Annotated in this window: 35 protein-coding genes and 2 pseudogenes; 30 read left to right on the top strand and 7 right to left on the bottom strand. The window is 61.4% G+C overall.

Annotated features, from left to right (window positions below; all coding sequences use genetic code 11):
- Positions 1–85 precede the first annotated feature (85 nt).
- The 14 genes from AC1D1L_RS31010 (at position 86) to AC1D1L_RS30945 (ending at position 23,997) form a co-directional block, all read left to right on the top strand.
- Positions 86–3,442, top strand: a complete 3,357-nt coding sequence (locus AC1D1L_RS31010) for a DUF3320 domain-containing protein (protein WP_477345187.1) — start codon at positions 86–88, stop codon at positions 3,440–3,442.
- A gap of 13 nt (positions 3,443–3,455) precedes the next feature.
- Positions 3,456–4,580 carry a metallophosphoesterase family protein gene (locus AC1D1L_RS31005; protein ID WP_477345185.1) on the top strand — a complete coding sequence of 375 codons (1,125 nt, stop codon included), beginning with the start codon at positions 3,456–3,458 and terminating at the stop codon, positions 4,578–4,580.
- On the top strand, positions 4,577–7,210 hold the full coding sequence (locus AC1D1L_RS31000) for an AAA family ATPase (protein ID WP_477345183.1): 2,634 nt from the start codon (positions 4,577–4,579) through the stop codon (positions 7,208–7,210). The genes AC1D1L_RS31005 and AC1D1L_RS31000 overlap by 4 nt, the downstream gene beginning before the upstream one ends.
- Positions 7,211–7,334: 124 nt before the next feature.
- The gene (locus AC1D1L_RS30995; RefSeq protein WP_244440123.1) at positions 7,335–8,135 is read left to right on the top strand and encodes a DUF6088 family protein; all 801 of its coding nucleotides are present in this window, start codon (positions 7,335–7,337) and stop codon (positions 8,133–8,135) included.
- Positions 8,132–9,211 (top strand): nucleotidyl transferase AbiEii/AbiGii toxin family protein, encoded by a 1,080-nt coding sequence (locus AC1D1L_RS30990; RefSeq protein WP_477345181.1) that lies wholly within the window; start codon positions 8,132–8,134, stop codon positions 9,209–9,211. Before AC1D1L_RS30995 ends, AC1D1L_RS30990 begins: the two co-directional genes overlap by 4 nt.
- Positions 9,208–10,065, top strand: coding sequence for a DNA-binding response regulator (locus tag AC1D1L_RS30985; RefSeq protein ID WP_477345179.1), 858 nt, complete (start codon positions 9,208–9,210; stop codon positions 10,063–10,065). Before AC1D1L_RS30990 ends, AC1D1L_RS30985 begins: the two co-directional genes overlap by 4 nt.
- The gene (locus AC1D1L_RS30980; protein ID WP_008878447.1) at positions 10,062–10,640 is read left to right on the top strand and encodes a hypothetical protein; all 579 of its coding nucleotides are present in this window, start codon (positions 10,062–10,064) and stop codon (positions 10,638–10,640) included. Before AC1D1L_RS30985 ends, AC1D1L_RS30980 begins: the two co-directional genes overlap by 4 nt.
- Position 10,641: 1 nt before the next feature.
- A complete protein-coding gene (locus AC1D1L_RS30975) occupies positions 10,642–14,043 on the top strand; it encodes a UvrD-helicase domain-containing protein (RefSeq protein WP_477345176.1) in 3,402 nt (1,133 codons plus the stop codon).
- Positions 14,044–14,125: 82 nt separating this feature from the next.
- Complete coding sequence (locus AC1D1L_RS30970; protein WP_477345174.1) at positions 14,126–14,881, top strand: multiubiquitin domain-containing protein; 756 nt, start codon at positions 14,126–14,128, stop codon at positions 14,879–14,881.
- Positions 14,856–16,028 carry a ThiF family adenylyltransferase gene (locus tag AC1D1L_RS30965; protein ID WP_477345172.1) on the top strand — a complete coding sequence of 391 codons (1,173 nt, stop codon included), beginning with the start codon at positions 14,856–14,858 and terminating at the stop codon, positions 16,026–16,028. Before AC1D1L_RS30970 ends, AC1D1L_RS30965 begins: the two co-directional genes overlap by 26 nt.
- On the top strand, positions 16,025–16,465 hold the full coding sequence (locus tag AC1D1L_RS30960; protein WP_477345170.1) for a ubiquitination-like system serine protease family protein: 441 nt from the start codon (positions 16,025–16,027) through the stop codon (positions 16,463–16,465). Before AC1D1L_RS30965 ends, AC1D1L_RS30960 begins: the two co-directional genes overlap by 4 nt.
- A 210-nt stretch (positions 16,466–16,675) precedes the next feature.
- Entirely contained in the window at positions 16,676–19,330 is a 2,655-nt protein-coding gene (locus AC1D1L_RS30955) for a PD-(D/E)XK nuclease family protein (RefSeq protein WP_477345168.1), read from the top strand.
- The gene (locus tag AC1D1L_RS30950) at positions 19,330–22,722 is read left to right on the top strand and encodes a UvrD-helicase domain-containing protein (protein WP_477345166.1); all 3,393 of its coding nucleotides are present in this window, start codon (positions 19,330–19,332) and stop codon (positions 22,720–22,722) included. The genes AC1D1L_RS30955 and AC1D1L_RS30950 overlap by 1 nt, the downstream gene beginning before the upstream one ends.
- A gap of 288 nt (positions 22,723–23,010) precedes the next feature.
- Positions 23,011–23,997, top strand: a complete 987-nt coding sequence (locus AC1D1L_RS30945; protein WP_477345164.1) for a hypothetical protein — start codon at positions 23,011–23,013, stop codon at positions 23,995–23,997.
- Between the two features lie 313 nt (positions 23,998–24,310).
- Here the strand turns inward: AC1D1L_RS30945 and AC1D1L_RS30940 are convergent, their stop codons facing one another.
- Positions 24,311–25,024, bottom strand: coding sequence for a DarT1-associated NADAR antitoxin family protein (locus AC1D1L_RS30940; protein ID WP_477345162.1), 714 nt, complete (start codon positions 25,022–25,024; stop codon positions 24,311–24,313).
- The gene (locus AC1D1L_RS30935; RefSeq protein WP_477345160.1) at positions 25,017–25,535 is read right to left on the bottom strand and encodes a DarT ssDNA thymidine ADP-ribosyltransferase family protein; all 519 of its coding nucleotides are present in this window, start codon (positions 25,533–25,535) and stop codon (positions 25,017–25,019) included. Before AC1D1L_RS30935 ends, AC1D1L_RS30940 begins: the two co-directional genes overlap by 8 nt.
- A gap of 208 nt (positions 25,536–25,743) precedes the next feature.
- Between AC1D1L_RS30935 and AC1D1L_RS30930 the strand changes: the two genes are divergently transcribed.
- Positions 25,744–27,198: a hypothetical protein gene (locus tag AC1D1L_RS30930; protein WP_477345158.1), complete on the top strand. Its 1,455-nt coding sequence runs from the start codon at positions 25,744–25,746 to the stop codon at positions 27,196–27,198.
- Positions 27,199–27,424: 226 nt separating this feature from the next.
- On the opposite strand, the gene scpB (AC1D1L_RS30925) is transcribed toward AC1D1L_RS30930, so the two are convergent.
- Together scpB (AC1D1L_RS30925) and AC1D1L_RS30920 are read right to left on the bottom strand one after the other, a co-directional pair.
- Entirely contained in the window at positions 27,425–28,180 is a 756-nt protein-coding gene (scpB, locus tag AC1D1L_RS30925) for an SMC-Scp complex subunit ScpB (protein ID WP_477345156.1), read from the bottom strand.
- 5 nt (positions 28,181–28,185) lie between these two features.
- Positions 28,186–29,208: a DUF1403 family protein gene (locus AC1D1L_RS30920; protein WP_477345154.1), complete on the bottom strand. Its 1,023-nt coding sequence runs from the start codon at positions 29,206–29,208 to the stop codon at positions 28,186–28,188.
- Between the two features lie 126 nt (positions 29,209–29,334).
- Between AC1D1L_RS30920 and AC1D1L_RS30915 the strand changes: the two genes are divergently transcribed.
- The 7 genes from AC1D1L_RS30915 to scpB (AC1D1L_RS30885) all read left to right on the top strand — a co-directional run bounded on the left by AC1D1L_RS30915 (position 29,335) and on the right by scpB (AC1D1L_RS30885) (position 38,719).
- Entirely contained in the window at positions 29,335–30,591 is a 1,257-nt protein-coding gene (locus AC1D1L_RS30915; protein WP_477345152.1) for a site-specific integrase, read from the top strand.
- A 174-nt stretch (positions 30,592–30,765) separates the two neighbouring features.
- The gene (fic, locus tag AC1D1L_RS30910; protein WP_436175446.1) at positions 30,766–31,869 is read left to right on the top strand and encodes a protein adenylyltransferase Fic; all 1,104 of its coding nucleotides are present in this window, start codon (positions 30,766–30,768) and stop codon (positions 31,867–31,869) included.
- A gap of 1,246 nt (positions 31,870–33,115) precedes the next feature.
- The gene (gene repA / locus AC1D1L_RS30905) at positions 33,116–34,318 is read left to right on the top strand and encodes a plasmid partitioning protein RepA (protein ID WP_214393836.1); all 1,203 of its coding nucleotides are present in this window, start codon (positions 33,116–33,118) and stop codon (positions 34,316–34,318) included.
- Positions 34,319–34,395: 77 nt separating this feature from the next.
- Positions 34,396–35,361 carry a plasmid partitioning protein RepB gene (gene repB, locus AC1D1L_RS30900; protein WP_436175331.1) on the top strand — a complete coding sequence of 322 codons (966 nt, stop codon included), beginning with the start codon at positions 34,396–34,398 and terminating at the stop codon, positions 35,359–35,361.
- A 154-nt stretch (positions 35,362–35,515) separates the two neighbouring features.
- Entirely contained in the window at positions 35,516–36,721 is a 1,206-nt protein-coding gene (repC, locus tag AC1D1L_RS30895) for a plasmid replication protein RepC (RefSeq protein WP_477345149.1), read from the top strand.
- A 340-nt stretch (positions 36,722–37,061) separates the two neighbouring features.
- Positions 37,062–38,021, top strand: coding sequence for a DUF1403 family protein (locus tag AC1D1L_RS30890; RefSeq protein WP_477345147.1), 960 nt, complete (start codon positions 37,062–37,064; stop codon positions 38,019–38,021).
- Between the two features lie 2 nt (positions 38,022–38,023).
- Complete coding sequence (scpB, locus tag AC1D1L_RS30885) at positions 38,024–38,719, top strand: SMC-Scp complex subunit ScpB (RefSeq protein ID WP_214393832.1); 696 nt, start codon at positions 38,024–38,026, stop codon at positions 38,717–38,719.
- A gap of 397 nt (positions 38,720–39,116) precedes the next feature.
- Here the strand turns inward: scpB (AC1D1L_RS30885) and AC1D1L_RS30880 are convergent, their stop codons facing one another.
- Positions 39,117–40,850 carry a hypothetical protein gene (locus tag AC1D1L_RS30880; protein WP_107652801.1) on the bottom strand — a complete coding sequence of 578 codons (1,734 nt, stop codon included), beginning with the start codon at positions 40,848–40,850 and terminating at the stop codon, positions 39,117–39,119.
- 876 nt (positions 40,851–41,726) lie between these two features.
- Between AC1D1L_RS30880 and AC1D1L_RS30875 the strand changes: the two are divergent.
- From AC1D1L_RS30875 to AC1D1L_RS30850, 6 genes and pseudogenes are all read left to right on the top strand, one after another.
- Positions 41,727–42,229 (top strand): annotated as a pseudogene (locus tag AC1D1L_RS30875) (metallophosphoesterase family protein); the annotation flags it as partial.
- Between the two features lie 321 nt (positions 42,230–42,550).
- Positions 42,551–43,678, top strand: coding sequence for a phosphoribosyltransferase-like protein (locus AC1D1L_RS30870; protein WP_477345144.1), 1,128 nt, complete (start codon positions 42,551–42,553; stop codon positions 43,676–43,678).
- Positions 43,679–43,680: 2 nt separating this feature from the next.
- Positions 43,681–45,597, top strand: a complete 1,917-nt coding sequence (locus AC1D1L_RS30865) for a hypothetical protein (RefSeq protein ID WP_107653150.1) — start codon at positions 43,681–43,683, stop codon at positions 45,595–45,597.
- Positions 45,587–46,735: a hypothetical protein gene (locus AC1D1L_RS30860; RefSeq protein WP_477345141.1), complete on the top strand. Its 1,149-nt coding sequence runs from the start codon at positions 45,587–45,589 to the stop codon at positions 46,733–46,735. The genes AC1D1L_RS30865 and AC1D1L_RS30860 overlap by 11 nt, the downstream gene beginning before the upstream one ends.
- Positions 46,732–48,711 carry an HAD hydrolase family protein gene (locus tag AC1D1L_RS30855; protein WP_107653148.1) on the top strand — a complete coding sequence of 660 codons (1,980 nt, stop codon included), beginning with the start codon at positions 46,732–46,734 and terminating at the stop codon, positions 48,709–48,711. Before AC1D1L_RS30860 ends, AC1D1L_RS30855 begins: the two co-directional genes overlap by 4 nt.
- Complete coding sequence (locus AC1D1L_RS30850; RefSeq protein ID WP_477345139.1) at positions 48,695–49,633, top strand: PfkB family carbohydrate kinase; 939 nt, start codon at positions 48,695–48,697, stop codon at positions 49,631–49,633. Before AC1D1L_RS30855 ends, AC1D1L_RS30850 begins: the two co-directional genes overlap by 17 nt.
- Here the strand turns inward: AC1D1L_RS30850 and AC1D1L_RS30845 are convergent.
- Positions 49,630–50,109: an NADAR family protein gene (locus AC1D1L_RS30845; protein ID WP_107653146.1), complete on the bottom strand. Its 480-nt coding sequence runs from the start codon at positions 50,107–50,109 to the stop codon at positions 49,630–49,632. The two genes, AC1D1L_RS30850 and AC1D1L_RS30845, sit on opposite strands and share 4 nt — an antisense overlap.
- A 46-nt stretch (positions 50,110–50,155) precedes the next feature.
- Here AC1D1L_RS30845 and AC1D1L_RS30840 point away from each other — a divergent pair, with 46 nt between their 5' ends.
- Complete coding sequence (locus AC1D1L_RS30840; protein WP_146172645.1) at positions 50,156–50,500, top strand: helix-turn-helix domain-containing protein; 345 nt, start codon at positions 50,156–50,158, stop codon at positions 50,498–50,500.
- A gap of 231 nt (positions 50,501–50,731) precedes the next feature.
- Here AC1D1L_RS30840 and AC1D1L_RS30835 read toward each other — a convergent pair whose 3' ends face one another.
- Positions 50,732–51,433 carry an IS6 family transposase gene (locus AC1D1L_RS30835; RefSeq protein WP_006329070.1) on the bottom strand — a complete coding sequence of 234 codons (702 nt, stop codon included), beginning with the start codon at positions 51,431–51,433 and terminating at the stop codon, positions 50,732–50,734.
- Between the two features lie 72 nt (positions 51,434–51,505).
- Between AC1D1L_RS30835 and AC1D1L_RS30830 the strand changes: the two are divergent.
- Positions 51,506–51,765, top strand: a pseudogene (locus AC1D1L_RS30830) (ISL3 family transposase); the annotation flags it as partial.

The following is a 51,765-nucleotide window of genomic DNA, read 5'->3' as shown; positions in this document are numbered from 1 at the left end:
CCACGACGAGGCAAGCCGGCTGGCGCTGGAGCATATTGCCGCCGAAACAGGTCTCGCGTTTCAGTCAGTGGAGATGCGACCGGTCTTGCGTTTCGTAGATGTCACCGAGTGGACGTCAGGCTGGCAGGACAATTTGCTCGAAGGGGCAAAGACCCTCAAGAGTGCGTCCGAGGTTCTRGCGACCGCATTTGACGCCTTCCTGGTGAGCATCGGCCTGCGCGCAAAAGGCGATGCGTCAAAAGCGGAGCTCGAAGCGCTGCGAAAACTAGCAGCGGCACTCCAGGACAGTGCCGGCTATGACGTCAGCATTGTCTTTGATCGAGATTTCGCCCAGTTGCGGGGAGCCCTTGCGACTCTCAATGATGCAATCGGAGACTATCGCAAGTCTCGCAAGGACCTGTCGGCACGCTATGACGAGGCAGCCGTTGCGCGGATACGAATGGAGGACATAGAGCAGCAATGGCAACAGGCCGCTTCTGCGTTCTGGCCAAACAGTCAGTTGGGCAAACGCAAAGTCCAGAAGCTGCTTCAAGGCTATGTCACAGAGGGCGTCGCCGATCCTCAGCACGACTTGCCGCTGTTGCGCGTGATGCAGGACCGCCGCGCCACTGTCGAAGCCAACATCCTATCTGGCAAGCCGATCGGATTTGCTGCACTTGATACCGACACCCATAGTATCGATCAGATACTCTCGATCGCCGAAAGGCTTCGACAGACGCTACGCCTGCCCGGTCTCGGCACGGAGGATCTCAGAGCGCTCCTGCAGGCAACCGCCCCGAGCCTGCGAAGCGGCGCAGCAGATAGCGCGATGCGCCATGGGGCAGCCCGCTTCCTTGCGGCTTCTGCGGCATTCGAGGCTGCGAGAACCCAATTTGCGATCGCCGCTGGAAAGACGCCTTCGTGGGCAGGACATGATAAGCCACTGACCGAATTGACGACCGCGATGGGAGACTTGCTCGCTGCCCGTCATCTTCTGCGGGACTGGACTTCGTGGTGCGGCATTCGTCGCAGAGCTGTCGGTCAGAATCTGGGAGCGTTGGTCGACGATATCGAGGCGGGTCTAGTGCGACCAACCGAAGCTCAATCCGCGTTCCGCCTGGCCTATGTACGCTGGTGGCTGCCGGCCACACTGGATGCCGATCCGGTGCTGCGAGATTTCCGGCGCTTCCAACACGAGCATGCCATCGAAGATTTCCGGGAAATCGATGATCTTGTCCGCGCTCAGGCAAGCCTTCGTGTCATCAGTGCCATCGCTCATGGTCTGCCGGCTGTGCAAAGCGTCCCTCGCAATTCCGAGTTGGGCCTGTTGCGTCATCAGATGGAATTGCAGCGGCCCAGCAGGTCAATCCGCGAGATGATCGGCGCCATGCCGTCGAGCTTTGCGAAGCTCGCGCCCTGCATGCTGATGTCGCCTCTTTCAATCGCTCAATACCTACCTCCCGACCAGGCGCTGTTCGACGTAGTCATTTTCGACGAGGCATCGCAGATCACCACCTGGGACGCTGTCGGTGCTATCGCGCGAGCCCATCAAACCATAATCGTAGGCGATCCCAAGCAGTTGCCGCCAACCAATTTCTTTGGCCGCAACGAGGAGGACGAGGAAGTCATCGAGCACGAAAAGGATCTTGAGAGCATTCTCGACGAAGCCAAAGCGGCCGGCATTCCGGTGCGTGACCTGCGCTGGCATTATCGTAGCCGCAATGAGTCGCTGATCGCCTTTTCCAATCATCATTACTATCAGAATCGGCTCATCACCTTCCCTTCCCCAACGGTGGAAGATCGGGCGGTGCAGCTGCGAAAAATCACGACCGGCATCTACGTTCGTGGAAAAAGTCGCACCAACCGCATCGAAGCCCAAGCGGTCACCGATGAGGCGGTCAGCAGGATGCGGCGTTGGCTGACCCTTCCAGAAAAGGACCGACCCACGCTCGGAGTCATCACCTTCAACGCGCAACAGCAGTCGCTCATCCTCGACTTTTTCGACAAGGCGCGACAGACGGAGCCGGAGCTTGAATGGTTCTTTGCCGACGATCGTATTGAACCCGCGATCGTCAAGAATCTGGAAAATGTCCAGGGCGACGAGCGCGACATAATCCTGTTTTCGATTACTTTCTCGCAAGACAACGCCGGCAAGCGAAGCATGGATTTCGGCGCGCTAAATCGGGACGGTGGCGAACGCCGGCTGAATGTCGCGGTGACGCGTGCGCGGCAGGAACTGATAGTATTTTCAGGTTTTACCGCCGACCAGATCGACCCCAACCGGACCAAGGCAATCGGCGTACAGCATCTCAAAACCTTCCTCGATTTTGCCGAGCGCGGTGCCGTGGCATTGCCAGCGCAGGAACGCGGATCGGTCGGGACCTTGGAATCCCCTTTCGAGGAGGCTGTAGCCGCCGAGCTTGAGAAGCGCGGATGGACCATCGTTCCACAAGTTGGCATTTCTGGCTTTCGAGTGGATATAGGGATTAGGCATCCCGATCTCGCCGGCGCCTATCTGGCGGGGGTCGAATGTGACGGCGCGACCTATCACAGTTCTGCCACGGCGCGAGATCGAGACAAGGTCCGCGAGCAGGTCCTACGGGGCCTCGGGTGGAACATCGTCCGGGTATGGTCAACCGATTGGTGGTTTGATCTCGAAGGTTGCACCGAGAGGCTTCATGCCAGCTTGGCCGCACTGCTCGAGGAAAGCCGTCGCAAGCAAGCTGAACAACAGGAAAGTGAAGCGACGATCCAATGGGACATGGGACATAAGGTCGACCCCATAGACCCATTGCCAGCCGAAGAGTTTGCATCGATCGGCGAAACTGAAAACTTGTCGCTAATATCAGAGCCAGAGCTTGTCGCCGCTCCCGTCGCGACGGTAGAGCACCCATCAGCACCTGGAGCAGTTTTGCCCGCTGCCGCGAATTCGACGCGTGATTCCGTACCGATGGGCGGCCGTTATCGCCTCACTGACCTATCAGCATTCGCTATCAGCCCGGATCATTTTTACGACTTCGCCTACCGAGGCACTTTGCGGACCATGGTCGACGCGGTGATCGAACAGGAAGGCCCGCTGCGAGAAGACGTCCTTGCGCAGCGCATCGCACGGGCGCATGGCTGGCTCAGAACGGGCAACAAGATTCGGGAGCGGATCGACCTGCATCTCCGTGATTTCGATAGAACTGAAGAATCCAGCGGCAGCTTCCTATGGAAGAAGGGGACGGTGGTCGATCTGCTTGATTATCGCATGCCGTTTGACGCCCTTGCCCGCCGGTCCATTGCCGACATTCCAATCGCCGAGCTAGCCGCTGTCGTCGTCGCGAACAAAGACGTTCTGGAACAGTCGGATCCCGCTCTCGACCTTGCACGTATGCTCGGCGTCGAGCGACTTGCGGCGATATCACGCTCCCGGCTGGATGAGGCCATCGATCGCGCCCGGCGCTACCTGGCATCGACATAGTCTCGGAGACTCCATGTTTCGTCTCATCCACAGCTCCGATCTTCATATAGGCAAGCGGTTCGGCAACATGCCGGAGGATCTGCGCGGGCGGCTCCGTGAAGCGCGCCATAGCGCGATCAGCCGGCTGGCAGAACAGGCACGCGTCCATGGTGCATCCACGATATTTCTGGCCGGCGATACGTTCGACACCGAAACGCCTACACCAGCGATGGTGCGGCAGGCCCTTGCCGAGATGAGCCAGAGCGCGCCCTTGCGCTGGATATTGCTCCCTGGCAACCACGATTCACTGTTAGCTGATCAATTGTGGAGCGCTGCGGGTAGCGTTGTGCCGGACAATGTCATACTGGCGACCCGGCCCGAAACCCTGACCATTGCTGCGGACGTGGCGCTGCTGCCTGCACCGTGCACCACCCGCAGACCCGGTCGCGACCTTACCGAGTGGATGAACAGCGCCGCGACGCCGCAAGGCGCCATCCGGCTCGGCCTTGCTCATGGCGCTATTCAGAATTTTTCCGAAGATTCAGCAGCGTCCGATGTCATTGCACCAGATCGCGCGACCAAGGCCGGCCTCGATTATCTGGCACTTGGCGACTGGCACGGGGCCGTCACCATCAATGAGCGCAGCCGCTACAGCGGTGCGCCCGAACCTGACCGTTTCAAGCATGATACACCCGGTCAGGCCCTTGTCGTTTCTATTGCTGGGCCTGGCGCCCTGCCCGAGATCGTAGCCGTCGAAACAGCCAGCTTTTCCTGGAAAACCGCTTCACTGCATTTGCTGTCTGGCGATGACAGCGCGGCGGCATTTGACGCGTTGCTACCACCGGCAGACTTGCGGCGTCAGACCTTGCTGCGAATTGTCGCGTCTGGCCGGGTACGGGTAAGCAGACGAACCGCCCTCGAAGCGGCGGTCGCGGCAGCCGCGCCCGACTACGCCTATCTGGAGCTGCAAGGGAACGGGCTCGCGACCGACTGCGAAAGCGGCGATTTGGATCGGATCGATCGCTCCGGTGCCCTTCGCGAGGCAGCGCAGGCACTGTTGGATGAAAGCACCGACGAAAGGCGGTCGACTGTCGAACGCGACATATCGCGAGAAGCACTGGTTCGGCTGTTCAGCTATTGCGAGGCGATGGGATCATGAAACTTACAGCCCTTCGGCTCCACAACGTCAAACGGTTCGCTGGGCAAGGCGTCGCTATCGAGAACATAGGCGATGGCGTCAACGTGCTTTGCGCAGTCAATGAATTCGGCAAATCAACCTTCTTCGAAGCACTCCATGCACTCTTTTTCCAGTCCCACACCGCGACGCCCGAAGGCGTAAGACTGCTGCGGCCTTATAGTGGGGGCAATCCGGTGGTGGAGGCCGACATCACCACTTCAGAAGGACGATATCGGCTTACCAAGCAGTTTTATGGAGGCAAGCTGGCCAGCGTTATCGACCTCGATCGGGGGCGACTGTTGGCTCAAGCGGACGAGGCCGAAGCGTTTATCGGCAAACTAATCCACGGCGGAACCGCAGGACCGGCAGGATTGCTCTGGGTTCGCCAAGGGGTCACCGGCATCGAAAAGCGCAGCAAAAGCGAGGAGGATGGCGAAAAACGCGTACGCGAAAGCCTACTGTCCTCGGTTCAGGGGGAAGTTGAAGCCCTGACCGGCGGGCGACGCATGGCCGAAATCGCCGCCGCATGTGAAGAAGAACTCTATAGCCTGGTTACGTCAACGCTGCGTCCCAAGAGCGGCGGTCTCTATGCAGCGGCGCTCGATGAGCGTGACAAGCTGCTGAAAGAGGAACTGCGCCTCAGCGCCGAAGTTGCCGGTCTGCGCGATGCACTCGACAAGCGGCGCATGGCGTTGGCACGTCTGTCTGAGCTTGAAAACCCCGAAGAAGGCGCTATCCGGCGGGAGGGTATCTCGGCCGCCGAAGCCTCCGTCGAGGCCGCCAAGTCGCACAGCGAAGCCCTGAAAGCTGCTGAAGCGGAAGCTGCCCTGGCCGTAATTCACCACGACGCAGCGAAGCAGGCCCTCGATAGTTTTCGGACCGCGCTCAAAAGAGCCGCGGATTTGCGCGAGCAGTCGACGATTGCGCAGCTTCGCCGCAGGGAGGTTCTCGATCGGCGCGCTTCTGCCATTGCCGAAAACGAACAAGCGATGGGCGAAGTTCAAGTAGCCGAACAGGAAGAGCTCGAAGCTCGCGAACTGCTCGCGCGGCTGGATGCGACCCTCTTGGCGCGCGATGCGGCCGAACAACTGGCCAGCCTACACAACCGGTTAAAACAAGCCGAAGTCGCCAGAACCCAGATCGAAGACGGAGAGGCAGCGCTAGCTATGCTGACGGTGCCGGAACAGGCTGTCGAGCAACTCCAAGCGCTCGAAATCGACCTTGCCGGCCTTCGTGCAGCGCAACTGGGAACCCTGCCGACGCTACGCATGGAATACCGGGACGGCGCCGCCGATTTGGTGACCATCAATGCCAAGCCTTTGGCCCATGCAGAAGATCAAAGCTTTGCTGGCACCGTGCGCATCGATATTGCCAGCATCGGAGCTTTGACCCTGCGCTCAAATCGGCCCCAGCAAGCCAACCGGACAATCGAAGAAGCCGAAGCGAAGCACCACAGCCTGCTTGTGGTCCTTGGTGTCGACAGCCTCATGACGGCACGCCAGCGCCTGGTTGAAGCGCGCGACAGGGCCGCCGAACTGGGCTTGGCGCGTCAGCGGCTAGGCGATCTCGCGCCCAAGGGAATACAGCAATTGCACGAAGAGCTTGCCCGACTGAGTGCCCTCGCGGCCGGGGACCTCGAACTTAAGGTCGATTCGCAACAGATCCGACAACATCATGCAGCAGCTCAGCAGCGTGTGACGACAACACGCAACAACGTGCGCGAGGCCCTGCCCCTGCGCAGCCATGCCGACGAGGCTGTCATGGCCGCGGAGACTGCTTACGTGACCATCCAGGCGGAACTGACCAGCCTCGACGTCATATTGGGACCTGAAGCAGCACGCGAGGAAAAGGAGCGCTTGCTGCTTATCGAGGCCAACGCACGACAAACTCTGCGCGAAGCGGCCGAAATGCGCGCCGCGCCCCTGCGCGACGGCGCTCACGATCTCACCAGCGCCGAGGCCGTTCTGCGCCGTGCCCGCTCGGTTCAGGATGCCGCCACTCAGGAGGCAGGTCAGTTGCGTGTGACTCTTGCCGATCTCAATGGCCATATTCGCACTCGGTCCGACGACGCGGTGGAAGAAGCTTGGCGCGAGGCCAGGGAAAAATTGGAAGTCGCTGAAGAGCGAGTGGGACGCTTCGAAATCGAAAAGGCCGTTCTTGACCGGCTGCGCACAACGCTGGGCGCTGCACGCTCGGCGGCACGCGATCTATATCTTAAGCCCGTCATGTCCGAGCTGCGGCCGCTACTCAGACTGTTATTCAACGACATCTCCATAGTGTTCGATGAGAATACACTGTTGCCGCAGACCGTTCGTCGCAATGGTCAGGACGAGGATGTCGAGAGGTTGAGTGGCGGCATGCGAGAACAGCTTTCGGTTCTGACCCGGCTGGCCTTCGCCCGTCTGCTCGCCCGCGACGGGCGCCCCACACCGGTCATCCTGGATGACGCGTTGGTCTATTCCGATGACGATCGCATTGAGCGCATGTTCGACGCTTTGCATCGTCAATCACGCGATCAGCAGATTCTCGTTTTCTCCTGCCGCCAACGCGCGTTCGCAAAACTCGGCGGAAACATTTTGCAGATGAGCGACTGGCAACCGGGTAAGTCATAAGCGGGGATGAGATGGCTCTGTCCGAAATTTGTATATATCTTTCGGACAGGCTGCTTGTTGATCGTCCGAAAAACCTCTACAATTTTCGGACATGAGCAGCGACTCACCCGATCTGAAGACAGCCATGCTTGACCGCATCCGTGCCGACGCGCCGCGCAAGGTGTGGACGCCGAGTGATTTCGTGGATCTCGCATCGCGGGACGCCGTCGATAAGGCGTTGCAGCGGTTGACGAAGGCGCAAACCCTCAGGCGAATCGATCGAGGGCTCTACGATCAGCCTGGCTTCAACAAGCTCACCCAAAAAACCAACCCGCCCGATCCGCGCTCGGTCATCGACGCCGTTGGTCGACGCGACCAAACCCGGATGCTTGTCGATGGCATGACCGCAGCAAACGATCTGGGCCTGACCGACGCGGTCCCCGCAAAAATCGTGGTGCACACAGACGCCCGCCGTCGTGCGATCAAGCTCGGTAACGTCACGATCACCTTCCGTCCGACCGCGGCCAGCAAGCTGTTCTGGGCCGGGCGACCGGCGATGCGCGTCGTCCAGGCGCTTCACTGGCTCCGCGATCTCCTGGTCCGTGAAGGAGAGAGTGATCACGTCAAGCGCAAGCTCGCCAAACTCTTCGAGGATCCCGTTGCCGGCCCGCCGCTGAAAGCTGACATCACTGCGGGTATGACGGCGCTGCCGACCTGGATGTGGGTGTTTCTCAAGCCGCTTGTCGAAAACGACGCTGGCGTTGGTCGTTGGCATGTCGGTGATGATGATCATGCTGGTGCCGATGCTGATCATGATCGTCAGCGACAACGAACGAGGGACGGCGACGACGATCACGCAGCCATCGGCCGACGGAAGCCGAAACCGCACTCTGCCGACAAGACACGAACCGCCAAGCGCGGCGCAACCCGGACCGCGAAGACATGAATGCGGCTTTCGACGAGGTCCTCGCGGCAGGGTCGGACACGATGTTAAGCGCCTTCGATACGACGGCGCTGCGCCTCGGCACGGCATCCCAGAATATCGAAAAGGACTTCTGGGTCTGCTGGACGCTGGATGCCTTGTTCAATGGACTGAAAGAGGGAGGACCCCGCCTCCTTTTCAAGGGCGGAACCTCCTTGTCCAAAGGCTTCGGTCTGATCAACCGCTTCTCAGAGGATATCGACGTCACGGTGTTTCGGGACGACATTGGCGAACCGGCGACCATCGAGGAGCTTGACGCTCTGAGCGGTAAGAAACGCAAGGCGCGCCTCGATGCGATCAAGGACGCCTGCCAAGCCTACATCAACGGCCCGCTGCGCGCTGAGTTGACTCTGATCCTGCAAGAAAGGCTCAAGGCCGCCGGCCTCGATACCGGGGCGGGACGGGTGGACGCCGACGATGCCGATCCCGATGGGCAGACGCTGCTGATCTGGTATCCAGCGGCGACGCCGCGATCGGATTATGTGCGAGCGGCGATCAAGATCGAGTCTGGCGCGAAATCCGCGCTCGACCCCAATAGCGAAGTGCCGATCAAACCCTATGTCGATGATGATCTGCCGGCGCTCGACCTGACCGTGCCGGCCGTGCGAACGGTCGACCCTGAGCGCACCTTCTGGGATAAGATCGTCATCCTCCATGGGTTGCGACGCTGGTTCGACAAGCGAGGAGAGCTGCGTGGGGGCGGCCAGCGCGTGTCTCGACACTACTATGATCTGCACCAACTCGCCGCGACGCCGGTGGGCGACGCCGCCATCGCTAACAGCGCGCTCGGCGCGGACTGCGTCGCGCATGCCCGGATGTTCTTCGATCGACCGGACTTCGATCTCGCGAGCGCCGTGCCTGGCTCGTTCGCGCTTGCACCGCATGACGCCATGATCGAACAGTTGCGCATCGATTACAGAGCCATGAAGGGGATGATCTTCGGCGATCCTCCGGGATTTGAGGCGGTGCTCGACAGCATCCGCTCGCTCGAGACGCGTCTGAACAAGAGGCGCGATATTGAAAGCGAGGCGGCGCGATGAACCAGTTTGAGGGAGCTGCCGGTGCAGGGCAAGGGGCAGAACCGCAGCGCACGCGCCAAGCGACAGTAACACCGCTGCGCAAGCGACGCCTCAGCGGCGAACTCTACAAGCGCGACCAGAGGGTAGAAGCGCTCATCGCCGAACTGGCGGCCCTGTCGCGTGACGAGTTGATCGCCAGGGCTGCAATAAGGAAGCGCTCCGACCCAGCCTACGTCCCCAGCGAATGTCTCGTCTATTTCATCCGCGCGAGCCGCCAAGACAACAACGAGATGTGGTTTGAGCGGCTCTATCGGATCCTGACTGAACGGGTAATGCGTAGTTTGTCCAGGGCGGAAAGCCCTGATGGCAAGACGGAATCTTTGACGCGCGGGGTCGTGCGCGACAAGGTGTTCGGCCGCTTCGTCGAGCTGCTGTCGGCGGATCGCGCCGCCTATGTCGACAAGGTCGACTACTTCGAGGTGCGTTTCGACGGCGCGCTGGCTAGTCTGCGGCGCGATGCCCAGGAACAGGCCTGGCGCGACGAGAACCGTTCCCGACCACTCGAATACGACGAAGAAAGCGGTGAGCTGTCACCGGAAGTCGAGGAGGCTGCCGGGGTTCACGACCCGTTCACCTTGTCGGATTTGGACGATCCGGCTTACCGGTTGCGCCTGGATGCGGCGATTGCGGCTCTACCCATAGAACAAAGCAGGATCATTCATATGCTGAGACAGGGCTTCCCCATCGACTCAAAGGAGCCGGACGTCATGACCATCGCCAAGGCCCTGGGCCGCTCGGAAAAGACCGTCCGAACCTATCGCGACAAAGCCTTCGCCGCCCTGCGGGCCGCCATGGCCGATGGAGAAGAGCGGTGAGCCCCGCAGGAGAACGTCCAACCCGCGAGTCTGTGCTCGACGCGTTCGCGGTCGAGAGCGAGCCTGGCCGGTCAACCTTGGAGCGCTATTTGCGGCTTTACCCGGAATATGCCCAAGAGCTCGTTGACCTGTCGCGCGAGCTTAGCCGCGAAGTCTACGACGATGACGCGCCGCTGACCGCTGCCGATCAGGCCCTCCTCGACGCTGCCTGGTCGCAGCACGCGGCGGCCATGCCGGCGCCGATGACGGACCCCTTCGCGGCGCTTACGGTCGCCGATTGGCGTGCCGTCGCCCTGCGTCTTGACGTGCCCCGGCAGGTCGTGACCGCGCTGCGCGAGCGACGGATCTCCTTCATCAGTATCCCGCGACGGTTTCTCGGCAGGCTTGCCCAGGAGGTGAGCAGTTCGGTCACACAGTTGGAATTGTCCTGGGGCCCCGCGCAGCTGGCCGCCGGGCGCAGCTACAAGGCCGACGGCAAGCCCGCGATCGGCGGGCAGGTCACTTTCGAGCAGGTGCTGATCGACGCAGGCGTCCCGGCAGAGAAGCGCGCCCGGTTGTTGGCAGAGGCGGATTGAAATGGACAGCGTGGAGCTCGCCAGGCAAGTCGCCGCCGAGCTTCATGCTCGCCTGGTTGCTTCCGGCGCCGATCCCTGGTCGCCCTATGACTTTGCTGTCGCCGAGGCCAGGCGACGGGGGATTGATGTCGAACCGACGGCCGCTGGGGCAGCCGTCCTCAATGGCGGCCGTGCGACCTTCGTCACCGACGACGATCTGATCCTTCACGAGAATGTCGGCTCGCGGTTCGAGCAAGCCTTCCTGGTCGCCCACGAGATTGGTCATGCCGAACTCGGCGACGATCCTGAGGGCGAGCCAGTACCGGCGATTGATCCCAGCCGCGCCGCAGAGCCGTCGCCGGTTGGAATGGATCGGGTTGTCGACTATGGCCGCAGGCAACGCCGTGAGGTGCAGATGGACCTGTTTGCACGCGAGCTGCTGCTACCGCGCCCCCTGGTCCGCACACTTCATATTGACGAAGGGCTCTCCGCGTTCGCCATTGCCGCGAAGCTCGGCGCGCCATTCGAGATGGTCGCGCAACAGCTGTTCGACGCCTTGCTGCTGCCGCCAGTGCCACCTGTGACGGAGGCGACGCATATCGAGCGGCCGCTGAATTCGCTGCAAGCCTCGGCGGCGGCTCATCGCGGCGAGGCGTATCTGCTTGAGGCGGGTCCTGGCACTGGCAAGACGCAGACGTTGATCGCTCGCGTCGAAGGCCTTCTGGAGGAGGGTGTCGATCCGCGGCGCCTCTTGCTTCTGACCTTCTCCAACAAGGCGGCGGGAGAGATGGCGGAGCGGATCGCCCGCAAGCGACCCGAGGCTGCCGCCGCGATGTGGATCGGCACGTTCCACGCATTCGGTCTCGATATCATCCGTCGTTTCCATGCAGAACTCGGCCTGCCGAAAGATCCGCGGATGATGGATCGGACCGAGGCGGCCGAGTTCCTCGAGGAGGAGTTCCCGCGCCTGAGGCTTACTCATTACCGCAATCTCTACGATCCAACCCAGATCATCGCCGACATGTTGGCCGCCGTTTCCCGGGCAAAAGACGAGGTGGTCGACGCCGAAGCCTACGCCGCACTCGCCGGCGCAATACTTGCGAAAGCCGGGGACTCCGATACGCGCGACGTCGCTGAACGCGCCGGCGAGGTAGCCCGCGTCTACGCCGCCTATGAACAGCTCAAGCGCAACGCACATTGCATCGACTTCGGCGACCTTGTCGCATTGCCGGTGCAACTGCTCGAGAAGGACGTCGCCATCTGTGCAACGCTACAAGCGCAATATGACCATGTCCTGGTGGATGAGTATCAGGACGTGAACCGCAGCAGCGTGCGGTTGCTGCATGCGTTGCGCCCAGATGGCCGAAATCTCTGGATGGTCGGTGACGCCAAGCAGTCGATCTACCGGTTTCGCGGCGCCTCTTCCTTCAACATGGCACGGTTCGGCAAAGAGGACTTCGCTAACGGCAAGCGCGGCCGATTGAAGCGCAACTATCGTTCGGTGCCAGAAATTGTCGAAAGCTTCTCTAGCTTCGCTACTACCATGTGCGCCGGAGATGCGGACAGCGGCCTTGAAGCGCATCGCGACGGCAAAGGTCAAAAGCCCGAACTGCGGACTGTGCAGCGGGCCGATCAGCAGCAAGTTGCTCTTGCAGACGCGATCGAGCAGCTTCGCGGTGAGGGCTTTGCCTACCGTGACCAGGCGGTCCTATGCACCGGCAATGAGAAGCTGTCGACGATCGGGCGAGATCTCGAACGGCTTGGTGTTCCCGTCTTGTTTCTGGGCAGCCTGTTCGAGCGGGCCGAGGTCAAGGATCTCCTGGCCTTGCTGTCCATTCTCGTCGATCGGCGCGCCATGGGCTTGCTGCGTATCGCGTGCTGGCCCGACTTCACAACTTCCTTCTCTGACGTGGCGGCGATCTTTGAGCACCTGCGGGCAGCCGACCACGCGCCGGGCGCCTGGCTCCAGCAGGTGGATGCGATCCCCGGCGTAAGCGACGCCGGCCGTCAGGCACTCTCCAGGCTTGCGATTGCGCTCGACGGCTTCGACCAGACAGCCTCGCCCTGGACCGTGCTCGCGACGCTATTGCTTGATCGTACCCGCATGGTCGCGCGCCTTGGCGCATCCGCAGAGCTCGCCGACCGTACGCGCGGCATCGCGATCTGGCAGTTCCTCAACTTCATGCGCGTCCAGCCGGCCGGCCGCGGCGTGCCGATCACCCGTGTGCTCGACCGGGTGCGCAGGCTTGTCCGTCTCGGCGACGATCGCGACCTGCGTCAGCTTCCGGCAGCCGCCCAGCATCTCGACGCCGTGCGGCTGATGACCATCCACGGTGCCAAGGGCCTGGAGTTCGGCGGTGTCCATATTCCGGGGCTCAACAGCGACACCATCCCGCGCACACCGCCGGCGCCGCCCTGTCCGGCGCCCGACGGCATGATCGCGGGGGCCGCAGGCAACGCGCTGGAGGCGTTCCGCGCGGGCCAGACCGAGGAGCAGGAGTGCCTGTTCTATGTGGCGCAATCGCGCGCCCGCGATCGCCTGATCCTTTATGCACCGACCGAGAAGAGCAACGGCTACAATCGTGCGCTGTCGCCCTTCCTCGACCGTCTCGGAGCCACCCTGACGCGCGGCTCGGTCGTGCCAGCGCGACCGCTTCCTATGGCGGCGGAAGCGCAGGGCATCGATTTGATCGTCGAGGGACGGCTGCAGTTCGGAGCTCCGCAAATCGCTCTGTATGAATCCTGCCCGCGCCGCTTTCTCTACACCCATGTCCTGCACGTCGGTGGGCGCCGAACCACTACGGCCTTTATGCACTTGCACGAGGCGGTTCGCTCGGTAGTCAAGGCGGTTATCGCGTCGGACCTGCCTGTGACCGAGCAGGAACTCACTGATCGAACCGATGCAGCGCTTGCCGGTGAGGGACTGGGGGAGCATGGCTACCGCGCTGAATTCCGCGATCTCGCATTGGCGATGCTGCGTTTCTTTCTGTCGGGCCGCGCAGGAGCGATCGCTGAGGCGCCTGTGGCGGTCAGTATCAACCTCGGCGGCGAAGAGATCCTCGTCGAGCCGGACGAGGTGCTGATGCGGCCTGACGGTATCCGCGCCGTGCGCCGCGTCCGCACGGGTCACATGCGATCGGCCGAGAGCAAGGATGTCGGCGCCGCGGCGCTGATCCTAGCGGTCAATCAGGCCTATCCCGGCGCTGTTGCCGAGCTCGTCCATCTCTCCGACGGCGAGGCATCCGAGCTTTCCCTTTCAGACCGCGAGTTGAAGGGACGCACGGACAAGCTTTCAAAGTTTCTTGGCGACATCCGCGCTGGACGGTTCCCGGCCGAAATCTCATCGCGCACCTGTCCGAACTGCCCGGCTTTCTTCATCTGCGGACCGACACCCGACGGATCCTTGCAAAAAAAGTTCGCCTGACCTTACCGGTCGGCGAAACTCAATCCGATTGGTCGCTTAGAGCCGTGGCCCCGCCCCGGCCCCAACCTAAGGACCAATCGCAATGAACACTGAAGAACTTCTCGACTACGACGACGTCGGTGACGCCCTGCGCGAAGGGCGGTCTCTGCGTCCGGCGCGGGGATATCGCTTCCTCCTCGCCCAGGGCGATCTCAACTTCCTGTCCCGTCAGGTGAGCGATCCCGTGCCGCTTGGCCGTCAGCTGCTCGAGGCCGGCGCCCTGGACCCTCAGGACGGCTACAGCCTCTTCGCTATCCTGCCCTCGGGCGACTTCGAGGATGTGCGGCTGAACGAACCCTTCGATCTGCGCGAGCACGGCGCCGAGCGGTTCGTCGCCTTCCTGACGGATCGCGACTTCAAGCTGGCCTTGAACGACGACGAGCTGCGCTGGGGCAAGCCCGTTATCAGCGGCGCGGTGCTCTATAGCCTGGCCAAACCTGGCGAGGGCGAAGGCGTTTTCCTCGAAGTTCCCGGCGGCGAAGATCGCCAGATCGAACATGGGGACCTGATCGATCTGGCCGAACCCGGCATCGAGCGCTTCATCACCGCGCCGAAGCGGCCGCCAACGTTCGAGATCATCGTCAATTCGCGGCCGCGCACGGTGAACGACGACACGGTCACGTTCGAGCAGATCGTCCATCTCGCCTTTCCGGGCCAGCACGAGCCCAACGTCGTGTTCTCGATGACCTACCGCCACGCGGCATCAACGCCGCACGCCGGTGAGCTCGGGGCTGGCGGCTCTGTCGATGTCAAGAAAAAGGGGACCGTGTTCAATGTCACACGCACTGTTCAGTCTTAACCCAGACCTCAAGCGGCTGAGGGACGAGGGCTACTTCGTCCAGCAGCGCGGTGGATATCTCGTCATGCGCGAGGTGCCCTATGTCGATGCACAGCGGCAGCTGCGCATTGGCACCCTGATCTCCAGCCTCACACTGGCCGGGGACCGGACGCGCAAGCCCGACACCCATGTTGCCCACTGGGATGGCGACTTCCCGTGTCACGCCGACGGGTCGCCCATCCAGGCCATCGCGCACCAAACCGGCGCCTTCGATCTCGGACATGGCCTGAAGGCGACGCATGCCTTCTCAAGCAAACCGGCCGAGGGCTACGCCGACTATCACCACAAGATGACCAGCTACGCCAACATCATCGCCGGTCCGGCCGCGGTGCTGAACCCCGGCATGACGGCTCGCACCATCCGTGAGCCTGAAGCAGAGGAAGACAGCGTCTTCAACTATGTCGAGACCGCCTCCGACCGTGTCGGGATCGGCGCCTTGGCCGAGCGGCTGGCCAGCGACCGGGTTGCCATCATTGGCGTCGGCGGCACTGGCGGCTACATCCTGGATTTCGTCGCCAAGACGCCGGTTCGCGAGATCCGCCTCTTCGACAGCGACGAGTTCTTGACCCACAACGCGTTTCGGGCACCGGGCGCTCCGAGCCTGGACGAACTGCGACAAGCGCCAAAGAAAGTCGAATATCTGAAGGATATCTATAGCCGGATGCATCGCAATATCGTGGCGCATGACGTGGCGCTCGGGCCGGATAACCTGCACCTTCTCGACGGCGTTACCTTCGCGTTCCTGTCGCTCGATGCCAGCGATGCGAAGCGGCTGATCGTCGAGAAGCTCGAGGCGACCGGCGCTGCGTTCATCGATGTCGGCATGGGCCTTGAGCTCGACGAAGGATCACTGGGCGGCATCCTGCGGGTGACCGCCAGCACGCCTCAGAAGCGGGATCATGTGCCTCAGCGCATTTCATTCGCCGGTGGGGGCGAGGAAGACATCTATGCGTCCAACATTCAGGTTGCGGATCTCAATGCCCTCAATGCTGTCCTTGCCGTGGTGAAGTGGAAGAAAATCCGCGGCTTCTACCGAGACCTCGAGCGCGAGCATCACTGCACTTACACCACCGACGGCAACATGCTGATCAATGGGGACCTCACGTGATACGCCACAAGCGACTCGAGCATCGTTTCGTCGACCACATTCCCGAGCGCCTTGGGACAGGCGTGCTGTACGTGTCGATGGAATATGCGACATCGGCCCACAGCTGCTGCTGCGGTTGCGGCGAGGAAGTTGTCACGCCGTTCACGCCCACGGACTGGAAGATGACGTTCGACGGTGAGACCATTTCGCTTTATCCGTCGATCGGCAACTGGACGTTGCCGTGCCGGTCGCACTATGTGATCGACCGCGGCAAGGTGGTCGAAGCCGGCCCCTGGAGCGACGAGCAAGTGGACGCCGAGCGTCGGCGTGATCGCGCCGCCAAAGCTCGTTTCTACGGGCAGCCGCCCATGGCCGAACCTCCCGCTCAACCCGTTCCGCCCAAGGTGGCACCAGGCTTCTGGCAGCGCCTTTGGAACCGGATATCCAGTCGATTCTAACGATAAACTTGTGGATTACATTCCATCAGAGCATCTCGCCCGGAATTCTAGTGTTTGCCTGCTATAGATAGCTTTCATGAACGGGTTTGACAGACTTCTCACAAAATAGCCCGTCAGAAAATATCGCAACGCAACAGTCACGCGCGCGGCGGCGCCGGCCCTGGGCCGGCGCCCGAATGAGAACTGACCTCGAAAGGAGGCGCCCCCCCAATGGCCATCTCGGGCCGATCCACCCTCGTCGTTCACGGCCGCCTCGCCATGCGGGAAGGCCGCCTGGCGGCGGCGCGCGACCGCCGACATGGCCTGCAGGTCATGTCGTTCGAGCAGGCGGCGGTGCGGCTCGCCGGAGGTTTCGTCCGGCCGATTGATGATGAAAGCCTGAGCGCCGCGATCCAGGCCGTCTTGCCGGCAACGCCAATGGGCGAACTGGAGAGCATCAAATCGCTGCCCGGCATGATCGACGCAGCTGCGGGCACCCTGCACAAGGCGTGGCGCGCGGGCATGGACCTAGCTGCGCGAGCGGTCGATCATCTGCGCCTGGAGGCCATCGCACGCCTGGAAGCTGCGGTCCTCGACCAGCTTCCCGCCGGCATGATGCGCCCTGTCGACATCGTCGCCGCGGCGACCGGCCGTGTCGGCCATGCGCCGGCTATCATCGGTCCGATGGAAATCATCGGCCTGACCGAACTCTCGCCCTGCTGGAGGCCGTTGCTCCGAGCCCTCACCGCGCAGATCCCGGTGCAGTGGACGGCCGGCCCCAGGAGCGTTCCCGCGTGGCTGGAAGGCACCGGCGTTGCCGTTTCACGCGCGCCGGCGCAAACGCCGGAGATCAGTGCTGTGAGCGCGGCGACGGCTTATCACGAGGCCATCGAAGCGATGCGCTGGGCGCGGCGCCTGCTCGCCTCTGGCGTGTCGCCATCCGAGATCGCCATCGCGACCACGTCTCCCGCCGAGTATGACGATCATTTCCTGGCCCTGCGCGCCGACGCCAATATCGACCTGCATTTCGTCCACGGCGTCCGAACCGTGACCACCCGCGAGGGGCAGGCGGCTGCGGCGCTGGCCGACATCGTCGTTCGCGGATTGTCGCAGTCGCGCCTACGGCGCCTCGCGGCGCTGTGCCGGGACACGGGCCCTTTCGAGGTGCTGCCCGAAGGCTGGCTGCGCGTCCTGCCGGCAGATGCCCCGCTCTCGACGACCGGCGCCTGGAACCGCTTGCTGGCCCGGCTGACGCCGGAAGACTGGCCCGGCGGCACGGACCATGCCGCGGCGCTGCGCACAGCGGTCGAGACGTTGGCAAAAGGACCGGACGCCGCCAGCGAGATCGGTGACGTCTTCCTCAAGGGCCGCGCGCTCGCAATATGGCGCAAGGCGTTGCTCGCCGGCCCCGCCGCCTCGATCGACGCGACACTGCAGACATTGAAACGGGACGACGGACTGGAAGCGTGCGTTTCTGTCGCCTGGATGCCGGCCAGTGCGCTCGCGGCGTCGCCCCGCCGCTTCATTCGGCTCCTCGGGCTCAATTCCTCGCGCTGGCCGCGAGGGCTTGCCGAGGACCGGCTGATCCCGGACCACATCATCCCGACCTCCGTGGTCGATCCGCTTCCGGTGAATCTCGCCGACCGCCGCGACTTCGAGACGATCCTCGCAACGACGGCTGCTGAAGTCGTCCTCTCTCGTGCCCGGCGCGACAGCGACGGGCGCCTCCTGGGACGCAGCCCGCTGCTCGCTGGACATGGCGATGAAACCTACCTTCGCCGCAACGCGACGCCGGTTCATGCCTTCAGTGAGACCGACCGCCTCATGGCCCGGCCTGAGGAGTTCGCCGCCGATCCGCAGTCTATCGGCGCACAAGGCTGCTGGCGCGACTGGCGGCAGTCGCAGATCACCCCCCATGACGGGCTCGTGCGCGCGGACCATCCGCTGGTGCTCGCCATCCTTGGTCGCACCCAGTCGGCCAGCTCGCTTCGCCGCCTGCTGCGCAATCCTCTCAGCTTCGTGTGGGTCTATGCGTTCGGATGGCGCGAACCGCACAGCACCGCCGAACCGCTCGTGCTCGACGCGCTCGGGACCGGTGATCTTGTCCACATGGTTCTCGACCGTGCGCTGAGGGACCTCGAAGCCGGAGACGGACTCGCATCCGCCGGCGCGGAGACCGTCGAAGCGGCGGTGGCCCGTGCCGCTCAAGCGGTCGCCGCCGATTGGGAAAGCGAGCGTCCGCTTCCTCCCGCCGTCATCTGGGGCCGCAGCCTCGAGGACGCCCGCGTGATGGCTGGCCGCGCCCTGTCCTATGGCGACGATGTCTTGCCCGGCGCGCGCGCTTATGGCGAAGTCCCCTTCGGCGGCTCGGCACCAAAATCCGACGCAAAGACGCCGTGGGATGCGAGCGCGCCCGTCACGATCCCCGACACCGGCTTCAACATCGCCGGCTATATCGACCGGCTCGACATCTCGGGCGACGGTAAGCGCGCGCTTGTCCGCGATTACAAGACCGGCCGCCCGCCGCGGGGTGACATCCGGCTCAACGGCGGACGCGAGCTTCAGCGCTGCCTCTACGCGTTCGCCGTAAAGGCGCTCCTCGGCGACGACGTCGCCATCAGCGCCTCGCTGCTCTACCCGCGCGAGCCCGTCGATCTGCAGCTCGACGATCCCGAGGCCGTGCTCGCGGAGATTACGGGCTATCTCAGCGCGGCAAGGACCAGTCTTGCTGGAGGTGCGGCCCTGCAAGGCCCCGACACCGGGGGCGATTATGACGACCTCGCCTTCGCCTTACCGGCCAATGCCAGCGCCACCTATTACAAACGCAAGATGGCCGCCGCGACAGAACGGCTTGGCGAAGTCGCTCAGGTCTGGGAGGTGGAATAATGAGCAAGTTGTCCAAGAAGCTGAAGGATGACGGCGCGCGCCGCGATGCGATCAGCCTTCATGATCGTTCGATCCTGGTCGAGGCCGGCGCGGGTTCGGGCAAGACAGCCGTCATGGCCGGCCGCATCGCCGCCATGCTCGCAGAGGGCGTCTCGCCGCGTTCCATCGCCACCGTCACCTTCACCGAACTCGCCGCGAGTGAGCTGCTGTCGCGTGTCCGTGAGTTCGTCGCCGACCTCTCGGCTGGCAAGATCGCGACAGAACTGCGCGTGGCGCTGCCCGATGGGCTGACCCAGGCCCATCGCGACAATCTCGCTGCAGCCAGCGCCGCGATCGACGAAATCACCTGTTCCACCATCCACGGCTTCTGCCAGCGCCTGATCAAGCCCTATCCGGCGGAGGCCGACATCGATCCCGGCGCCAGCGTCATGGATCGCAACCAGGCCGATCTCACCTTCCTCGAAATTGTCGACGGTTGGCTGCGCGAGAGCCTGTCCGGCAGCCAGGGCGGCGTTCTTGCCGAGATGGTGTTGCACAGCCCCGGTGAAACCGTGGCGCTCCTCCACAAGATTGCCGAGAATCTGCGCCGCCGCCGCACGCTCATGGCTCCGCCCGTCTCGCCGCTTGACGACCATCTGCAGGCGTTCCGGCGGGCCGCGGCGGATTTCGCGGGTTTCATGGGCGCCACGGCGGCGGCCGAGCCGGAAACGGTGGTGATCGTCGAGTGGCTGACCGAGATGGCAACCGCCTTGGCGAGCGGTTCCGATCCCGCAACGCCCACGGGCCTCGTCCGGCTCCTGACCTCGCGTCCACACCCGGACCTGTGCACCAAGGCTGGTGCCTTCGCCTCCTACCGCAAGAAGGGCAAATGGCTCGCCGCGGCAAAGCAGGCCGGTCTCTCCAAGGCCGACGGCGACCGGCTGAACAACGCCGCCGACGCCCATTACACTGGATGCTGCGACGCCTGGGTTTCGCTTCTCCAGGCTGCGGCAGGTCAGGGTCTGAAGGCGCTGATCGAAGAAGCGCGTCCGATCCTGCAGCGCTATCGCGACCACAAGCGTGCAAGCGCCCAACTCGACTTTGACGATCTGATTTTCGCCGCGCGCGATTTGCTGCGCGATCATGACGCCGTACGCCGCGCACTGGGCCAGCGTTTCGCCCATGTGCTCGTCGATGAGTTCCAGGACACCGATCCACTGCAAACCGAGATCTTCTGGCGGCTGTGCGGCGAGCCGGCCGATCGCGATGACGACTGGACGCGGTTCCGAATCCGGCCGGGAGCGCTCTTCCTGGTCGGCGACCCCAAACAGGCGATCTATCGCTTCCGGGGCGCCGATGTTGGTGCTTATGTGCAGGCACGCAACGCCTTCCGCGCCCAGGACCCCGACAGCCTCCTGTCGATCTCTACCAATTTCCGCTCCTGCGCCTCGATCCTCACCTTCGTCAACGAGCGCTTCGAGGCCGTGCTCTCGGCTGACGGGCAGCCAGGCTTCTCCGCCCTAGACCCGTTCCACGACGATCGCGACGGCCTGTGCGTGGCGGCCCTCGACATCGCGGTCGCCGACGAAAACGGCAAGGCCAGCGCCGAGCAGCAGCGTGATGCGGAGGCCGATGCCATCGCCGATCTGTGCGCCCGGCTGATCGACAACTACCCCATCATCGACAGGCGCAGTGGAGCGGAACGCCCTTGCCAGCCGGGCGACATCGCCTTGCTGGCGCCGACTGGCGCGGATCTGTGGCGCTATGAGGAAGCCTTGGAACGCCGCGGCATTCCGGTGGCGACGCAGGCCGGCAAGGGACTGTTTCGCCGCCAGGAAATTCAGGACCTGATCGCGCTGGCGCGCGTCCTCGCCGATCGTCGCGACACGCTCGCGCTCGGCGCCCTGCTGCGCGGGCCCCTGGTCGGCCTCACGGAAGAAGAGCTGCTGGATGTCGTCTGGGGCCTGCCGCGCTCCGAGGAGGAACCTACTCGGATTCCGCGCCTCGACCTCAGTGTCGATCCTGCTGCCATCGCGCACCCGCTCGCACGCGAGATCATCGAGAGACTGCAATCGCTCTACCGGCGCGGCAACAGCACGACCCCGCACGAACTGCTCTCTCAGGCCGTGGATATGATGCGCGTGCGCCCTCTCCTCCTTGAGCGCCATCGTGGTCAGGCCGAACGCGCGCTTGCCAATGTCGATCTCTATCTCAGCCTGTCGACCGGCTACGCTGTGCGCGGCCTCCGCGCCTTTGCCGAGGCGATGACGGCAGCTTGGGCCGACGAGGCGCGCGCCGTCGAGGGCCGGCCCGACGCACAGGAAGAAGCCATCGCGCTCTTCACCATGCACGCGGCCAAGGGGCTCGAATGGCCGATCGTCATTCCGGTCAACACCATGACCGGCGTTATGGCGCCCGACAGCGCGATCACCGACCGACAGACGGACACCTTCTATTGCCCGGTCTTGGGCGTCGCGCCGGACGGTTACGAAGCCGTGCGGCAGACTGAGAAAGACGAGCTGGATCGGGAGCGCATACGGCTCTGGTACGTGGCCGCCACGCGCGCCCGCGAACTTCTCGTCCTGCCCCGGCTCGACACAACGCCGTCGAAGTCCGCCTGGATCGGTCTCGTCGATCTGTCGCTGGCCGAACTCCCCGGCCTGGATCTCTCGCATCTGCCCGCCGACGTCGCGACGGCTGGCACCGGAGCGGCCAATACCCAGACTCGCGCGATCTTCGCCACGGAAGCCGAAGCCATTGCCGCGCGGCAGGCGCGACTGATCTGGCTTGCGCCCAGCCGCGATGAGAACGCCGCCGGAGCCATGCTGCAGGAAGACGAGGCCAGGATCTGGACCGGATCGGCTGATGACCAGCCACCCGAACTGGAAGCCGTTGTTCTGGTTCAGGGAGGCCGCGAACGCGGACTGATCCTACACAAGCTCATGGAAGAGGTGCTAACCGGCGAAACCCATGAGGCCGAGGCCGCCCTTGCCGAACGGGCCGCCGAACTCATCCGTGCCCTCGGCCGGACTCCGGTCGCCGATCCGGTTACGGGACTATCGGCCGAAGAGCTGGCGGGCTGTGTTGTCCGGACCCTGGCACTACCCGCCATCGTGGTCTTACGACCAGATCTTTTCGCCGAATTTCCCGTCTATGCCGCGTATGCGGCCGACGGGGCGGAAACGGCAACGGCCGGGATCGCGGACGCCACAACTCTGACGTCTGAAGGCCGTCCCGCCGTCGTCGTGGATTGGAAGAGCGATGTGGCGCCCGATCCCCAGACACTCGACCACTACCGCGCACAGGTTCGGGCCTATCTCGACATGACCGGAGCCGAGCGCGGTCTGATTGTGCTGATGACCACAGGTGCGGTGATCGGTGTCGGGCCGACAGCCCAGCCGATGGCGGCTTGATCGGAGGGACTGTGCATGCCATCAACGTCTAGCGACGGTCGACGCATTGATGGGCTTCCCGCCGCTATCGACGATCTGCCGGCCTCCTCTCCGTTTTTTCTGGCGAATGCAAAGGCTCAATACCGGCTGCCGTGATCTCACTGATTGGCTGAGTTCTGTCGCAGATCCCCACGACGGCGGACTTGAAAAGCAACAGATACATTAGCATGGATTGATTGGTCGGCTAAACCGGGCCTCAGTACGCCGTCGGTAAAAGGCATGAAGACTGGGTATATTTGGGGGAGCGATTTGGCAGGCAAAATCTATGTCATCATGACGGGGAACGAAAACAGCCTTTGGTCTCGGTGCCTCAGCGAGAGCCTCGTAGCCCTCGAATTTGGCAAGACCTATTTTGATCCATGGCGCGCAGAAGACTACGATAGCTATCTGGAGGTTACGAAAGCTGACGCCGCCAAAGACGACTCAGAGGCCGACGTCAAAGGTCGGGCGACGCTCTGGTTCAATCGAGGTAACGACCTGACGCGCAGCGAAGGCGATTTCTGGCTCCACAGAGACAAGAACAGCGATAGTCTCTATTGGGCCCAGACGACGAGTGCCGATCCGGTTTTTGATCACTCCGATCCCGACAGCGTTATGCTCGCGAAGCCTGTCACCAAGTGGTCCCGCCATGACAAGAAAAAAAAGCCGTTGTCATGGAAGACGATCCATCCCGTCGCGAAGGACTATATCTCCTCAATGGCAGCCATGTTCAGCGTCGCCAATGCGGATATGAAAGGCTATGTACAGGCGCTCATCGACGGAGGTGACCTCACTCCGTGGCATTCGCGCCCAAAGTGGGAAGAACGCCTCGGAGCGCACAAAGGGAAGACCCTCGGATCGAGCGTGTCGCTGCATGAGCTCACTCTCGCAAACCTCATGCTCTCGATCACGGGCGCCGTTGCGAATTCGAATGGCCAGAAGGTCTTCAAAACCTTGAAGAACAAGGAACTCCATTGTTCCGAGGCCGAGATGAAGGCTCATCTTGCCAACCTCTACGAGGAGCAGAAGGGGAAATGCGCCATCACCGGCCTTACGATGCATCTGCATGGGCAGGACGATTGCGATAGCGATATGCTTGTTTCTCCAGACCGGATTGACAGCTACGGCCACTATTCGATCGGCAATGTTCAGCTCGTCTGCCGTTTCGTGAATTTCTGGAAGATGGCTCAGGATAATAACCGCTTTGCCGAACTCCTGGGCCGCGTGGTGGCCAACCGGCTCGCAGATACGTTGTAGCCGCGCGCATCGACCCTCCTGTCTCGCACGTTCAAGATGACAACGCGCAGTTCATTATCGTGCCGCAGGTAGTGACCGTCGAAACTAGCCAAGCGTTCGTTCGCGACTTCGAAAGTTGGACGATCACAAACGGATTTCGAGATTTGGTTGAGACCTTCTCAGTGTTCCTCGTGGCGGTGTTTTCGATCGCGGCGGAGTGGAGGCTCAGCTTGCGGCGCTTACAAAGACGCTTCCTCGTGTATCTGGTGGATCGAATGCCCCACCTCTGCGTCGGTCTTGCTGCTCTAGCGGAACAAATTTCGCATACCGCCTCCTAGCCGACCCTGAGTCTGGCCTGCTTCAAATGAGGTTGATGCTCGGTCGGCCGAAGCGAATGAGCAGCCATCGCGGCAATGAAAACCTCGGGCGTTTTCAGGTAGCGCTCCAGCTTGTTCTCCCTCATGAGCACTACGAACAGAGCGCACGTTTTCGCCTGACAATTGACTGACTTGCTGGGGTTGAACTCTATGTCCGTGAACCCGGCATATTGTATTTCGCCGTCCACTCGATTTTTGAGCCATACACGGTGGGGAAAGATGGCATGGAGATAAAGCCAATCGTAGAACACGGTCATAGGTTCTAGCGGGAACTCGAAGCTATCGAATTTGAAGCCCACCAGTGCGCCGGAATCGCGGAGTCGTGGGTCGCGCTTCGCATCGCGCGGCTCAACCTCGTACAGATCGGTGTACGGGCCACCGCGCTCGAATACCTTACTTCCCTGAAAGGCGTTCTCCAGCGGTATCTCGCCGATGCTGGTCATCACGCGCAGGTGAAACGCGCTAAGATGCCGACCGGCGATTTCGTCGGACTTGCTCGACACTTCTAGCAGCGGGGCATATCCAGCCTTCTTCGCGGCATCGTGAAGCGCCCGGATGTTCTTCTTCTTCTGAACCTCCGCGAAGCCACCAGCCCACGGAATTTCGAAATCCAAACGCGTGACGTAACCTTCGTCCTCGGTCGCAGGAATAAAGATTGGTCTCTCAGCCATTGCCGATGTTTCCTATCAGGTTAAGAGGAATGAGACAGGGCACTAGAACCTCGCACTTTTCGGCCCGTTGGCGACGTAGATAGATTTCAGGGTCTTTCCACTCCATACGTGTGTACAGTACCTCCCAATCGATCAGGGCGTCGGACTGATCAATTGGCACCGCTTCGACGCCGTTCTTGTTAGAAACTCCTGGAGTGAATTGGACTCCTTTGAACTGGAGCACTGACGGGTGTATTCGCAGGAAAATCGAGTTCTTGATCCGTCCATCTTGCCGCGCCACATATTCCATTGGATGGGTATCTAGAAAGCATAGGTGCACATATTTCCCCATGCCATTCTTGGCATCGGCATCCCGACTCACTTGATTGCCTCCCGGCGCAGGCACTTTGATGGCCTTTTGTTCGAGTTCGGCAATTGGATATAAACCACCTAACTCACGGATCAACGGCAGGTTGCTCCTATCAGTGAAGTGATAAAGCCGCGGAATTTTCGCGATTGAATCAATTGCCATATTCCCCTCCGTGCTGGCCGGGAGCGGCCTACCCCACGGGAATCTTAGGGCAGTCGACACCCAAAAGCCATGATGCGCGCCAAGGTGTTCAGATTGGCGACGTTCCTCAATTGTTCTATACGGTGAAGAGGATTCTCAATCGCCAGCTAGGGTTCGAATCGTCGTGAATGGCCGCTCCATAACGATCACCATCCCAGACATCGAAAGCATGGCCGACGACGAGTTAGAACAGCTCGCACGAATGCAAGATGGCCGATGGAGTGCGCAGACCAAAGCGCTTTTGCGCCGGTTCAACACCGATAAGCTCAATCTCAATCGGGCATGGGCTGGCACCTGGCAGGGCTGGACATGCCAATGCTGCCGGAGGACAAAGCCGCAGATTGCGAGACTCACGACATCCGGCGTCCTGCTATGTCAACTTGAATTGCACCACGACCACCTAGGCGATAAGGCCGGGAAGCTATTCGAGGAAATCAACCAGAAGTCGGACGATCGCGAGTTCAACATCCAAGTGTCGCATGCCAAGTACGGCATGCTCCAGTTCGTGGAACGCTTCGAACGAACGCTCATCTGTATCGACTGCAATCTGGCAGAGGGAAGCGCTAAGGCGGCACTCGACAGCGCCGTGGATTGGGACTTCACTTTCTCACCTAAAGAGATCACCGGGTTTATTCGCGCCACCGACAACGGTGTCCATACAGTCGATTTTGAGGCGGCACGCACGACGTGGGAGCGGGTGAAGCTAGACATCGCGGATCGCCTCGATTTTGCTGAGCGGATGGCAATACGGTTCGCCAAGGGGAAGAACCGTCGCGAAGTGGCGATCGGGATGCGGACCGATTTCTGGATCGATGACCGGGCGCTGGTATGGGCGCAGGTTACGGACGCATTGCCGCACCTAGACCGTGGCAGCATCGGCATGAAAGTACTTGCCCGATCGGTTGCGCGGGACGCCGTTGGCAAATCAGCGAAACGGAAGGTGAAGCGTGCCGGCAAGCCGCCCACCGATGCTGAGTTCGCCGATGTAGGGGGCCAGAACGGCGAACAAAAGCATTGGAATGCTGTAAGCGAGGATTGGACGTGCGGGTGCTGTAAGCGCTCCAAGCGGGAGATATGCAGGAAGTCGAACAAGGGAAAATGGACGGCGCGCATCCACATCATTCAGGATTGGGTCGCGGAGGAGGATGTCAGCAACCTCTACTGGCGCGGTGGCGACGTGACGGGTGGAATGGTAATCGGCTCCCATGTCACTGTGCTCATCTGCCAAGACTGCCGGCATATCATTTCTGAGGTCCAACGTCGTGATGGCACTTTGGAGGAGTCGAGCTTGACGATCGGAGAGGTAGAGGCTGCTATCGTCGCAATTGCCCCTAACCAGATGCACGATGTTGACTATGAGTGGGCAATCGAGACAGCGCGGAACAACCGCGATCTTGTTGCAGCCGTAGACGAGTATCACCGGCACGCACGCGATGCCCTTGCAAAGTTGGCTCGTGCCAAATGGCTCATGAAAGCCGTTCCATGTTCTTTTGAGAAGGCACGCGACTTCATGGGTTACGAGCACGCAAAGGCGGAAGACGTCGATCTAGAGGAAGGCGACGCCTACATGGATTGGCTGCTAGGTGAAGGCCTTAGATTTGAGGAGAGCAGCGCAACAGGATAATCCTTATCCTGTTGCCACTCCGAGGAGCGCGATTGCCCGCGGACGCCAGGATGACGACGTCGAGCTCGCGTGCCAGTTCATCCAGCGTCGCGGCCCAGGTGCCGACCTTTCCTCCGGTCGTCGCTTGACTGACTCCGACGAACGGGATTTGTGGAGGGCATTAGCCTAGGCAAACCTTTCGTCCCCGTGAAGGCCGAATGCTGCCTAAGGGTGGTTGGAGGGATCCTCATTCAGGCGCCTCGGATAGGACATCGAGATCACAGCCTTCGATTTCATCATCCTCGTCGTGCTCCCCGCTTCCCAACCCGGCCGGAATATCGCCCGCCAGCAGCTTCTCCTTGGAAAGTAGCCCTGCGTCCTCGAGCGCTTCGAAATCCGGCAGGTCGCGCAGCGTGTCGAGCCCGAACTCCAGCAGGAATTCTCTTGTCGTCACGTAGGTGTAGGGCGCGCCCGGCGTTGGGCTGCGCGGACCGGAAGCGATCAGGCCGGCACCGCGCAGATGACCAATAAAATCGCGACTGATCTCCTTGCCGAAGAAAGACGACAGTTCGGCGCGGATGATCGGCTGGAAGTAGCCGATGCACATCAGCACCAAAACCTCCGACTGCGTGAGATCGGCCGTCTTCCCACTTCCACCTACAGCAGCGCGGATGGCGTCTGCATAGGCAGGCCGGGTCAGGTGTTTCCAGCCGCCGGCGACGGCGACCAGGTCATAGGGCCGCCCGCGCAGCTCTTCGCGGATGTCGTCGATCAAAAGGTCAACGCTGCAGCTTTTTCCGACGATCCGCGCCAGCGTTTCGCGGCTCACCGGTTCGCTGGCGGCAAAGATCGTTGCCTCGACGCGGTTCATCCACTCGCGCCAGCGCGCCTCCGGTGGCAGATGATCCAGCTCCCGGTCAAACAGCTGGTCAGCTGATCGACGTTCGTCCGATCGACGGTCATCTGGCCTATCCTTTCCGCGTCTGCGCGCCGCTTCCGCCATGGTCGTCAAAGCCCGTAGATGCGGAAGGTGGGGCGGCCAGACAGCTCGCGCACGGCACCGAGTTCGACCAGCCGGTCGAACAGGCGGCGAAGGCCGCGGTCGCTCATGCCGGCGATCTTTTGCGATGCCACGATCGCGTCGTCGGACAGGAGCTTTTCGACAACAGCATCCGCGGCCTTGGCCCTAAGTTTCGGAGCTACCGCAAGCAGCCGGTCCGCGCGGCGCTCGAGCTCGGCGGACAGATCAATCGCGCGCAACGCGGCGCGCGCCTGCGCGGCAAGCAGATTTTTGGCACGCTCAGGATTTGTCTCAATGCCTGTCGCCACTGAGCTGGCTGCCGATCGACGCGGGCGGGTGCTTGTGCCCAAGGCCGCCTCAGCGCCCAGCAGCGGCACCGCATGTGCCCAAACCAACCGCCGCGCCAGCAGGGCGTCGGCGAGCCAGCATCCAAAGGCTCGTGCGAAGCCATATCTTTCGGTGGCCGTGAACGCGCCGGTCAGCATGCCGACCGTTCCGATGCCCGCGGAAAGCTGTCGAAGATCGTCCGCCAGGTCGCTGACTGCGTCATCGTCGCGGCGGAGACCGAGGTCATCCAGCACCGCGCCCATGCTCGCCTCGGTCAGCAGATTTTCAGCTGGCGTAGCGGCTAGCTTGCGCCAAGCCACAAGCATCCTGCCGGCGGGACCGACGGACAAAAAATCGCCCGGGCGTGTGAGCAGTACGGCGTCGCGCAGCGCGCTTTCACCCTCGACGCGGCCAGCCTGCCTTGCCGTCACCCCTGCGGCGACGAGCGCCAGCCGCTGGCGCCAGGCGCCGGCCCACCGCTCCTGCCGGCGGACCACCGCATCGAGCGCGCCGATGGCGGCGCCGGTAACGAGTGCGATATCCTCGACGTCTTTGCCCGCAACGGTTTGCGCATCGGCGACGGCGCGGCGCAGCCAGGTCGGGACGAGGACCGCCGGCGTGGCGATTGGCGCTCCAGGGAGCGGACCAAAGTGGCGCGAGAGGGATTGGGGCCGCAGAATCATTGCGAATGAGCATGAATCATGGCGGCGCTTTTAGCAATTGAATTGCACAGAAAGCGCTGCGCCTGTCGTGCCAACAAAACGAACGATAATGTTGCATTATCGTTCGTTTTGCTGTCTATAGAGGAAATGGCCGTTTTCATCGATCGCAAGCCCGGAAATCACGCTCAGCGAAGTTCCGCAACGTCCCATAGCACGGCGGCCGCCGTCGAACTTTCCGCCGCCCCAACGCCGGCCGCGCCGTCAGCGCCGATTGCCGGCGACTGTCTCGACAGCGGCGGTCTCGACAACGAGTTGCCGGACATCATCGATCTCGTCATGGCAATGGGCCGGCCTGTCGACGGCACCTCGGACGGGACGCCCTCCCCTCCCCTGTCGTCCACCGCGCCAAATCGCCTGCCGGCACACCTGGAGCAGCTCGCCGACCGCGCCCGCGACTATGTCGAGGCGGCAAGTTCGGCCAACACGCGCCGCGCCTATGCCACCGACTGGAAGCATTTTTGCGCCTGGGCACGCCGCCAGAATCTGGAGGTGTCGCCCCCCGACCCGCAGACCGTCGGTCTCTATATCACCGCCTGCGCGTCCGGCAAGGTAACGGGGGACAAGAAGCCGAACTCCGTGGCGACGATCGAGCGCCGTCTCTCCTCCCTTACCTGGAATTATACGCAACGTGGCCAGCCGCTCGACCGCAAGGACCGCCATATCGCCACTGTGCTCGCCGGCATTCGCAACAGCCACGCACAGCCGCCACGGCAGAAGGAGGCACTTCTTCCCGAGGATCTGATCGCGATGCTGGAGACCCTAGACCGCGGCACCCTGCGCGGCCTGCGCGACCGCGCCATGCTGCTGCTTGGCTTCGCTGGCGGCCTGCGTCGCTCGGAAATCGTCGGCCTCGATCTCGGCCGTGATCAGACCGAGGATGGCCGCGGTTGGGTGGAAATCTTCGACAAAGGTGCTTTGGTGACGATACGGGGAAAGACCGGCTGGCGCGAGGTCGAGATCGGCCGCGGCTCCTCCGACGCCACCTGCCCGGTGGTCACCCTGCAGACCTGGTTGAAACTCGCTCGTATCGCGCACGGACCGCTGTTCCGCCGGGTAACAGGCCACGGTAAAGCGGTTGGAGCCGAGCGGCTCAATGACCAGGAAGTTGCACGGCTGGTCAAGCGCACCGCGCTGGCCGCCGGGGTTCGTGGCGATCTGTCGGAAGGCGAGCGCGGGACCAAATTCTCTGGGCATTCGCTGCGCGCCGGCCTCGCTTCCTCGGCCGAGGTCGATGAGCGCTACGTGCAGAAGCAGCTCGGCCATGCTTCTGCGGAAATGACCCGTCGCTATCAGCGCCGGCGCGACCGGTTTCGGATCAACCTCACCAAGGCAAGCGGGCTGTAAACGCCCCTTTAGAGGAAGCCCGCCCCTACCAAGGGCCAATAAACTCCGTTTGCGCGAGCCTTGCTGCAATCACTATATGTCGATAGATTACGGTTCTATCGACATGATTTGGCAATGTGTCGATGCCAACGACATATCAACCCCGACATGTCGATCGAACAGGGAACCAGCGACATGACGTTTCAGGCTGACCGGCCTTACAATGACCTCCCTCCCCTGCCCCCAAAGGAGGATGTTGAAACGAAGGTGGTGCTCAAGGCCTGCATAGTGGCGCGCGCGGCCCTGGCAGAGCTCAGGGTATCGGGTCAGCTTATCCCGAACCAAGCAGTCCTCATCAACTCTATCCCGCTCCTAGAAGCCCAGGCAAGTTCCGAAATAGAGAACATCGTCACGACGACGGACCGCTTGTTTCGCTTCGCCAATGAAGCCGGAAATCTCGCTGATGCTGCCACGAAGGAGGCGCTGCGCTACCGCACCGCGCTCAATCAGGGCTTCCGAACTCTGCAAGAGCGTCCTGTGACGACATCAACGGCAGTCGCGGTGTGCCGCACCATCAAGGGCGTCGAACTGGACATTCGGTCGACGCCCGGCACGGCCCTGGTCAACCAGGCGACGGGTGCGGTTGTCTACACCCCGCCCGAGGGACAGAACCTCCTGCGCGACAAGCTGGCGAACTGGGAGCGCTACATCCATGAGGCCGAGGACATCGATCCGTTGATCCGCCTCGCCGTGATGCACTACCAATTCGAGGCCATCCATCCGTTTGTCGACGGCAATGGCCGAACAGGCCGCGTGCTGAACCTGCTCTATCTGGTTGACAAGGGCCTCCTGGATATCCCGGTGCTCTATCTAAGCCGCTATATCATCCGAAACAAAGGAGCCTACTACGATCGCCTTCTCGCCGTGACGACGGAGGGCGCGTGGGAAAGTTGGATCCTCTACATGCTCGCCGCGGTAACTGAGACTGCTGGCTGGTCAACTGCCCGTATACGCGCGATCCGCGACCTGCTCGACCAGACCGCCGAGCGCTTGCGCCGAGACCTCCCGAAAATCTACTCCCGAGAGCTTGCCGAGATAATCTTCGTCAATCCGTACTGCCGTATCGGCGACCTGGTTTCATCCGGCATAGCGAAACGACAGGCGGCATCGGTCTATCTGAAGGCCCTCGTCGACAATGGCCTGTTGCAAGAAGTCAAGGCTGGTCGCGAGAACCTCTATATCAATCCGGCCTTGCTGGCGCTTCTCACCGAGCGCGAGCCGGCGCAAGGCGGCCGGTGAAGCCCTCACCTTCCTAACGGCACTAAACCGCCCAGCCGTGCATCTCGCCCTCATCCGAAGACGACCGTTTGATTGCCCTGGTTTCCGGCATATCTGATTCGTGCCTGGACTTTTTCGTTCGCTACATTGCCGCCAAAATTGTTCATCCGAGGTCACCGTTGGCCAATGGCCAGGCACGATCCTCGCCGGCCGCCTCCTCTTTTCGGGGGCGCTCCTGCAAGAGTTGGCATGCCGACACCCGCCATTCGCGCCCCTCTTAGGTCACCCGCATTTTCATCCGGTCACCCTACCATCACGGTTGGGGCTTGAGCGCCGCCACAGCATCGGTCTGACAGAGAACTGCCGTCCACGGCTTTTCGGCCAGCAACTGAGTTTCTTGAGGGACCGCGATCAGCGGCGATGATGCCCGCTGTCTTCATCTTATCGTCTCACCGGGAGCGGCACGACATTCTCGTGGCTTGGCAGATCGAAAACCATAGCCAATTGGCGTGTCATGGCCATTTCGACGGCCAACTCTTCAATGGACTGATCGGGTAAACCGGTCTTGACCCTGGCGAACCAGCCCGGCGAGCTTATGCACTTGAACCGGAACCATGTGAGGATGCTCATCGAGCAACTTACTGATCTCGATCACCACGTCAGCATCGATGTTCTTTGGCAATTCGCGCATAGGCGGGCCCTCGATAAACATGAAGATGCGAGCAGTCTGAAAGTGATCGTGCGCACGTGCCTGCCCCGACCGTGCCTGCCGACACTACACCGCCATCGCCCTACACCAAGAGAATGCGTCAGTCAGTCCGGCGAGTCCAGAAATGTCGGCTCGAGCCGGCATCCCCTCCCCTACCCGATATATTCTCGCGAGCGAGCGCCCAGACCACGTCCCCGATGATCTGAACTCCGCGCGGCCATTTGCGCGCCCAGCGGCCATGCCCCGGCCTCGACTGAGATCTACGCGGCCGCGTGCGGCCGCTTGCAATCCCTGCCCGACAAGCATGATTTTACTGCCGTAAAAAATCGCCTTTGTTACAGAGAAAACATGTGTTTAGCTCATAGAGCGGGACAATATGGGCTTCCACACATGAGCATTGGCTTCATGACATCAGCTGCAGCCGGCAGTAAAAGCCCCTCGGCCCCGTAAACCTTCTGTTAACCTAAAACTTCTTGCCGCGGTTGACCGAATCGGAGCTTAATGGCGCTTGTTGAGTGGATTACTTACAAAAAGCGCCAATTCAGGTTTCGACAAGAAATGAACATTGCCATGCGGCTGCCACGCTTCGAGTTCGATAACACGATCATCGAGCAGGGCGAAGAGATATCGCGGCGACTGAATCAGCTTCGTATGGAGAAGTTCCCGCCCAACGCGACCAAGACCCTTCGGTCTTTTTCGATGGCGGAGGTAGCCCACTATCTGGGAGTATCGCAGAACAATCTGAAGCGCCTCCATCTGGAACGCAAGGGCCCCCTGCCCGAGCAGATACCGTCGGGGCGCCGATCCTATACCGCCGAGCAGATGCTTGAGCTGCGCCATTTCCTGGACCGACACGGCAGGACCGAGGTCAAGAAATACGTCCCGCACCGCAAGGCTGGCGACAAGCTCCAGGTTGTTGCTGTCGTGAACTTCAAGGGCGGCAGCGGGAAGACAACCACCGCCGCCCACCTCGCCCAGCATCTAGCCCTGACGGGCCATCGCGTCCTTGCCATCGATCTCGACCCGCAAGCCTCGCTGTCCGCCTTGCATGGCTTCCAGCCGGAACTTGATCGGAACCTCTCTTTGTACGAGGCGATCCGTTATGACGACGAGCGCAAGCCGATCTCCGACGTGATCGTACCGACGAATTTTCCCGGTCTGGATATCATTCCAGCCAGTCTTGAGCTGCAGGAGTATGAGTACGACACGCCGCTCGCCATGCAGGACAGAACGTCCAACGTAGGTCGCCAGTTCTTTACTAGGCTTGCAAGGGCGTTGTCGGAGGTGGACGACCGCTATGACGTCGTGATTGTCGATTGCCCTCCGCAACTCGGCTATCTGACTTTGACGGCGATGTCGGCGGCGACATCTGTCCTCATCACGGTTCATCCTCAGATGCTCGACCTGATGTCGATGAGCCAGTTCCTGCTGATGCTCGGCGGCATCTTGAAGACCATCAAGGCAGCCGGTGCAGCAATCGAGCTGGATTGGTTTCGCTACCTGATCACGCGCTACGAACCGACAGACATCCCGCAGGCGCAGATGGTTGGCTTCATGCAGTCGATGCTGGCTGGCCAGATTCTCGAAAATCCGATGCTCAAGTCGACGGCCATTTCGGATGCGGGGCTGACGAAACAGACACTCTACGAGGTCGAGAAGTCGTCCTTTACCCGCTCTACCTACGACCGCGCACTGGAATCACTGGATGCGGTGAATTCCGAGATCGCCACGCTCATCCATCGCGCATGGGGCCGGTCATGACGGCGGGTTTTACGGCAGTAAATAATAGGAATTTTGGTCGTGAAATCAGTCGACTAACCGAGAATCGGAGCGATTGAATGGCACGCAAGGACATATTTGGCAGCGTTATGGGCCCCGCGGCGTCGGTTGCGAACGTCAAGGACGTCTCAGCCTACGCCGTTCGCGGCGCGTCCCGCTCGATCATGCAGTCATTCGAGGAACTCTCGAAGAGTTCGGTCGTCGATCTTGATCCGGCATTGGTCGACACGTCATTCGTTTCCGACCGCATAGACGATGACGATCAGGCTTTCCAGGAATTGCTGGCAGCTATTCGTGAGAGAGGGCAGGATTCGCCGGTTCTGGTCAGGCCTCACCCCGAGGTTTCGGGCCGCTTCCAAACCGTCTTTGGCCACAGGCGTGTCAGGGTCGCGCGCCAGTTGGACCGACCGGTCCGCGCTGTCGTCAAGAAGATGGACGATGAGGACCATGTTATCGCCCAAGGGCAGGAAAATGCTGCCAGAGCCAATTTGTCCTTCATCGAAAGGACGCTTTTTGCCGACCGAATTCTTAAGCGGGGCCATTCCCCGGATACGGTGAAGTCGGCCCTTGCGCTCGATGACACGACGTTCTCGAAGATGCGTTCGGTTACAAGCAACATTCCCGAGCGGGTCATTTTGGCGATAGGCGCTGCCAAGAGCATTGGTCGGGACCGCTGGTGGCAGCTTGCCAAACTCATGGAGCCTCCCGGGGCTGGGGTGAGGGCGGCAGAGTATGTGGCAGGCGCCGATTTCGCCCAGCCAGGCAGCGATGCCCGGTTTGCCCGTCTCTTCGACTTCATGAGTGTGCCAGCGAAACGCCCGCATGCGTCTACGAAGTCCACGGAAACGGCTTGGACACCCGATGATAGGTCGGTTCGAGCCAAGATCACCGACACCGGAAAGGTGTTTACGCTCGCCTTGAAATCCAAGGAAGCATCACCCTTCGGCGCATTCATCGCCGGCAAGCTCGACGAGCTTTTCGAGGCTTTTCGGGAGTCGGAAATGGCGAAGAAAACAGGAGACTAAAACCGCAAAAGAAAAAGGCCCCCGAACGTCGCCGTCGCGGAAGCCCTTCTCGGTCTGTAGCAAGCTGAGAATCGCACTTCCCCGAATCACTGTCAAGAGTCGTGGCGCCGTTTCGGCGAGCTGATTTCTTTTGCCTGATTGAAAGGTGAGGGAAATGGAGAGTGGATACGCGACGACGCCCTTTGGGCGGCGGCCGATGACGCTTGCCTTGGTGCAAGCGAATGCGGCATCACGAGAGATTCCGGACGGGGCTCTTGTCGAAAAATGGCAGGTCTATCGTTGGTTGTGCGAAGGCAAGACTGTCGTAGGTGTGGGAGACCGCGCTCTGGCCGTGCTGAGCGGGCTCTTGTCTTTCTATCCGGACGACCAAATCAGTGAGGAAAACGGCCTGATGGTCTTTCCTTCGAATGCGCAGCTGTCGCTTCGCACGCACGGCATGCCCAGTTCCACATTGCGGCGACACTTGGCCGAGCTGGTGAGTTGCGGCCTTGTCGTCCGTCGGGACAGTCCAAACGGCAAAAGGTTCGCCCGGAAGGGAAAGGGTGGTGCGATTGAGGAAGCGTTCGGGTTCTCGCTGGCGCCGCTGCTGGCACGGGCCGCTGAGTTTCAGCATGCTGCCGAGCAGGTGCGCGCCGACAGCCTGGCGCTCAAGTTGATGAGGGAGCGGATTACGCTCCATCGTCGCGACATCCACAAACTTGTCGAGGCGGCGATCGAGGAGGGCGTTCCTGGCGACTGGGGAGCCGTCTGGAGACGGTTTAGAGCCGTTGTAGATGCAATCCCCCGGCGGGCAGCGCTGTCCGAACTGGAGGCAATTGTTGCCGACTTGACCAGACTTCGTGACGAAGTGGATATCATGCTGGAAAACTTCATGAATTCTACGAATCCTAGCGCCAATGAGTCCCAAAATGAGCGGCAGCAATCGGATTCAAACACAGACTCCATTCTTGTATTTGAACCAGCTTCCGACCAAAGCAGGGCGGCGGTCGAGCCAAGGCAGCGAACCGATGAGAAGCTGAAAAGCTATCCAATAGGGCTGGTGCTGAAAGCGTGCCCCGAAATTTCAGACTACGCCGTGCACGGGATCGGAACCTGGCGCGATTTGATGATTACCGCGGCCCAGGTGAGAGGCTACCTTGGTATTTCGCCCTCAGCATACGAGGAGGCTTGCCATGAGATGGGCCAGGAGGTCGCCGCCATTGTGGTTGCCTGCATCTTGCAACGGGCGCAGCATATCAACTCGGCCGGCGGTTATCTGCGGGTTTTGACCGAAAAGGCGAGGGCGGGGCAGTTTTCCGTGGGACCGATGCTGATGGCGGCACTAAAGGCGAATGGCGTGACGGCGAGGATGGCCGGATGAGAGATGCGAGGCCCCGCTTGACGAGCGCGCTGGGCAGTATTTAGAGGCGCCGACGATGATAGATACGCACAGAGCGTCCCGCCCAGCGGCCGACAAATCCGACGATCCGGCTACGGGTTTTTCTACCGGAAGAGGGGAGGGGCCTGGCGCTACTCTCCTAGGTCGAATCTTTAGCCCGCGTAGATTTTCGGGATGAATTAATTAGCGATCCTTGGTCTTTGGATTCGCTTCCAAGATTTCGCCAATGCAAGATTATCGTTCGTTTTACGTCTGCGACAGGCTGTGCGTTTTGAGGCGAAATTTGTGGCACTAAGCGCACGGCAGCTTTAACCTCGCAGGCATGATTCGCCTCGATCCCGCGACCGCCAGCCCGGCCCCCAACGTGCCGCCGACCGTCCCGGCCTGGGCGCTTGCAGCCGGGCGCGCGCCGAGCGATGCCGACGCCGCCTTCCAGGCCGGGGCCGCCCTGAGTGCGCTCGACAGCCTCGCGCGGGGGCAGGCTGATTGGGCCGGGGCCTGGCGGCATCGGCTGGCGCTTCGCGGTGCCGCCGCCAGCATGCAGCTCGCCGGCCGTTCAGAGGACGAGGCCGCCTTGCGCGACGCCTGGTACCTGCGCCCGGCCGGCGCCGATCCCGGTCCCGCCGGCGCGATCTTCGGCGCCTGGCGGCGGTTGTCCGTCCAGCCGCCTGTCGCCGACTCCGATCGGCTCGAAAAGATCGCTGACCAACTAGGGCTCCATTGGGACGGCGCGGCTCTCGCCGACCTTTGCACGGAGATCGAAAAACTGGCGGGGTTGCAGCGGCCGGCGCCGTTTGCCGCCGCGGCGCTCGCCGGTCACGTCGTCGCCTTACGCCCCGACTGCGAGCTTTTTGCGTGGTGGCTCTCCGATCTGGTGCTGGCGCAACGCCTGCGCTGGCCGCGGCCGCTGCCCCTGTTGATGGCGCAGGCCTTTGGTCCGGCTTTTCGCCGCGAGGCCGGTGGCCGGCGCATCCGGCCCGGGGACAAGAATTTTGAGTGGGCGGTTTGCGTCGCGCTCGTTGCGGCCGCCGCGGACGCCTGTCGGTTGGCCGCCGAGCTGTCGCGCCGGGCCGAAAAACTCCTGGCGGTGGCGCCAAAACTGCGCGCCAAAGGCGCCGGCGACGTAATCTTTCTGCTACTCAGTGAAGACGCCGTCTCCGGATCGCTGATGACGAAAAATCTGTCGCGCTTTGCATCGCGGCGGCTGTTCGAACGGCTGCAGCAACTGGAGGCCGTGCGCGAACTCTCCGGCCGCCCCACATTCCGGCTGTTCGGGCTGTAGCGATGAGCGAAGCGTCCGCCCGCCGGAAGCCAAACGTTCAGCCGGCTTTGCTGGATACCGAGTTGGAACATCTGCCGGCCGAGCTGCGCTGGCGCGAATGGATGGGCCGGGTCGAAGCGGTGATTTTTTCCGCCAGCGAACCGGTGACACGCAGTGTCCTCGCGCGGGTGGTGGGAAGGAACTGCAATCTCGAGCTGATCATCGACGACATCCGCGCCGAGCTCGCCGGTCGCCCCTACGAGCTGGTCGCGGTCGCCGGCGGCTGGCAACACCGGACCAAGAAAATTTTTGGCGACGCCATCCGCGCCGCCTTCGGCACGGCAGCGGGCGAGGGGGCAAAAGAACTGTCGCAATCCGAGGCTCTCGTGCTGATGTGCATAGCTTACTTCCAGCCGATCACCCGTGGCGAGCTTTCTTCCTTCTTCGGCAAGGAGGTTTCGCGCGATCTGATCGGCGTGCTGCGCGCGCAGGAGCTGATCGCCTCGGGGCCGCGCAGCCCGCAGCCGGGGGCGCCTTATACCTATGTGACGACCAAAAATTTTCTGTCGCAGTTCGGGCTCGACACGCTGCGCCAGCTGCCGGATTTCGAGGCGCTCGAGGACGCGGGGCTACTGTCGAAGGAGAAGCTGCTGACCGGCGACATCCCCACTGGGCTGCCGGCTCATCACTTGGAGGATGAAGTACCGTCCAACGCATAGCGTTGCTTAAGCCAGCCGAGCGGGTTTTGGGATTGTCCATGCAGTGCTGGGCACTTGGTCAACGATTTCGCCAGGGGGGTGAATTGGCGGAGGCTCACATCGCTTAGCCGTCGACCTGCAGGCTTACTCTCGGCGAATAAAGGAAATTAGGGCAAGTCGCTTGGCTCCCAGGCAATTAGGGATTAAGTAAATGGTGCTAAGGAGCAATCATGTCTGATCTCAAAGAACGCTATGGGACTGCTACGCGTGCCGCCAAGGAGGCGATCAGGCAGCGCAAGGATACGCCGCGCTCGGCTGAAGAGCAGCGCGTTTTCGAGTCATTTCGGAAGCAGGCCCGATCTGCCTACAGCGCACTAAAGCAAAAGTCGCCTACAAACCGAAACAACCGGACCGGTTCCTAACGGGCTTTTCCAGTGCTTAGCCATTTTGGCTTGGCAAGAGGATCTGCGGATATCCCCTCATAGCCTTCGAACACCCACCGGTGAGCGTTGGCGTCGTCCGATCTCCCGTCCAACGTATGCTCGGTCTTAGTGTCGGCCTTAAGGACGAGATGGACGGCGTCACTGCTTCTGGGCAATTCCAGCCGTTGCACACCGTGCGCCTCGTCTTTCCAAAGTCCGATCGCGCTGGATTGCGGGTATTTTTTCGCTTGGTTCTGACGCTCGATAAGTCCAAGCGAAGTGAAGGTTAGTACGGAGGACCCGGGGTCTTCCGCCAGCACAGTCGCGTAGCGAGCCGGCCAACGGCCCTCAAGCTGCGGCCCATCCATCAATAGCGCGACAACCAAGTTGGGCCCAACCGCGCGCAGCACTGCCTGGCAAGGGTCGACCCTGGCCAAATCCTCACAAATCAGCGTGGTCAGGGATGTGCCGCCTCGGTAGACAAGCAGGTCCAGGCCGCGGCCGAGCAGATTCAGATGTTCCCACCAGCTGCGAGACGGCGGAAGCGCGGCCTCGATTTGGTAGTCCTTTATCTGGGGCTCGGTCAGCTTCCATCGGTGATGCTTCTCCCGAATTAGGAAAAGCTGATCCAGCCCACCGGTCAACTTGCCCTCGCCGGTCAGGAAGAATGGGGCAATGGCAACGAAATTGCCTTCTCGCCCGTGGCGGTCGCTACTGATGCCGGAGATAAGGAAGTCAACGCCAGATTCCTCAGCCAAGGCACGCGCCAGTTGGCGAAATAGGGGCAGGTCAAGCGATAGCTCCGGCAGGACGACGCCATCGACCCGGCGCTCGCCCTTGCGCGCGGCCCTGACCAAGTCCAACACAAATATGACAAATGCTTTGCGGCCTTCGCTGTCCCCGATTGCTGGAAGCCATTGCTGCTCGACACCGAACCAACCCCATCGATTTCGTGCGTCACCCGCAGCCACGAACACTGAGGCATCAACCGCATAGGGATAAGGTATCAGTAGCAGTCCGAGGTTCTGTGGCGCTGCACCGTCGGCCTCAAAAGGCGACGTCACCCAACTAGCGCGAACCGAGCCTTGCCCAGGCAGCAGTGCGAGATGATGGCTAAGTGATCGCATCGTGCATCCGACCGCAGGTGTGCGGGACTTGGGTTGCACGCAAACGATGCTCGGATCCGCAGTCGATATCGTGGCTGGGCCACTTTGGATTCGCCTGAATTCGCGACCGCTGATCACGTCACCTTCTGTGAACGCCTCGACGACCGGTGCATAGAAAATGTTGTCCGCCACAAAGCCGACGTGCCGGCTGGCTTCGTCTGAGATCATCAAGAGCTCGACCATGATAGGCCACCAAGAAGGACATACTGCGTCGGGAGCCAAATTTGTGAATGCCAATTCTGACGAAAACGGCTGAAGGCCGCGCCATAGCTTGGTGATACGCGCAGGAACCGACGGAAGCTTGCCGGGAGGGACGGTGGACTCTCTCCAGCTTTTGCCGACGCGTATTGCCCGCGCTCGCATCTTGCCATCGACGATGATCTGCCGATCAGGGCTGGGAGCACCCGACTCAGGGGTGACGTGATGATATGCCCCGCTTGCTTCGAGAACGTAGGCAGCAAATGCGAAAATATCGGCTGGCAGAACCGGCGCCTCGACAAAGCCTAGAATCTGCCGAGACGCGTCAGGGAACAGAAGCCTGAAAGCTTCACCAAGAGTCAGCATAGCAGAAAGCCCCCCGCAGCGTCTGTCGCGCTACTTCTTAGCCGTGATTCGGGTCAGTTGGAATTGTGCAAGCGCTGGACGACTTTCGCGTGGACCGTGCACTTCAATCCGCATTGGTTGAGGTCCATCACTCGGACGCTGCATGGGCCTTGAGGACCGCGGTGTCAAGGAATCAAGAAGGACTCGCGGTCAGCTGGGGCGGCGGTTCCTTCGCGACCCAACGCCTGTGCGACCAACGCCGCAACAACGCGCCTGGCCGAGCTACGGTGCGGATCGATCCGCGCTTGAGATGGGCGTCACGGGCCGACCGTGGACATAGGCGCTCTGAGATCAAACAGGATCCTGAGCTCGGCGCCGGCACCGGGATCACCAACAAGCCGCCCAACTGGTTCTACCATAATATTGGTAACCTTGCGGCCTTTCTGCGGATCGGCGGGTGCCTTGGCGCCATAGATGGCCAAACGTACCGGGCTGGCGACCGGAATCACTCCAGACCAGGGCCGAGCGCCGCCTCGCCGGGGACGCGCGCCCGACCAGCGGCGGCGCTATGCTGACGCTCTTTAGGCCGCCCTGTCGAACCGGTCTCGGCATTACGAAGCGGCTCGACGATGAAATGACAACGTCCGTCCGTCCGAACATTTCATCGTCTGCGCTTTGTACACCCTAATTTGCTCTTGCCACGTGCGCGGTGTGGCTGCCGCCGCACCGATGGGGACTTTCCTGGGAAGAGAAGAATGTATCAACTCGTCGGAACTGTTGCTGAAGGCAGGCCGACTTTGCTACCGAAAACGAGGCGGCACCGGCGCTTGCCGGACGTTCGGCGAAATTTGGCTTGGCGTTTCGCTTGAGCTTCCGTCCGCCAGGAGAGCATTGCGAATGGCATTTCGATTTGTTCATACGGCTGACATCCATCTCGATTCGCCACTGCGCTCGCTTGCCCTGCGCAATCCCGAGCTTGCCGAGCTCGTCGGCGACGCTAGCCGCCAAGCCTTGATCACGATTATCGATCTCTGCCTTGCGGAGCGTGTCGATGCTCTGGTTATTGCCGGCGATCTTTACGATGGCGACCAGACGTCGATGAAGACGGCGCGCTTTCTGGCCGCGCAAATGGCGCGTCTCCATCAAGCTGGCGTCAGGGTCTACATGATCCGCGGCAATCATGACGCCATGTCGCGGATTACGAAGCAGCTCATATTGCCCGACACGGTGACCATTTTTGGCGGCCGCTGCCAATCCGTCATCCAGCCTGGCGCTGGGGTGGACGTCGCGTTCCATGGGCTGAGTTTCGCCAGCCCCAAGCGCCCGAAAGCCTGCTGCCCAAATATGCCGTACAGCAAGAGGGAGCAGCGAACATCGGCATCATGCATACGAGCCTGGCCAAGGAGCGCTTCGCGCCTCATCTCAGCCGTTCAGTCCGTCATGGCGCGACTCCGGGAGCAGACGATCGTTCAGTATTCCTGCCGCATTCACTCATTCACTATTTTTTAGACGTTCCCATCGTTAGCTTTGGGCCGATTGACGTGTGAAGCCGATAGTCGCAGCATAATCTGATCGATTTCTCCTCCATTTCGAGAGTACGCATCATTCCATTCAAAGCGCGACTCAATTGCTTTGCCAACGGTGAGCAATTCGCTACAAACTCTCCAGGGGGGAGATTCTGTGCACGAGACGATATTTGAATATGTTACGGCGTGGTGCCGATGAACCTGCTCGGCCTGCGCCTTATTGCGCAAATCATGAACTGGACCGATGACGGCGTGGCGACGGCTGAGTATACTTGGCTGCGGCTAATGGCGTCGACCAAATATGACGGCTACAGCGATTTCCGCGCGGGATCCCGCTTCATCGAAAATCTGGCAATCTGGCTGAAACAGTTCGGTGCCGAGGACCGCCAGACGGCCTATGATTTTATTAAGCACCGGCTAGTCTACATCTCCAATGCTGAGCTTTATCGCGTGATCGAAGCCTTTTATCCAGAAACGGTGACGCCGCATCTGCGGCGCCTTGCCGCCAAGCAGGCCGGCATTCCACCCCATGAGGTTTGGGGCAGCAGGGATGGGGTCGCAGCCTTCAAGCGAATTAAGCGACGCTCCCTATTCATAGGCATGAGCGACGGCAGCCGCATCGACATCATGCGGCGCGCCAACAGCGGCCGCATCACCCAGGAGCAGGTCGTGCCGATGATGAATATCGGCACCGAGAAATGGCTCGATCTTGCGAAGAAAATCAAGGAAGCCGACGCCGGCGACGAACAGTTCGAGCACGTCTACCTGATCGACGATTTCACCGCCTCAGGTACGACCTTCATTCGCTTCAAGGATGGCGAGTGGAAGGGCAAGTTGCAAAAGTTCAACGACATGCTGATCGGTGCGCGCAAGGCGGTTGAGGAACAGGGAAAGACCTTTCCGATCGTCGAGAATTACGCGCTGCATATTCATCATTATGTCTCGACCACCCAGGCGCACGAGGCGCTCCTCCAACGTACCAAATTGGCCAATCTCGAATGGGCGGACCGAACCTTCGGGTCAATCGATGTGACCCAGGGCACCTTGCTGCCCGCCTCGCTCAAGCTCAATCTAGGCGCTGACGACGCCGTCATCGCGCTTTGCGAAAAGTACTATAATCACGATCTCTACCTTCGGCTGGTCGAACATGCAGGCGAGGCAGAGCAGGCCGATCTCAAGATGGGTTATGCCGACTGCGCTTTGCCGCTTATCCTTGAGCACAACACACCTAACAACAGCATTCCACTACTCTGGGCGGAAACGACCAACGAAAATGGTCACGCGATGCAGCCCTTGTTTCGTCGGCGTGATAGGCACGGCTGACCATGGCAAATCCATTCCTCCGCCGCGCCACCGAATACATTCGTGACGACACCACTTTCCTGGAGATCGTGAGTCCCGCGCCGCTCACCACATTCCTGGCCGAGCATCCCCGCAAGGCCGACATTTTCGATCTGCCTATCCGCATCGTCGGCGCGCCGGGAAGCGGCAAAACCATGTTGGCCATGCTGGCCGAGTTTCGCCTCGTCGAAACGATCCTGCGCGACCCCACCAACGACACTAACAAGCAGCTTTCCATAGCCCTCGCCGGCGCTGGGTTTCTGCAAGACGGGAAACCCGGGGTCGCAGCTGTCCGCATTCCTATGGAATCCGAGTATCGCGACTTCTGGGAGTTGCCCTATGAGGACAGCGTCAAAACCAAACTCGCCCTGTGGCTGGTCCAGGCGCGCACTATGCTCGCTCTGCTGCGTGGCCTAACCAATGGCGACCATCGCCGGCTCGACGAGATTCGCTTCATCGCCCGGGAAGCATCGGAAGCGCACCTCGAGCAGATCGGCGGGCTGACCGCGACCGGTATTCGCGACCGCGCGCTCGAAGTGCAGCGCGCGATCTATTCAATCGGAGCGAGTTTGCTGCCGCCAGACATCGATAAATTGCCGAAGGCAGCGACTGAACCCTATCAGCCTTTCGAATGCATCCAGGAGATCGATATTCCGTGGATGGGAGAGCGTCTGACGGTCAAGCCGCTCGCTATCCTAGACGACGTCCACGCGCTTCACCCAGACCAGTTCGAGCAGATCTTCACCGCGCTCGCGCGACGAGAGATCAAATTCGGACGCTGGTTGATGATGCGGCTCGACGCCCTCAGCCCTGGCGCCGTGTTCCGGTCGGCTCGTAGTGTCGCCACGCATAATCTCCAGCCCGACCGCGACTATGTCGATATCTTCATGCAGGGCGGCGAAAGCCGCGACAAGGAGCGGCGGCGCTTCCGCGACATGGCGGCGGACATGGCAGACCGCTACCTCCCGCGCGTCACCGCCTTCCGCAATCGTAACCTTCCGCCATTTCGGCGGCTTGTCCCCGACGAACCACCACGCCTGTCTGAGGCGAAGCTGCGCGAACTCGCGGCTCTCGTCGAGCGCGACCAGCAGCGCTTCGACGTAACTCCGGCGCGGCGCATCTCGATCGAGGAACTGGTGGCTGGCTATCTTGCGGGGACGCAATCTGGCGACCGTGAGCCGGAGGTCGCCCTTGCCATGGTCCGAGTCCTGATGGCGCGTTATGCCAACCGCGTTTCCGATCAGCAGGTATCACTGTTCGAGGACTTTGATCCAGAACCGCGGACACCGCTCAAGGCGAATGCATCGGTCGCCGAGGCCGCCAGGCTGCATCTCCACGCGCTGAGCGGGCGTGCTTTCCACTACGGTTTCGACACGCTGTGCGACGCAAGCAACGAAAATGCCGAGCTGTTCCTCCAACTCGCCGGCGCGCTAGTCGCACGCATGGAAACCCAAGCGATCCGGGGACGAGCGCTGGCGCTTCCAGCGAGTGCACAACAGGATGTGCTGAGCGCCAAGGCTGTAGAAATAATGGATGGTTGGGCGTTCCCCTTCGCACGCCGTGTCCGCGCGATGGTCGATGGCATCGCGTCGGACTGCCGCGAAGTCTCGCTGCTGCCCCACGCCCGTCTCGGTGCCGGCGCCAATGCGGTTGGTGTTCTAGAAGAGGAGATGGCCAAGCTTCTCCTCTCAAACGACGAGCTTGCGCTCATCCTCAAATATGCCGTCGCCCATGGCGCGATCGAGGTCACCCGTGACTATGGCCAAGGAAGCAAGAACTGGTGCCTCATCGAGCTCAGCGGCGTGGTTGCACTCTCGCATGGGCTGACCTTGCACCGGGGCGGCTTCCTCGAGCGCGATGTTGGCTATCTGCGCGAGCAGGGGGGCTTGGATGGCGCATAACCATTGGGAAAACTGCATCGCCCACTTCGATGCGCAGGTCGACGTGTTCGCAGGAGAATACTTTGGGCGCACAGACGTCCATTGCCTGCTGGTGGCCGCCGCGGGCTTCGACCCCCGATCGCTCGGTATCGCGACGATTCTCGCCGGTCATCTTGGTGAACGTCTCAAGGGCCTATTCATCCGGGAGGAGCGAGGTACCCCGGACGCGGGTCTCGTCGCGGCGGCCGATCAGAACGCTGTACTACTCAGAAGCCTGGTACCCGGGTGCGAAATTGCCACGGTTGATATTTTCGGCAACGATAATGCGCCGATCGCCGGAGCGCGCACCGCTTCGGTCATCCGTGGTCACAGCATCGCCGCTGAAACCACCGACATCGTGCTCGACATGACAGCGTTATCGATCGGCGTCGCGTTTCCCGCCGCGCGCCTCCTGCTCGACTATTGTGAGAGCTGCGGCATTGCTTTCCACATCATGATCGCGTCTAACCCAGAGTTGGACGATGCCATTGCGAGCGAACCGGGTGATCGTCCGATTGCCGTTCGTGGCTTTGCCGGCACCGACCAAAGCGATGCGAAGCTGGAGATCGCGCGAATCTGGGTCCCACAGCTGGCCAAAGGGCGCACACGCGCGCTCACTGATATCGGCCGTTCGATCCGCGGCACCTATAAGATCTGTCCGGTAGTACCGTTCCCGGCACGCGATCCGCGCCGGGCGGACGCGCTGATCGCCGAATATGAGGCTCAGCTCGTCGACGAGTGGCAGGTGGACCCGCGTGATCTCGTATATGTCTCCGAATCCAACCCGTTGGATTGCTATCGGACCTTGAGCATACTCACCAAACGCTACTCCGACGCGGTCGAGCAGGTATTCGTACCGTCGATCATCCTCTCCCCCGTCGGCAGCCGCGTAATGGCTGCGGGGGCGCTCATGGCCGCGATCGAGCATGACCTTCCCGTCCAGTATATCGAGACTGTGCGCTACGACTTCGATCCGGCAAAGCCTGCGGTCGCGGCGACACCCGACATGCGCGTCCACCTTCTCCTGTCCGGCCCTGCCTATAGCGAACTTGGCGATGCATCCGCCGCACCGGCCGGTGCGGCAGATAAGGCTGAGACGGTGAGGGACAAACCAGCATGACCCGATTCGCCGAAAAGCTCGACACGCTGCTGCGCACCGCCGAGTTGGTCGCGAGCGCGGATTTGCGCGTGCTGGCCGAGGCGCTTCGGCAAAGCCGGCACCGCCAGGTGGTCGCAATTGGGTCCGGTGGCTCGGCGATCACCGCGCAGTATTTCGCGCGGTGTAGGGAAACGCTGTTTGAAGCAGCAACTCACGTAGTGACCCCGGCCGAATTCGTGCTCGCCAACGACGAACTTAAGCAGAGTGATGTCTGGTTATTCAGCGCTGGCGCCGACAATGCCGATAGCATCGCCAGCGTGGCCGCCGCTCGCTCGCGCGGTGCCGCACAAATCCATCTCCTGACGCGCAACGCCACTGGCGCTGCGGTTCAGGCCATTTCCGCAGATCCTGGCAACACAGTGACCAGCATTCCGGTCGCCGATGCGAAGGACGGTTTTCTCGCCACCCATTCGCTCATCGGCTCGGTCCTCGCACTCTTGTTCGCCAGCGATCTGGTATCGGCCGATCCATTGGGCGAGGCGCTCGTTGCAGCTGTAATCAAACGCCTGCGCAAGTGGATGAACCCAGCAACCCGGCAGGCCATGCAGGCTCAACTCGCCGATGTGCGGAGTGACGATGTCCTGCTGATCGTCGCCGATCCCCAGCTTCGCGCCGTCGCCGAGCTTATCGAGACCTCCGCTTGGGAGGCTGCGCTGTGCCCGATCCAGCGAACCGACCTCCGCAACTTCGCCCATGGTCGCCACACCTGGCTGCATCATCGAGGCGAACGAACCGTCATCCTCGGGCTGATCGGCGATGATAGCCGCGAGATATGGGAGCGCGCGAACTCCCTGTTGCCACAGGCGCTACGGCGGCATGTCTTCGACTTCGGCAATGCCGGTCGCATGCGCACAGCGGCCGGGATTGTCGAGGGCCTAGTGATCGTCGAGGCGATCGGGGCCGCGACCGGCATCGATCCAGGAAAGCCGGGTATCGGCGATTTTGGCCGAAACCTCTACGAGGAAGACGGATTACTCGCTCTTGCGCGTGAGCTTGGGCCAGCGGTCCGACAAAAGCGCTCGGCCGCACTCGAGCGCGATGATGTGACTGATAATCAAGTCTGTATCCGGGCTGCCTGCGCCGCGCGACGCGACGCGCTTGCGGACGCTCGGGTCGGCGCGATCGTCCTCGACTATGACGGCACGATCATTTCCGATGACGAGCGTTTCGGACATCCCCGGACTGCTATCGTCGATGAGCTTGTACGCCTCGATGCGATTGGCGTGCGCATTGCGATCGCCACCGGGCGCGGCGGATCGGGTGGCAAAGCGCTGCGCGCCGTACTTCCGGTGACTATGCGCGACCACGTGCTCGTAGGCTATTACAACGGGGCTTATATACAGCCTCTCAGCATCGACATCGAGGTGGATCGACCAGCGTCCGATCCAGACCTGGCGCAATGCTACGCTTGGCTCGGATCACATCCCGAATTATTCTCTGGAGCTTTCGAGGGGCGGTTCAGCGACGTGCAAATTTCGATCAAGCTCGATAATCTCGCTGATCGCTTGGCCTTTCCGGCGGCTCTCGCAGACTGTCCGTCCATCGCGTCTGGCGCCGTTCGGTTTAGGCGCTCAGGCCACAGCATCGATTTCTTTGCGGCCGGCACCAGCAAGCTCAGCGTCGTCGACCGCGTGCGGCAGAAGTTGCCGAACGACTTAGCAATTTTGTGCATCGGCGATAGTGGCGGTCGCGATGGTAATGACAATGAGCTGCTGTCGCACGCCCATGGGATCAGCGTTGGAACGGTCTGCGACCGCCACGACGGTTGCTGGACTCTGTTTGGCAAGACGCTCACCGGTCCCGAGGCGCTGCTGCGCCTGCTCCAGGCCTTGGAACGTGATGGTGACGGATGCGTTTGTTTAGATGTGTCCTCATTGGGACTCGACAGCTTTGCCGAAATAAGTGCAATTGCAAAACATTATGATCCCACAACGTGACGTGATTGATGTCGTCGGCACCGGTTTTGCGGTGCTCGATCGGCTTTACGCCGACGGCGATCTTACCGCAGAGGCGCTTGGCGGGTCGTGTGGCAACGTGCTCGTGTCGCTTGCCATGCTTCAAAGGCAGGTCACGCCGGTTTTGGCACTTGGGCTTGATGAGATCGGTGAGCAGTTGCTTGCCGAGTTTGAGATCGCCGGCGCCGATACACGCTACATCCATCGTCATCCCGGACGCCGCTCTCCGGTCTTGCGCCAGGAACTCGACACCCGTTCGGGCCATCACAGCTTCAGTTTCACCTGCTGTGACACTTTCGAGGAATATCCGCGCTATCAGCCGATCGGCCACGAGGAGCTGCAATCTGCGACGGTCGCGTTAGAAAATTGCACACTCTTTTACACCGATCGCCTGTCGCCGGCGATCCTCGACGCGATGGCGCAGGCTTACCATGGCGGTGCGATCATCTATTTCGAACCGTCCGACATCGATCATGCGCTATTCGACGAAGCGCTCGCGATCACTAGCGTGCTTAAATATTCCTCGGATCGTTTGGGCCCCGAGCTCGACGATAAGGTAGCCGCCAGCGCGGCAATGGCGATCGTTACTTACGGCGCCGATGGCCTCGAACTCCGTCACGGTCGTGAGCGGATCTGGAGTGCGGCCTATCCTGCCAAGCAGGTGACGGACACTTGCGGGTCAGGCGACATGGTGAGCGTCGGGCTGATCGACTGGCTATTGGCCCGAGCCACGCCGCGGCTCTCGGGCCTGGATATCCATGACCTGATGGGCGGCGTAGTCGCAGGCCAGCGGCTCGCGGCGGAAAATTGCGCATTTGCCGGCGCGCGGGGCGTGTTCCGGCAGCGCGACGTCTCTTATGTGCGGTCCATCCTAGAGCATGCGCGGCGCGATTTCCCGACCTAGGCCGCCGCCGCCACCGGCGTTTCGCGGCGGAACTCCGCGCGCAACTCCATCAACAGCACGCCGAGCATATTCTTGCCGACCCCGTTCACTTCGCCCCAAAGGCGGTTGACATCATTGTCGACGGTGGCGCTCTCCACCAAACGAGCATCGCCTGTAGAGAGCAGCAGATTGCGCAGGTCGGTATGCTGCTCGAACTTGGCCCGGAGCACCCCGCGCATCCGGTCGAATTTGCCGACCGACCAGCCCGGCGCGACATCCCAATAATACAGGCCGTGCGCGGCCATCGCTAGTAATGCCGGGGACGGCGCACTCATCAGCCAGTCGCGGACAGCCTTCTTGCGCGGCTTCCCCGCCTGGTAGGCATGCTCGCTCGTGGCGAAGCGCTCACCCTCAAACTCGATTTCGCACCGATAAAGATTGCTGAACGCACCGTAGGGCCGCTCGCTGGCTCGATAGAAGCGGATTTCATCTGCCATAATGTGCCCCTTGCAAATTTGCACATTTTGTTACATGCAAATCTGCATGAAGGCAACTGAAAATGAAATTTCGGTACTCCGCGCAAGAATCGTCGCAGCGCGCACCGATTGCGCACTCACTGACACCCAAATCGGTGCTGTAGTTGGCGTGCATGCCAGCCAGGTCGGTCGCATCACGCGTGGCAAGTTTCGTCGCATTAGCGAAAGCGTCGTGCAAATTTGCAAGGTATTGGGGCTGGATATGGACTCAACCTTGATCGAGCCCAACGCCGAAACCGCCGCATGGACGAAGTTGCAGGCGAGCTTACGCGGCCTATGGGACAAGACCCCTGAGGGTGCCGACAAGATCGTACGAGTGCTTGATACCATCGGGGCGCTTCGCGAGCGCTAACCTCTTGCTATCGCTCGTCTGGAAGAGACCGGTAACTTCTTGGGGTAATCGCGGCTACGATTTGTTAGCGTGGACTGGGCCATGAACGTCCCTTGTTCAAGGAGACGACGATGGCGATGGAATGGACGATCTCAATCGAGGGTAAAAACGAGTTCGGCGACATTTGTCGCCGAGAAGGGTTCTGTTGCAAATTTTTGTTGAACTGAAGCAAGAAGAGATGGCGGGCGGTGCTTATGCGGCGGCGAGGATATCGAACTGCTCGGCCAATGACGGATTTGGGTTGAAGGCGAACCTCGCCTGTCGTTTGCGCATCATGTGAAGCATTTCGATGCCGTCGAGGATGATGCTTGCGGCTGCGGGAGATTTGAAGCCGAGCATCGGCCGAACACGGCGCTTGATCCGCCGATGGTCCTGCTCGATCCGGTTGTTCAAGTATTGGCTTTGGCGGATTCGGATCGGCTTCGGTCGGCGCCTGCAGCGATCCTGCAATCGATGTGTCGTATCGCAGGAAACGATCGCCTCCTGGTTGGTCTGGCTACCATCGATGACGACACGATCGGGACGCCCATGGCGCTCCAGCGCTTTCCTGAAGAAACGCTTGGCCGCCGGCAAATCCCGATGTTCGCTGAAATAGAATTCGACCGTGTCGCCGACGCTGTCGATAGCGCGGTAGAGATACATCCACTGCCCTCGGACCTTGATGTAGGTTTCATCAACATGCCATTTGCCGGTCGCTGCGCGCTTGCGCCGGTTGAAGCGCTCCAGCAGCAAGGGCGAGAAGTGAACAACCCAGCGATGGATCGTCGAATGATCAACGCTAATGCCACGCTCGGCCATCATCTCCTTCAAATCGCGCAGGCTCAGTCCATATGCCAGATACCAGCGAACGCACACCAGGATGACCGATCGGTCGAAATGCCGGCCTCTGAACATCACAAACCTCCGAAAAAAATGTCGGAGGTCACTTGCCAGACAACCCGTAACGAAAAAGTTTGCAACAGAACCTTGCTGGGAGCTTGGCGGCGGGCCGAAAGGGAGCAGGCCTATGATGTACCACCCACGGCCTTGAAGTTGGAGCCGGTTCGAGACCCGGAAACCGGTCATGCGATCTCGCCGGTGATTGCCGCAGCGCTGTGCATCAAGCCGCGAGGCCTGATGACAGGCCGGCAGGCAAGGAAGGTCGATGCCCTGAAGCAGGGATCTGACGCTTTCGCCGCGATGCGGCGCCTGGCGATGCGCTTCAACGGCATCCTCAACGGCATCCT

The organism is Mesorhizobium sp. P2_D6 (genome assembly GCF_056404315.1).
Note: the sequence above shows the minus strand (reverse complement) of the source record. Positions and strands in the feature narration are given on the sequence as shown.

Excerpts from the sequence above, each read along its gene's own strand:
- AC1D1L_RS30920 (WP_477345154.1), bottom strand. The coding sequence starts at position 29,208 with ATGATTCTGCGGCCCCAATCCCTCTCGCGCCACTTTGGTCCGCTCCCT.
- scpB (WP_477345156.1), bottom strand. The coding sequence starts at position 28,180 with ATGGCGGAAGCGGCGCGCAGACGCGGAAAGGATAGGCCAGATGACCGT.
- AC1D1L_RS30970 (WP_477345174.1), top strand. The coding sequence starts at position 14,126 with ATGAACACTGAAGAACTTCTCGACTACGACGACGTCGGTGACGCCCTG.
- AC1D1L_RS30880 (WP_107652801.1), bottom strand. The coding sequence starts at position 40,850 with ATGCTGACTCTTGGTGAAGCTTTCAGGCTTCTGTTCCCTGACGCGTCT.
- AC1D1L_RS30870 (WP_477345144.1), top strand. The coding sequence starts at position 42,551 with ATGAACCTGCTCGGCCTGCGCCTTATTGCGCAAATCATGAACTGGACC.
- AC1D1L_RS31005 (WP_477345185.1), top strand. The coding sequence starts at position 3,456 with ATGTTTCGTCTCATCCACAGCTCCGATCTTCATATAGGCAAGCGGTTC.
- AC1D1L_RS30860 (WP_477345141.1), top strand. The coding sequence starts at position 45,587 with ATGGCGCATAACCATTGGGAAAACTGCATCGCCCACTTCGATGCGCAG.
- repA (WP_214393836.1), top strand. The coding sequence starts at position 33,116 with ATGAACATTGCCATGCGGCTGCCACGCTTCGAGTTCGATAACACGATC.
- AC1D1L_RS30990 (WP_477345181.1), top strand. The coding sequence starts at position 8,132 with ATGAATGCGGCTTTCGACGAGGTCCTCGCGGCAGGGTCGGACACGATG.
- scpB (WP_214393832.1), top strand. The coding sequence starts at position 38,024 with ATGAGCGAAGCGTCCGCCCGCCGGAAGCCAAACGTTCAGCCGGCTTTG.
- AC1D1L_RS30850 (WP_477345139.1), top strand. The coding sequence starts at position 48,695 with ATGATCCCACAACGTGACGTGATTGATGTCGTCGGCACCGGTTTTGCG.
- AC1D1L_RS30955 (WP_477345168.1), top strand. The coding sequence starts at position 16,676 with ATGGCCATCTCGGGCCGATCCACCCTCGTCGTTCACGGCCGCCTCGCC.
- AC1D1L_RS30985 (WP_477345179.1), top strand. The coding sequence starts at position 9,208 with ATGAACCAGTTTGAGGGAGCTGCCGGTGCAGGGCAAGGGGCAGAACCG.
- AC1D1L_RS30915 (WP_477345152.1), top strand. The coding sequence starts at position 29,335 with ATGGCCGTTTTCATCGATCGCAAGCCCGGAAATCACGCTCAGCGAAGT.
- fic (WP_436175446.1), top strand. The coding sequence starts at position 30,766 with ATGACGTTTCAGGCTGACCGGCCTTACAATGACCTCCCTCCCCTGCCC.
- AC1D1L_RS30935 (WP_477345160.1), bottom strand. The coding sequence starts at position 25,535 with ATGGCAATTGATTCAATCGCGAAAATTCCGCGGCTTTATCACTTCACT.
- AC1D1L_RS30940 (WP_477345162.1), bottom strand. The coding sequence starts at position 25,024 with ATGGCTGAGAGACCAATCTTTATTCCTGCGACCGAGGACGAAGGTTAC.
- AC1D1L_RS30840 (WP_146172645.1), top strand. The coding sequence starts at position 50,156 with ATGAAGGCAACTGAAAATGAAATTTCGGTACTCCGCGCAAGAATCGTC.
- AC1D1L_RS30965 (WP_477345172.1), top strand. The coding sequence starts at position 14,856 with ATGTCACACGCACTGTTCAGTCTTAACCCAGACCTCAAGCGGCTGAGG.
- AC1D1L_RS30835 (WP_006329070.1), bottom strand. The coding sequence starts at position 51,433 with ATGTTCAGAGGCCGGCATTTCGACCGATCGGTCATCCTGGTGTGCGTT.
- AC1D1L_RS30890 (WP_477345147.1), top strand. The coding sequence starts at position 37,062 with ATGATTCGCCTCGATCCCGCGACCGCCAGCCCGGCCCCCAACGTGCCG.
- AC1D1L_RS30865 (WP_107653150.1), top strand. The coding sequence starts at position 43,681 with ATGGCAAATCCATTCCTCCGCCGCGCCACCGAATACATTCGTGACGAC.
- AC1D1L_RS30855 (WP_107653148.1), top strand. The coding sequence starts at position 46,732 with ATGACCCGATTCGCCGAAAAGCTCGACACGCTGCTGCGCACCGCCGAG.
- AC1D1L_RS30975 (WP_477345176.1), top strand. The coding sequence starts at position 10,642 with ATGGACAGCGTGGAGCTCGCCAGGCAAGTCGCCGCCGAGCTTCATGCT.
- AC1D1L_RS30930 (WP_477345158.1), top strand. The coding sequence starts at position 25,744 with ATGGCCGACGACGAGTTAGAACAGCTCGCACGAATGCAAGATGGCCGA.
- AC1D1L_RS30995 (WP_244440123.1), top strand. The coding sequence starts at position 7,335 with ATGCTTGACCGCATCCGTGCCGACGCGCCGCGCAAGGTGTGGACGCCG.
- repB (WP_436175331.1), top strand. The coding sequence starts at position 34,396 with ATGGCACGCAAGGACATATTTGGCAGCGTTATGGGCCCCGCGGCGTCG.
- AC1D1L_RS31000 (WP_477345183.1), top strand. The coding sequence starts at position 4,577 with ATGAAACTTACAGCCCTTCGGCTCCACAACGTCAAACGGTTCGCTGGG.
- AC1D1L_RS30950 (WP_477345166.1), top strand. The coding sequence starts at position 19,330 with ATGAGCAAGTTGTCCAAGAAGCTGAAGGATGACGGCGCGCGCCGCGAT.
- AC1D1L_RS30845 (WP_107653146.1), bottom strand. The coding sequence starts at position 50,109 with ATGGCAGATGAAATCCGCTTCTATCGAGCCAGCGAGCGGCCCTACGGT.
- repC (WP_477345149.1), top strand. The coding sequence starts at position 35,516 with ATGGAGAGTGGATACGCGACGACGCCCTTTGGGCGGCGGCCGATGACG.